The organism is Pectobacterium aroidearum, from assembly GCF_015689195.1.
GTDB classification, from domain to species: domain Bacteria; phylum Pseudomonadota; class Gammaproteobacteria; order Enterobacterales; family Enterobacteriaceae; genus Pectobacterium; species Pectobacterium aroidearum.
In genome coordinates, this window is the sequence record NZ_CP065044.1 from 1,150,979 (window position 1) to 1,208,649 (window position 57,671).

The following is a 57,671-nucleotide window of genomic DNA, read 5'->3' on the forward strand; positions in this document are numbered from 1 at the left end:
ATGGAAACGACGTTCTTCTGGTATGTCTCGGCGATGGGGGCGATTGCGTTTATTGTGTCATTAACGCTGCATCGTAAAGGCCGAGGGATGAAGCTTTAGTGTTCAGATAGTTGCCATAGCGCATAGCCGGTGGTTGCACCGGCTACATCCCAAACGAGATCCTGCCAGCTCCATCCTGTTCCGCCTTCCCGACTGTCATAAAGCTCTTTTGCCATACCGAGGCTAATTGACAACATAATACCGAACCCTCCGCTACGATCTGCGCTCCAGCGCTGATGAGTGCCATATTCATACCCGGCGGCGCTGATGGCGGCTGAGGCGAGAAAATGTTGGGCTTTATCCTGACCTGTCCAGCGATCTTGCGCAATGTGGCTACATCCAGAGCAGCACATTATTGCAGCAACGCACAGTAAGCGCATGGAACCTCTCCCTATAGATAATAAAAAACCCCGGAAGCCGAGGTTTTTCAAAGTATAGCGTGAGTCTTAGAGAATGCGACTGATGAGCCGGTCGATACGAATACGGCGCAGACGTCGTATTAGCTTACGGACTTTCACCGGATATTGCGCGATGCTCTCCAGTTCCATATAGCTTTTTACGATGTGAGTGTGTGTCCTGATTTTATCCAGCTCGTCCAGACGTTGCTGTAATAGAACCTGCTGAGGATCGTGAATCAGAATGGCATTTTCCAGATCCAGACGCCACGCTCGGGGGTTAAGGTTGTTCCCCGTCAGCAGTTGCCATTTGTCATCGATCCACATGCCTTTCAGGTGGAAGCTGTTGTCGCCGTCTTTCCACAGCCTAACAACAAGCTGCTGATTCTCAATGTAGCGCTCCAGACGACTCAGGAAGCGGCGCAGGTTGATCTCATAGAGATACGGTAACGCGCCGATAATTTTAAAAGGTTGATCTTCTGGAATATAGAAATCGTTAGCGGTCTTATCGCCAATAATAATTTCTACTTTCTTGCCGTCCCGCAATAGTCGGATGATATTTCTGACCAGCAGCGCTGGCAGGTTGAAATATGGGGTACAGATGACCAGATGCTCATCAGCGCAATACATCAGATGATGTATGGTCTTATTCAGCGGGCTTTGTTTTCCTAGCCCGACCAGCGGCGTGACGGTTAATTCGTTCGCATCCGCACTGTGTTCCGGAGCTTGATAGCTAGCGGTGCGCAACGTTTGACGGAACTGTTTGATATCATTTTTGATTTCCAGACTCTTCGGGCGATCGGTATGATCTAACCGCTGCACTGCCGGGGCTGACAGCATTGTCTGGATATATTGCACCATCGTATCAGCCAACACCGGATTATGAATCAACTGATAGCGGTCATAGCGGTACTTCTGATGCTGATGCAGATAAACATCATTCAGGCTGGCCCCGCTGTAGATGACCGTGTCATCGACAATAAACCCTTTCAGATGCAGCACACCCAACGCTTCGCGTGTGTTGACAGGAATGCCGTAGATAGGAAAATGCGTGTCTGGATGTTTCTTCGCCATATCGCAATACCAATCGGCATTGGTATTTTCTGCCGCTGCGCCGATCCTGCCACGCTGAGCACGATGCCAGTCTACCAGAACGCGGACATCCAGTTCTGGGCACTGCCGTTTGGCTTCATAAATTGCGGATAGAATCCCCATGCCACCGTCATCGCGTTCAAGATACAACGCCACGATATAGATGCGTTTTTTAGCGCTCAAAATAGCGTTAATCAGCGTCGTGCGGAAAAGCTCAGGCGAATGCAACGTCTGAACATCATCTGCGTTCTGAGGGATTCTGGGCAGTTGTGCAAGGTGCTGTTGGTATTTGTTGCGTTTAAAATTTGACAGCATCACAGTGCGTTTCTTCTCTCATCAGTTTATACCCACCATACTTCGAGCTGCACTAGGGTATATGACCTTCTGGTCATTATCAAAAGTTAAGGAGTAGCCGAATGGGCGATAATACCATTACTTTTCGGCTGTTGTGATCCTGTTTTGCTATAACAATTCCCGTTGCAAGAGCCATGTCACGTCGTGCGATCAGCCTTTCAGCGGCAATTCCAGCGTCACAATCCCCTCTTCTAATTGTACGTCGATGTGAAAACCGAGCTTTTTGGATAGCTGGATCATACCTTGATTATGCGGCATGGTAATGCCGGTCAATCGGAAGAGACCGTGTGCCCGGGCGTAATCAATCAGCTTTTCCAACAGCCGTCTGCCAAGACCCAGCCCTTTTAGATCGGAGCGCACCAGCACGGCAAATTCCGCATCCGTATTATCCGGATCGGAAATCGCGCGCGTCACGCCAATAATCTCTGTCTCTTCACCGACTTGGCGTACGGCCACGAATGCCATCTCACGATCGTAGTCAATTTGCGTCATATTGGCTAAGTCTTCGTGAGTAAATTCATTAATTTCGCTGAAATAACGATAATACAGGTCTTCTTTCGTCACTCTTGCGATGAACGAACTGAGCAGCGGTTCGTCTTCCGGCAAGATCGGTCGGAACAGGCAATGCTCACCATTTTTGAGGATGACGGTTTCTTCTAGCTCATGGGGATAGGGGCGTATTGCCAGCCTTGACTGGGGATCGCCACTAAATGGCGTCAGATGCAGCGTAACATCCAGCAGCGTAAATGCATCCCCAGACGCCAGCAGGGGATGAATGTCTAGTCGGGAAATTTCAGGGCAGTCGAGAATCAGGTTGGAAACCTGAACCAGCAAGCGACTGAGCGCGGGAATATCCAGCGGACGCAGGGCGCTGTATTCGCGAATCTTGCCGCCTTTTACCGCTTGCAATACCAGATAGCGCGCCAGCGTCATATTCAGCGGCGGCAGTGCGACGGCGGCCTGCTTTTCTCGCCACTCAACGCCACCTTCTCCTAGCATAATCAGCGGGCCGAAAACGGGATCCTGCTCGACGGCAATTCTGAGTTCCTGCGCACCGGCGCGATTTGCCATGCTCTGTACCAGCAGGCCGTAAATGCGTGCCTGAGGGTAGGTGCGTTTTACTCGGTCGAGAATAGCGTCTGCCGCTTGCTGGACCTCTCTGGCAGTTCGCAGGTATAGCATGACACCCTGAACTTCCGACTTATGCGGAATATCTGGCGATCTCAGTTTAATCGCTACCGGATAGCCAATCTGCTCGGCGATATGGACGGCTTCTGCACTGTCGCCAGCAATCCAGGTGGGTAAGGTATTCAAACCATAGGCTTGCAGGATGGGCTGAACTTCATGCGTATCGAGCTGAGTGACGCCATCCGACAGCGCCTGATGAATCAGCGCATGCGCCTGACTCGCGTTAATGCCTAAATCCTGCGGCAGCGCTGGGGTTTCCTTTAACTGTTTCTGATTACGCCGATATTCGACGATATGCATAAATGCCGTTACCGCGCCTTCCGGCGTGCGATAGGTCGGAATGCCGGCATCATTAAACAAGCGTCGTGCTTCCTGCGAGGAGAATTCGCCACACCAGTTGGTCAGTAATGTAATTCTTTTCCCACGCGGATGCTGTTGGAAGAGCGTAATCAACTGTGCCGCGCAATCAGTGCTGGGCGCGGCGGCGCTGGGCGCGTGAATGATCAAGAGTGCATCGACGTCGTCACTGTCCAGTAAGACAGAAACCGCGGCCAGATAGCGAGCGGCCGTCGCATCATCCCGCAGATCGAGCGGATTGCCGATAGTGACGGCCTGCGGTAAGGCGTCCTGTAGCGCTTGTCGAGTCGTATCGCTAAGCTGTGCGAGCTTGCCCTGTCGGCTAAGAAGCTGATCCAGCGCCTGTGCGGCTGGCGACGCACCGTTGCTCACCAGCATCAAGCGTTCACCGCGCAGTGGTCGCAGGTGGCTTAAGGTTTCCACCGCGGAAAAAAGCTCATGGGTATCCCGTACCCGCAGCAAACCTGCACGTTGAATGGCCGCGTCATAGGCGGCATCCAGACCGTGGCGCTGGTCGTTGAGCAACTGTTGTGCTTGCTGGCTGCGCCCGCTTTTTATCACCAGTATGGGTTTATTTCGCGAGGCACTACGGGAAGCGGAAAGGAAGCGGCGTGCATCGCTGATGTGTTCCAGATGCAGCAGAATTGCACTGGTTTTGCCATCGCGGGCCAGAAAATCTAACAGGTCATCGACATCAATATCCAGGCTGTCGCCCAAGGCGATAAAATAGGAAAAGCCAATACCGCGCTGTTGCGCCCAGTCCAGTATCGTGTTGGACACGGCGGCTGACTGCGAGATAAACGCCAGTTTGCCTTTCATAATCGGGACCGGGGAGAAACTGGCATTCAGGCCTTGCCAGGGGGCGAGTAGCCCGAGGCTGTTGGGGCCAAGCAGGCGCATGTGATAGCGCACGGCGCAGGCCTTTAATTCGCTGAATTGGGTCGGTGGCGCAGAGAGAATGATGACAGTTTTGCAGCCTTTCTGCCCCAGTTCCTCTAACAACGTCAGATTACGGCTGGCGTTGGTACAAATCACGGCAAGGTCGGGCGTCATCGGCAGGCTGGCGACCGTCGGATAGGCTAGCACGCCGCAAACGGCACGATATTTCGGCGTAACAGGCAGGACTGGACCACTGAAATGGCCGTCCAGCAGATTTTTCATCATCAGGAAACCGGCTCGTCCCGGTTTTTCTGACGCGCCGAGAACGGCGATAGACTTAGGGCGTAACAGTGCTTCCAATCCGCGCTGGCTCATGCGTCACTCCTTACACATCAATCCTCTTTGATACTAAACGCTTTCCACCGGTTGTGCTGTGACGATGGGTAAACTTTCCCGCACGCTGTGGTGTGATTTCCCTGCCAGATAGTGTCGTCGAAAACGGTCGAAGTGCTGTGATAGCGCGTCAGCCGCGACTGTATCGCCTGCCTGAGCGAGTAGGGCAATGGCAATCTCGGCGGTGCAGTGTTGTCCAGCGCTACTGGCTTCACGCAACTGATAGCGAGAAAGAGCCTCTACATTCAGCGACAGGATCGGCAGATTGTCCAGATAGGGGCTTTTGCGGAACATCTTACGTGCTTCCGGCCAGGTGCCATCAAGCAAGACAAACAGGGCGGGCTTTTCCGTTGCGGGGAACTGCTGAAATACCTGACGTCCTTCTTCTGCCGCATCGGCAAGGAAAACCAGATAAGGCTGAACATCAGGATTTTGCAGAGCCGCAAGCAACTGAGGGTCGGGCTCTGTGCGTGACCAAAGAAACGCCTGAGTCTCAGGAAGAATATCGGCAATGAGACGCCCGGTATTGCTCGGCTTTAGCGGTTCGGTATCAAACATCACCAGACAGAAGCGGCTGTGGGATTGCTGCGCCTGAATGGTGTGGCACAGACAGTTGGTCGCGGGCAATAAACACTGCTGGCAGCGTATTACGCGACAGCCACGGGCGCGGAACGGCTTGGTTGACTGTTCAAGGCGCTGTTGACGCAGGCGGAGTACGGCATTGTCCCTGAGGGGACGGTTGACCATTAAAGGATGGTTGATCATGAAATAGGTGACGCCATGAGATTTTGCAACGAACCTGCTTCGTTGTAATGATAGGGAAGCAGGTTCCGAAAGGCGACATTCTAATCGACAGGCGGATTGACCAAAAGGGGAGGAGGCAATAATGCCTCGCGATCTTATCCCAATTCTCTACAGCGATTCGTCCAGCCACTCCTCAAACTGTGCTTTTGGCAACGCGCCATTGAGGATATCGACCATCTGGCCCTGTTTGAAGATCATGAGGGTTGGGATGCTGCGGATGCGGAAACGTGCGCTCAGTGCCGGTTCGGCTTCGGTGTTGACCTTAATAAAGCGGATTTTCCCATTACGCTCCTGCGCGACGTTTTCAAACACGGGGGCGAAGTTGACACAAGGTCCGCACCAGGGCGCCCAGAAATCGACCACGACCGGAAGATCGTCCTGCAACAGTTTATCGAGCGTCGCTTCTGTGGCATTGATGACGTCACCGCTGAATAAGGTTTCTCCGCAGCGACCACATTTTGCATGGTCATCAATACGCGCTTCTGGCAGGCGATTGGTTGTTTGGCAAGATCCACATACCGTATTCATAACAGGGCCTCAGATAAAAGGGCTAAAATAGAGATGTCGCTGATAAAATGCGCGTAACGCGGCATTAGAAAGTCAACGGCATGTTGCTTAAGCGTGAATAAATTATGGTGGGGAGACATTATGGCAACAACGTGGTTTGCCCAATAGCTACAATAGCTTCTGACTGTTAGCGCTCTTTTACCACAAGCGTGTGGCTAAGCGGGTGTACATAAGGTAATCTTCGCGCCCAGCGCGTAGGTGGAGAAAACAATGAGCGATTCATTCAATAGTAAAAGCGGCAAAGTCCGTGTGATGTACGTCCGCAGTGATGATGAGGGCGAGAAAGAGAATAAAAACAAGCGCCCTGCTGACAAAGATCGCCGTGGCGATCGACGTGATGGCGGTGGTTCACGGGATCAGCGTGAAAAGCCGAAGCATCCGCGCGACGTTAACCCGCGTTATGCCCGGGAAAATCCGTCCCGCGACGGCGATAGCAATAAAACGCCGTGGGGCAATAAAGATCGTAACGAACGCAGTGGCGATCGTCCTCGCCGCCCGCGCGGTGAAGAGACGGGCGGTTATGAATCTCCGTGGAAAACCGTGTCTCGTGCGCCGGGCGACAGTGAAACGCCGGATCACGGTGGAATTACAGGCAAAAGCCAGATCGATCCTGAGCAACTGCGCCGCCAGCGTCAGGAAGAAACACGTGTTTACGGCGAAAATGCCTGTCAGGCGCTATTTAAAAATCGCTCTGAGGTGATTGTTCGTGCCTGGTTCCTGCAGGAAGTGACGCCGCGTTTCCGCGATGCACTGCGTTGGATGGCAGCAAACCGCAAGGCTTACCACGTTGTGGAAGAGGAAGAGCTGATCAAGGCTTCCGGTACTGAACACCACGGTGGCGTCTGCTTCCTGATTAAGAAGCGTCAGGGGCTGGATGTGCGTGAGTACCTGAAAACGGCTGACGAGCACGATTGTGTGCTGGCGCTGGAAGATGTGGGTAACCCGCACAACCTCGGCGGCATTATGCGCAGCTGCGCGCATTTCGGCGTGAAAGGTATCCTGGTGCAGGATGCGGCGCTGCTGGAATCCGGCGCGGCCGTGCGTACGGCGGAAGGCGGTGCGGAACACGTTAAAGCGATTAACGCTGACGATTTCCTGTCCGTGCTGGCGGAATTCCGCCGTGCTGGCTACACCATCGTGACCACGTCCAGCCATAAAGGTACTGCCTTATCGCAAGCTACGCTTCCGGCGAAAACCGTGATTGTGTTGGGTCAGGAAGGGGATGGCCTGTCAGATAGCGCCTGGCAACAGGGTGATGTAAAAGTCTCTATCGGCGGTACTGGTAAAGTTGAAAGCCTGAATATTTCGGTCGCAACGGGCATTTTGCTGTCCGAGTGGTGGCGACAGAACCAGGCCTGATAGCGCGCGTCGATTCTCAGGGGGAATGCCCCCTGAGAAAGCATAACCACGGATGAGAGAACGAGTGATGAAGCAGAAAGTTATCGCGGTATCGTTGCTGTTGGGCGCACTACTGGCAAGCGGTTGTAGTTCGCTACCGCGCTCATCCACTGCTGTTGCCGCAGCACCGGCTGCTGAGGCGTGTCAGATTGGCGACAAGCAGGTACAGACCACGCTTTATTTTGGTTTGAATCGTCCTGCTGGCCCGGTGATTTCCGAGGCTGAGTGGAAAGCGTTTCTGGACGGCGAGGTAACGCCACGCTTTAAAGAAGGGCTCACGGTGTTTGATGCCAAAGGACAATGGCTGGGGAACGATGGAGTGGTTGCCCGGGAGAACAGTAAGGCGCTGATGTTGATTCATGGCGCTGATAAAGAGCGCGATATTGAAGCGCTCCGCACCACCTACAAATTACGTTTCGCGCAGGAATCCGTTATGCGGATTGATGCGCCCGTCTGCGTCGCATTCTGATCCTTCATCAGCCCCTTTTCAGGGGCCGATTCAGGTCGCTTGCAAATCTATCTACAGAACAAGAACGGTGATAATGGGATAGAAGAGTAAAGCGTTTGCGCCATGGACAAAAACGTCAGGAACGTTTTTGAACGTCGCTTGCGACGGCCCTAAAAGTGTGAATCTCAGGGATGAGATTCATATCTGCGCAATCCGAGCGTACAGGGATGTATTTACAGCGTCTTTACGATCTACCCATTATCATCGCTCGACTTAATTTGTCATCAGCCTAATGATTTTCATCACACACGTTTACAGCACCAGTCCCGCCACTGCTGCAGACAGCAAACTCACCAGCGTAGAGCCATAAACCAGCTTCAGGCCGAAGCGCGATACCACGTTGCCCTGTGCTTCATTCAGTCCTTTGATGGCGCCCGCGATAATGCCAATTGACGCGAAGTTGGCGAAGGAGATCAGGAACACGGACAAAATGCCCAGCCCGCGTGGTGACATCTCTGCCGCAATCTTCTTCAGTTCAATCATGGCAACGAATTCATTCGCCACCAGCTTGGTAGCCATGATGCTGCCCGCGTTCAGGATATCGGAAGAGGGGATGCCGATCAGCCAGGCCAGCGGTGAAAAGACATAGCCCATGATCGCCTGGAAGCTAACGCCGAAGACGGTGCTGAACAGCGCATTCACGGCGGCAATCAAGGCCACGAAACCGATCAGCATCGCCATAATAATCATCGCCACTTTAAAACCGGCAAGAATGTATTCTCCCAGCATTTCAAAGAAGCTTTGGTCTTCGTGCAGCTTTTCCAGCTTCAGTTCTGGTTCGTCGTCAGGCTGGTAAGGGTTGATGATCGACAGAACGATAAAGGTGCTGAACATATTCAGAATCAGCGCTGCAACGACGTATTTGGCGTCCAGCATGGTCATGTAGGCGCTGATGATCGACATAGAAACGGTCGACATTGCCGTCGCGGCCATCGTGTACATCCGTCGTGGCGACATGTCGGCGATGATGCCTTTATAGACGATAAAATTCTCCGACTGCCCCAGCATCAGCGTACTGACGGCGTTAAACGACTCCAGTTTTCCCATCCCGTTGACCTTGGACAACAACGTACCAATACCTTTGATAATCAAAGGCAAAATTCGCCAGTGCTGCAAAATGCCGATCAGCGCGGAAATAAAGACGATAGGGCAGAGCACATTGAGGAAGATAAAAGAAAGCCCTTGTGCGTTCATGCCGCCAAACACGAAGTCGGTTCCTTGATTGGCGAAAGATAATAGCTTTTCAAACAAGCCGGCAAATGAGCTAATCGCGTTAAGCCCAATGCTGGAATGTAAAAGGAAATAGGCCAGCAAAACCTCAATGACCAGCAACTGAACAATAAAGCGCAGTCGAATACGCTTTCTGTCGTGGCTGACGAGTAACGCCAGCAAAAAAATTGCCGCCGTTGCCAAAATGAAATGTAAAACCTGTGACATAGCAGAACCACCATTCCCCGAATAAAAAGAGGCGCATTGTAATCGGAATGTGAAAATATGTTTATCCCGAATCTGTAAATCGTTATTCGCTACAGCGCTATCAGGAATGGGGGTTTGAGGCGTTTGATTAATCAGGGAAGGGGGGAACTGGAAAAGAAGTTTCCCCTTCCGCCTGCTGCTGGCGGAAGGGGAAAGACAGTTTGCGACGCGCTAGTGCGCGCCACCGCCTCCACCGCCGGTAGTAAAGGGCGGTTTAGCGAACCAGACCAGCACCAGCAGTATCAGAAATACGGCTGCGGCGGCCCAGAAAATCTCGTTGGCGGAGATAATCAGCCCCTGTGCAGTAATCTGTTCTGCGATGTAGGCCGAGGCCTGTGTTTGGTTCATTCCCATCGCCTGAAGTTGTTGGTATGTTTCCTGCGCGATCGGGTTATACGGCGTGATCGATTCCGTTAGGTGTGCATGGTGCAGCGATTCGCGCTGTGTCCAGAGCGTGGTGGTTATCGACGTCCCGATTGATCCCGCCAGCGTTCGGGTAAAGTTCGACAGGCTCGATGCAGCAGCCAACCGTTCCGGCGGAAGCCCGGAGAGCGTGATGGTTGTCAGTGGCATGAAGAAGCAGGCCACGGCAAACCCCTGAACGAACTGCGGCCAGGCCGATGCGCCGAAATCCATGCCCGGCTCGAAAGTGTACGCACGCCAGTAAAAACAGACGGCATACATAATGAAGCTGAACGTCACCAGCTTGCGCATGTCCAGACGCGGCGCGAATCGACCGATAATCGGTGACAGCACGACTGGCATCAGCCCAACGGGGGCGGACGCCAGACCAGCCCAGGTGGCGGTATAGCCATACACCTCCTGCAACAGCTGCGGCAAGAGCACGATCGCCCCGAAGTAGAACATATAGGCGAGGCTGATACACAGGCAGCCAATAGTGAAGTTGCGCGACTTAAACAGCGACAAATCCACCACTGGGTGATCGTCCGTGAGTTCCCAGACAATCAGGAACGTTATCGCGACCACGGCCACCACGGTCAGGGTGATAATTTCCGTCGAGTTAAACCAATCCAGCTCTTTTCCCCGATCGAGCATCATCTGCAGGCTACCGATACCGACGATCAACAGCGCCAGCCCGATAGTATCGATGGGCTTGATCTCGGTTTTGGTTTCTCGCCCACGCAGCGTTTGCATAGCAATAAACACCACGGCGATGCCCAACGGGACGTTGATGAAGAATATCCAGCCCCAGTGATAGTTGTCGCTAATCCAGCCGCCCAGAATCGGGCCACAGATCGGTGCGACGACCACGGTCATTGACCACAGTGCCAGGGCGATGCTGCGCTTCGCGGGAGGATAGTTACTGAGCAACAGACTCTGTGACAGCGGGATCAACGGCCCGGCGACAATCCCCTGCAACACACGGGCGAAAATCAGCATTTCCAGGCTGGTGGACACACCACACAGCCAGGACGTCAGGGCGAAGAGCGCCGTTGACCACAGAAACAGGCGGACTTCACCAAACCGTTTGGCTAGCCAGCCTGTGATAGGGATAGAGATGGCGTTAGCAACCCCAAACGAGGTAATGACCCACGTTCCCTGCGAGTTAGACGCACCCAGATTACCGGCGATGGTCGGAATAGCGACGTTGGCGATGGTGGAATCCAGCACCTGCATAAACGTTGCCAGCGACAGAGCAACGGTCATCCAGGCCAGACTGGCACCTTTAAGCGGTTCTCTCTGCACGTTTCTCTCCTGCCCGATTAACCGGCGTTCGCCTGAATAATGGCGCTGATTTCCTGGTTAACAGGGGTGAGATCCAGCGTCAATGCATCACTTTGGTAGGCTGGCGTGGTGCGTGAGGTTTCTGCTAGCGCACTGCCTTCGGCATTGGCGGTATCGACATTAACCAATGCGGACAGGCCGATACGCAGCGGATGCTCGGCAACCTGCTGTGGATCGAGCTCAATACGGACGGGCAGGCGTTGAACAACCTTAATCCAGTTGCCAGTCGCGTTCTGGGCGGGCAGCAGAGAGAACGCGCTACCGGTTCCCATATCGAGGCCGACCACTTTTCCCTGATACACCACATCATCACCGTAGATATCTGCGACGACGGTAGCCGGTTGGCCGATACGCATATTGGCTAACTGCGTCTCTTTGAAGTTAGCATCGACCCACAGATGATTCGCGGGAACGACGGCCATCAGCGCTGACGTCGAAGAGATACGCGCGCCAATCTGCACGCTGCGGCGTGAGACATAACCGTCGATCGGGCTGACGATTTTGGTACGCTGTAACGCCAGCCAGGCGTCACGCATTTCTACAGAAGCTTGTTGTATGGCTGGCTGTTTCTCAAGCGGGGTATCCAGAATCATCGCCTGATTCGCCTGATATTGTTGTCTGGCGACTTCCAGCGCGGCTTTGGCGGTCGCGACGGCATCGCGAGCATGCTGCACTTCTTCACGCCCGATGGCATTGGCACTGCCCAGCGCTTCCCGGCGGCTCAAGTCGCTTTGCGCCTTGTTCAACTCGGTTTGGCGCAGTTCAATATTGGCTTGATACTGCTTACTGTTAATAATCAGCTGATGCGTTTGGCGTACGCTGTTGGCCAGCCCGGTTTTCGCGCGTTCAAGCGCCTGCTGAGCATCGGTAGGATCCAGTTCTACCAGAACCTGTCCCTGCTTAACAAAATCGGTATTGTCGACGTTAACATGGGTGACGCTACCGCTGACCTGCGCCATGATCTGAATCTGATTACCTGCGACGTAGGCATCGTCAGTGCTTTGGTGGTGTCTGAGTACCAGGAACCAGTAAACCAGCCAGGCACAACCCAGCACGACGAAAATAAACGTCAACAGCGATAACACACGCTTACGCTGCTGTTTCTTGTTTCTTTTGGGCGTCTGCGGCACCTGATTTTCCACACTTTCACTCATGCTGTTCTCTCTCTTTTTATTCTCTTTGTATCGACTATCGCACCAGACTGTGCAGCCTGGCGATAGTCGCAATGAATTCATCTTGCTGTGTCGCTCGGGGAACCTTCAGTGCGCCTAGCCCGTAGCGTGAGATTGTCGTTTTGCTAAGCCGCGCGTTGCGACAGCAGAAAGGTCATGCCTATTTTTCGCAGCAAAACCCACCTGCCCGATACATGTGCATCGGGTCATTCCGGGTGAAAAAGGTGCCGACTATGATTCTTTGTTGTTGTTTTTCTGTTGTTATTGACTATCGACGTTATAGGTTGTCGAAGTTGTCCATCTCATCCAGCCGAACCAGAAGTTTTCTCATCAGGGTTTCGAGCTGCTTTTGCTCGTCGGATTCAAGTGATGAACAAAGCACATGCAGGCTGCTGTGCTGTGGTGGAATCAGTTGACCGAGAAACGCTTTACCTTCTTCCGTTAGGTGCAGGTGCAGGCAGCGTCTATCGCTGTTGCTTTCACGTCGCTCTATCCAGCCTCTTTTCTCCAGATCGTCAGCGATGCGCGTCGCATTCGTACGTGAAGATCCCAGTGCGGCGCTGAGTTCGGAAGGCTGAATACTGTAAGATTCCTGAGATTCTAGTGTCAGCAATGCCATGAAAAGGGTTTCGTTAATCCCCTGGTCTTTCAGCATTCTGTTTCTATTTTCCAAAATCTTGCCCTGAACGTGCATGAATAGACGTAGTAGCAAAACTTCCTGACGTGGAAATCCGGGTTTACGTGAAGCACGTAGATCGAGCATTTGTTCTATAGGAGTGAATGAACTGTCCATTTTTTATATAAACCTCATTAATCACGGTATGCATAGTAACTAATGTTACTAAATGGGTAAACGGCATTCAGGTGGGAAATTGTGCTTATTTCTGTGACAGAAAGTAAGCGGAGAATCACATGATGTGGGAATAATTCGCCGCTTACTTTATTTAAATCAAAATCTTATTTGATAGTCGGGGTGCAGATTCAAAGCAGTTTAAAAGCAATTCCGTAGCACAACGCTCCCAGTAACGTCGACAAGACGATACTGCGGGTTTTGTAAAAACAGGCCGTTAAGGTAATAAAGCCTACCAGTGTGGGCAGCAGTTTTTCGTGATGCGCGAGAATATCCGGTACGCTGGAAACGATTAGCAGCGCACAGATAGAGGCAATGCCGATGCTATCCAACAACAGCGCTTTTTTACCGCGCTGCAGCGAGCCGGAAGCGCGTGAGGCGCTCAGCCGTAGAGGCAGATAGCGGAAGAGATAGTTCACCAGCCCCACAATCAGCCCGATAAGAATAACTTCCGTACTCATGTGTTCACCTGTGGCGTGACGGGGTTAACCAGCGACGCCAGACAGCCGCTGAGAATGCCGAGCAGTATTGCGGCTGGAATGGAGGAAAGCAGCAACCCCAGCAGTGCGCCGCCTAGCGCGCAGGCCACGACCAGACTCTGTTTGCGCTTGAAAGAGGCAAGTAAAAAGCTCAGGAAAAGCGCGGGCAGCATGAAAGACAGCGCGGCTTCGACAGCCGGATAATCATCCAGTGGGCCGTTGCCGAATACGGCACCGATCAGCGTGCCGAGCACCCATGAGAGCCAGGCGAGCAGTGACACGCCCATCATCCAGTTTTCTGACCAGCGTCGGTTATCTTTCGCCAGCCGGGTAGCGGCGGCGGCAAAGACTTCGTCCGTCAGGCCGAATGCCCAGAGCGCGGTTTTCCGGGTCGGCAGCCGTTGTGCAATGCGATGCCGTAACGCGGGTCCATACAGTACATGGCGGACATCCATCGCCATGACGGTCAAGGCCGCCACCCAGATGGACATGCCTGCGCTGAGCAGGGCGGTGATGACGAACTGGCTGGCACCAGCGTAAATGATGCAGGAGAGAAAAATGCCTTCCAGCGGCGTAAATCCTAACTTGACCGCGTTCATGCCAAACGCGAATGCCACGGGCATATAGCCGATAACTATCGGTAGACTGTCAAAGACGCCCTCGCTAAAAGATGCGGATTTTGTCGGTACCGATGATGCAGGTGTGGTTAATGTCTTCACTGGCTTGATATTTTTGTACTTAAAGGAAATTAATCGATAACACTAGCAAAGCGTTACCGGAATTTCACGCTATTGCGAAACGAACGTGATGATTTTTGATGCAATGGTATCGGGCGTAACCTTCCCGGAGGAAACGATCTGGAATGAGAGGGTTTCGACCGGGAGAGTGTCAATGAGAAGGGCTACAGTGCCGCCATGGCTTCCTGCGTCTCATGATGATGGCTGCGCCACCACACCAGCAGGTTCAACAGGCTGATAATGCCGCCTGCGGCACAGACGCCCAGCCAGCCCCATTGCTGGTAAGCCGAGGCAGAGAGAAGTGAGCCCAGCGCGCCGCCGATGAAGTAGCTGGTCATGTAGCCTGCTGTCAGGCGGTTACGTGCTTCGGGCATCATCCGGTAGATTACGCTTTGGTTGGTCACGTGCACGCCCTGAACGGCCAGATCCAGCACGATGATGCCAATGAGCAGCGCCGCCACGGAATGAATACCGAGCGCGATAAAGCCCCACGAGAGCAAAAGCAGGACAATCCCCACGCTGGTGGTCGGCTTGGCTTTACCCTGATCGACCAGACGCCCGGCGCGCGAGGCCGCTAGTGCGCCCGCTGCGCCAACCAGCCCGAACAGGCCGATAACGCCTTCGGAGTAGCCGTAGGGCGGTGAAGCCAGCAGGAATGCCATCGACGTCCACAGAATGCTGAAATTGGCAAAGGACAGACAGCCCAGAATGGCGCGCGTGCGCAGCAGCGGGCTGGCAGAGAACAGACGGAAGATTGAGATCAGCAACTGCGGGTAGTTCAGCGTGTTTTGCTGTGGAATACGCGGCAATGCCCGCCACAGAATCAGCGCCATGATGACCATCAAGGTGCTGGCAACCCAGTACACGGTGCGCCAGTCGCCGAGTGAAGCCAGCGCGCCTGCGACGGTACGCGCCAGCAGAATCCCCAGCAGCAGACCACTCATAATCGTACCGACCACTTTACCGCGCGTTTCCGGCGTCGCCAGCGTCGCGGCAAGAGGCACCAGCAACTGGGCGACGACGGAGAACAGGCCAGTTAACGCCGTGCCGGTAATCATTATCCAAAGTGTGGGCGCAGAAGCGGTGAGCAACATCCCGCCTGCGGCGAGCAACGTCATGCCGACGATCAGCGTTCGGCGTTCAAACATGTCCCCCAGCGGAACCAAAAACAGCAGGCCGACGGCGTAACCCAACTGTGCGGCGGTGACAATGAACCCCGCCTGATTGACGGAAAGCTCAAAGACTCTGGCAATGGTCTCCAGCAGCGGCTGAGCATAATAGTTACTGGCGACGGCGAGGCCGGTCGCGACAGACATAATCAGGGTCAAAGATAGACTGAGCCCCGGTTGCGGCTGGGGTGATACAGCGTGTTGCGGAAGAGACATAGTGTAAACGTTAATATGATGTTAAAAGCAGAGGCTATAGTATCCGGCAGAGCCTAATGAGATACCAGAATATCTTTACGCTTCTTAAGTTTGTTTTGTTTTTAATGAGATTGATTTAGCTTATCGCCAAAGTTATACGACTATCGACAGGGGACAGTATGTTTAAACATTATCAGGTGTTTAAGAAAAAAAGCGTTGCGGTATTAATGGGATGTGCGCTCTTGCCAGCCGCCGCGCTGTGGTCGATGGGGCGCAGGCGGTCACGGCTGTCTATGTCTCTGCTGCCACTGACGGCGCCATCGATGCCTACACACTCAATACACAAAACGGCGAATTGACCGCTATCGGGAAAGTGGCCGCAGGGGCGAAAGTGATGCCGATGGCCGTTAGCCCGGATAAATCCTTCCTTTATGTGGCCACGCGCGGCATTCCTTACTCGGCGGTGAGTTATAAAATCGATCCTAAAAGCGGTGCGCTAAGCCCGTTAGGCAAAGCGGAACTGCCTGACAGCATGGCGTACCTCTCGACGGATTTCACGGGGAAATGGCTGTTCAGCGCTTCGTATGGCGGCAATAAAGTCGCGGTTAATGGCATTGATAAAGACGGCAAGGTGAACGCGAGCGCGGTCACGGTGGTGCCAACGGGGGAAAAGGCACATAGCATTATTGCCGACCACAAAAATAAATTCGTCTTTGCCAGCAATCTGGGCAGCGATCAAATCGTACAGTTCCGGTTTGATGCGAAGACGGGCACGTTGACGCCGAATGAACCGGCGGAAATTAAACTGCCTGAAGGTAACGGGCCGCGCCATCTGGTGTTATCGCCAGATAATAAAACGCTCTATGTGAGTAATGAGTTGTCCGGCAAAGTTGCGCGTCTGGCGCTGGATGAAAATACGGGGCAGCTTACGTTACTGGATTATACCGACACTATTCCGGCCGATGCAGGAATGCGAGCGGGAACGATGACGCCGGATAAAAATAGCACCGACAGTCGGCCGCAGATATGGAGCGCCGATTTACGTCTGACGCCAAATGGAAAATTCCTGTACGTATCGGAACGCACCAAAAGCACGATTACGCTGCTGCGGGTAGAACCGAAAACCGGCCAGCTGAAATACATTACGCGCTACCCGACGGAAACGCAGCCGCGCGGTATGCAGATCGATCCGAGCGGGACATTCCTGATCGTCAGCGGTGAAAAATCGACGTCGCTGTCGGTGTACCGCATCAATCAGGGCAACGGAGATTTAGTGCGAGTCGGGCAATACCCGACTGGAAAAGGCGCTAACTGGGTCGAAATCGTTAACCTGCCGTAATTATCTCCCATCAATGAAAAACGCCCCTTTTCGCGAAAGGGGCGCTCGTCTACCGGTGATTATTTCGCGGCGTCAGCGGCGGTTTTCACCCAGCCGTCAAACAACTGCTGGTGGGCTTTGATCCAGCCATCAACATGACGTTCGATATCTTTCTGTGACCCCTGGCCTTCGTGCATACGCAGGTTCTGCGCATTTACGTCAGCAATCGGCAGCTTCATGATAGCGAACAGTTTCGCCGCAGCCGGGTTTTTCTCGGCCCACGCTTTATTCGCGGCAATCTTCATCGTGTTGACAGGGAAGCCATAGTCAGCGCCGTTAGGCAGTTTGGTGCTGACATCCTTCATTTCTCCCGGTTGAGAAGAGAAAGGCACCTGCAACCAGACTACGTCACGTCCCGGCACCAGCACATCACTGACCCAGTACGGCGTCCAGGTGTAGTACAGAATCGGTTTACCTTCTTTATAACGGGTGATGGTGTCGGCGATCATCGCCGCATAGTTGCCCTGGTTATGCTCGACCGTGTTGGTTAAGCCATAGGCAGGCAGGTGATGATTAATCGCCGCTTCACATCCCCAGCCCGGCGTACAGCCCGTCAGATCGGCTTTGCCGTCGCCGTTGGTATCAAACAGCTTGGCGATTTTCGGATCTTTTAGCTGCGCAATATTGGTAATTTTGTATTTATCAGCCGTTTTCTTATCGATCAAATAACCTTGTGCGGCACCGGAGACATATTCACCCTGACGGTAGAATTTCGCGTCCCCGCCAGCGGCTTTGTACTGATCGGCGTGCAGCGGATCCCAGTTCACGGCGATAAACGTCGCATCGCCGGAGGCAATTGAGGTGTAGGCCACGTTGTAGTCCACTTCACGCGGAGGCTGCACGTCATAGCCCAGCTTTTCCAACGCGCGGCTGACCAGCAGCGTCTGGAACGTTTCTTCGGAGATAGTGCTTTGCACCGGAATAACGGTGATACCTTTACCAGGTTGCGCGGTGTCAGCGGCGTAAACTTGTGTACTCAACAGTGTGGTCGTCAGGGCGGCAGCCCAAAGTGTGGTGTTACGCATCATGATTCCCTCTGTTTTTATACCCGTCATACTTCAAGTTGCATGTGCGTTGGCTACGATACTCGGCACACTGGCGTGTGCCTCGCCCCGCAGGGGCCGCTGCAAGCAGCGTTCAAATCTGCCTTGGGCAGATTTGTCAGTCACCCGAATCACTTACCTATGTAAGCTCATCGGGACTCCTTCCCTTGCCGCCTACCTGAAACTCGAATTATTTAGGGTATATTTTTGCGTTGCTAATAAAATGAATAGTGCTGATAAAACGAATAGTGAATGTCGCCGCTTGTCTGACATCGGCCAGACAAGCGGGACGAGCGTTACTGCTTGATGAAAGGACGGGTCAGCAGGCCAATCGGGCCACTGGCGTACCAGCTCTTGTTGCCTTTGCTGCGGCGATCGCGTCCCAGAGATTGAGTCAGGCGGTCAAGAATAATAGCCAGAATAACAATCCCGACGCCGCCGACGGCAGCCAGACCCATATCCAGACGACCAATACCGCGCAGCACCATCTGACCCAGACCGCCCACGGCGATCATCGAGGCGATAACCACCATCGACAGTGCCAGCATCAGCGTCTGGTTAACACCGGCCATGATGGTCGGCATGGCCAGCGGGAGCTGAACCTTAAACAACATCTGGCGCGGACTGGCGCCGAATGATTCTGCGGCTTCAATCAAATCGGCCGGCACCTGACGAATACCCAGAATCGTTAAGCGAATAATCGGCGGCAGGGCAAAGATGATGGTCACCACGACGCCCGGCACGTTACCGATACCGAACAGCATGACGATAGGCACCAGATAGACAAACGCAGGCGTGGTCTGCATGGCATCCAATAGCGGCCGGATGAACTTCGCCGCTCGTTCGCTACGCGCCAGCCAGATCCCCATGGGAAGCCCGATGAGTATGCAGAAGAACAGCGCCGTCAGAACCAACGCCAGCGTGATCATCGCCTGTGACCAGGCACCAATCGCACCGATGGCGATCAGTGACAGCAGGGTGGCGACACCCATACCGAGGCTGGACATCTGCCAGGCAAGCAGTGAAAACACCAGAATGGCAATTGGCGCCGGCATCCCCAGAAGAAACTGCTGGAAGCCGCTCAGAATAAAATCGACTGGGACACGAACGCCCTGAAAAACCGGTCTGAAGTGCAGCACAACCCAGTCGATACCGTGAGTAACCCAGCTGTCCAGTGGGATCAGCGTGTCTTTAAACGGATCGAGCAAGTTGAAATGTTCAGGTGTCGCGGGAGCCGCACTGTTTAACCAGTCACTGCCGGATTGCGCCGCCTGATGGGCTGTATCGGCGGAACCATCGGGAGCTGGCGCGCTGCTCCAGGCATCACTGCCGTTAGTGGGCGCATCCTGCGCGGGCGCGCCGGTGGACCAGGGATCGCTCTGCGGTGCGCTGTCTGGCGTCGCGCTGTGTTGGGTTGGAGCTGAATCGGCAGGCGCGTTCTGTGTGCTGGTTGCCCACGGATCGTTCTGCTGCGCGCCATTAACCTGTTCAGGCGCTGCGCTCTGGTCAGCCGGGTGAGATTGTGCCGTGGTGTTGTCCCATGGGCTTGATGTTGATTTACTCATTGGTCACTCCTTCCTTATCCAGTGCCTGTAGCAACATCCCTTTGGAAATGATGCCAATGTACTCATGGTTTTCGCCGACGACAGGAACGGCACAGGGAGCCTGTGCGACCTGAGAAATCAGCTCGTTGAGTGACATATCTGCGGGCACGGGAACAGGTTCGGGCAGTAACGCCTGTTCCAGCGGCTGCTGTTCTTTCAGCGCCTGCTTCAGTGAATCAATCGACACGACGCCAATGAAGCGTTTTCCGCCTTCCAGTACGTAGCCGTAATCACGGTCTTCGTCCTGAAGGATTTTCAGCGCGGAGCGCGGGCCTACACCGGGTGTTTTACGGATTAGGGTGACCGGACGACGACGGGCGATATCTTTGGCGCTAAACACGTGGCTGATATCGACACCGCGGAAAAAGGTGCGCACATAGTCATTGGCCGGGTTGTTCAGGATTTCATCGGGCGTACCGACCTGAATCACTTCGCCGCCGTGCATGATGGCAATCCGGTCACCGATGCGCATCGCTTCATCCAGATCGTGCGAGATAAAGACGATAGTGCGTTGATGACGGGACTGGAGTTTGATCAGCTCATCCTGCATTTCAGTACGGATCAGTGGATCGAGTGCGGAGAACGCCTCATCCATCAGCAGGATATCAGGGTCGTTCGCCAGGGCGCGAGCCAGACCGACACGCTGTCGCATCCCGCCGGATAACTCATCCGGATAAGACGCGGCGTAGGCTTCAAGGCCGACCTGCTGCAACGCATCCAGCGCTTTTTGCTCACGTTCCGCTTTCGGCACGCCAGCGAGTTCCATACCAAACGCGGTATTGCTGAGAATGTTCAGGTGTGGCATCAGCGCAAAGGACTGGAACACCATGCTGATCTTTTTGCGGCGCACGTCGCGCAGCGCGGTATCGGATATCTGGGAAATATCCTCACCGTCGATCAGCACCTGACCCCGAGTGGGTTCTATCAGACGATTGAGAAGGCGTACCATGGTGGATTTGCCGGAGCCGGATAATCCCATGATGACAAATATCTCGCCTTCTTCAATGGCCAGACTGGCATCTTTTACCCCAACAGTAAGCCCTGTTTTTTCAAATACCTGATCTTTGCTCAGGCCTTTATCAATCAGTTTAAATGCTCTGTCTGGGTGCTCGCCAAATATCTTATAAAGATTCTTTACTTCAAGTTTAATTGCCATGAAATTATTGTTTTCCTGTGTCGTTTATAATTCTATAACGTAGCCCTGATAATGATTAAACATAATCTACCCTACCATACTCAGATTCTGAGACAACCCTTTATTGCCTCAGTGAGGTGTCTCGTTAGGCCAATATCAGCGATATCGATAACGCTATTATTGCTGTCTTATCTTCATGGTTTATGTGATCTTTGTGATTTTTGGTTTGCAGTGAAATTCTTTTTATAACAGTACGTTACCTGTTGGTTTTTACGTGATGAATTAGCAGGTGATATAACCTTTTCTGATTATGGATAACCCGCGATTTATAGTGAATTCCACTAATCGAATAATATGGTAAATAAATCACGTTTTTGGTCTTATAGACACCAAAATAGGCCGACGTAGGTACATTTTTTTCTTATGCTATCTGTCGGTATTTTATACAGTATAGCAAAGATATAATGGGTGAAATGAGAGTGTTAATTCTCGCCAATAAATGAGAGGGTTCTGAGTAATATATTTGTCATATTCAAGGGAAATACAGAGGAAATAAAAGTGAGCAGCAATGCGGATTCGATAAGCTGTTTTGCCAACTATCGCTCCTTTCTGTTTTGCCGATCGCGATCATATTATCCATGTGAAAATTATGGTTATAGTGACACCTCTTATCTATCACGACTTCATCCATCACGACTATCGAAAGGGGCCATTGTGTTAGATCACCTGAGCATCCCGGTGAGGGATATTGCCCGTAGCCGACACTTTTATGAAGCTGCACTCAAGCCGTTGGGATATTGCCTGATTAAGGACATGTCATTCGCTGTCAGTTTTGCGGTAACGGAAGGATATGGCGAGTCGAGCGATCCCGGCGGTGAGTTCTGGATTTATCAGTCAAAGGGCGACCCCTGTCCGGCAGTGCATTTTGCGTTCAGCGCCGCCTCGCGAGAGCATGTAGATGCTTTTTTTGCTGCCGCGATAGCGGCGGGAGGTCACGATAATGGGCCGCCGGGGCTGCGCCCGAATTATCATCAGGATTATTACGCCGCATTTGTGCACGATCCCGATGGATACAATATTGAAGCGGTCTATCACCGCAAGCCTTGACACGCCAGGGCGGTAGTTGGAGGGGAAATCTCCCCTCCGTCATTCACTCATCAGGCTGACGTGGGCGGCGACAATACGCCAGCCTTCAGGCATTTTTACCCAGGTTTGCATTTGGCGGCCGATCTTCGTACTGCCTGCGCGGGTGAACTCCGTACTGGCGACGGCCATATCATGGCCGTAAGTCGTGATGACCGTATTACGTAGCGTCCTGTCCAGACCGGCTGAAGGGCGAGCGAGGCGAAAAGCACGGATTTCCTCGATCCCGTACAGGTTTTCTCCCGCGCCGTAGCGCACCGTTTTTTCATCGTGCCAGAACAGCTCATCCAGCACCGCAATGTCATTTCCCGTTAGGGCTTTCTCGTAGCGATAGAACGCGTCGGTCACGTCGGCCAGCACATCCGGCTGGTTAATATCGTCAGGCAACATATTTTCTTTCCTCATGAAGTATGACGGGTATAAGTTATGCCCTGCTGCTCAAGCGCCCATGCCGTCCGCAAACACAGGTCCTCGCGCCACGGTGCGGCAATAATCTGCACGCCTATCGGTAAGCCGTTGGCGGTCGCCACCGGCACCGTTACGACTGGCAGCCCGACGAAAGAGATCGGCTGTGTCAGCATGCCCATACTGGCGCGCACGGGCAGGTCGGTATCATTAATACGCATGGTTTCCTGCCCAATGAGCGTGGCGGAGCAGGGGGTTGCAGGGGCGATCAGCAGGTCGGTATGTTCAAACAACGCCAGCGTCTGTTGGCGGAAATAGTTACGGAAGCGCTGTGCCTGCACATACCAGGCGGCGGGGATCATCGCGCCAGCCAGCAGCCTCTCGCGTGACAGCGCTTCGAAACGCTCAGACTGAGTACGTAAGTCAGGCAGATACTGGTTCCCGCCTTCGCTGGCTGACAGAATAAAGGCGGCGCTGCGTGCCAGTGCGGCATCGGTTAGCGTCAGGCTCTCCTGTGCGCCCAGCGCCTGTGCGATCTGGCGCACGGTGACGTTGGCTTCCTCGCTGGCCCAGGTAGAGAAATAGCCATCCAGCACCGCGTAGCGCAATCCCTCGCTGCCGATTTCCAACTGCTCTGAGGTATGCCGCGCTTCCTGATTAGCCTGAAAACGATCGTGCTTATCGCGACCTTGTAAGGTGTCGAACACTAATGCCAGATCGTCCGCACGCCGCGCCAGTGGGCCGATGTGGTCGAGGCTGGCGACAAACGGGTGGCTACCGTGGCGTGATAAGCGACCAAATGTCGGCTTCAGTCCGAAAATGCCGCACAGCGACGACGGCACGCGGATCGAACCATTGGTGTCGCTGCCGAGTGTGAAGTTAACCAGCCCGGCCGCGACGGCCGCTGCCGACCCGCCAGACGATCCGCCGGCGATGCGCAGTGTGTCGAGTGGGTTACGCGTGGGGCCGTAATGGCTGTTTTCGGTGGTAAAGCCATAGGCATAGGCGTCCATATTTAACATGCCGGACAGCAGCGCCCCCTGGTTGGCAAGCTGGCGGATGGCAAAGGCATCCTGCGTAGCGGGTGGGCGCTGGCTGAAAAGCTCGGCACCTGCCAGCGTGGTTTCACCGCTGACATCAAACAGGTTCTTGACGGCGTAAGGCACACCGGCCAGCGGCGGTAACGTTTCTCCACGCTGGCGGCGCGTGTCGATACATTCAGCCTCTGCCAGCATACGTTCGTCGGTGACATGGGTGTAGGCATTGATGGTGGGATTGGCTTGCTCAATCGCGTCCAGCGTCTGCTGTGCCAGCTCTCTCGCGGAGAACGTGCCAGCCTGCAAACCTTGCTGTATTTGCCGGATCGAGAGCGATGAGGACGCGTTTCGGGTGTATAAACTCATAACGTATACACCCCGGCAATCTCCTGATGCTCATCAAGAGGAAAAGCCATTAGCGGCTGCGCCATGGCATGAATGCGGCTGAACTGCACAAGCAACTCCTGACGCCGCTCCTGATTAAGTTGCAGCGCCAGTAGCGTTTCCATCTGTTGCAGATAGGCTGCCAGCGCATCGTGTTCGATCATCGTCATTCTGTTTTCTCCCGGTTAAATAAAGACTAGAAACCTGCCGCGCTGCCGTTGCTGCGTGGATCGAACGCCCCTTCCAGCATGCCGTTGGTGTGTCGCACAATGGCACCGGCGTGGCCGACCGTTTCACTAAAGCTGCCCAGCAGCTCGACGTCGTGACCTAACTGGCGCAGGGCATCCACCGTGGCAGGCTTAAAGCGATCTTCGATCTTTAGCGTGTCGGAGGCCTGTCCCCAGGTTCTGCCCAGCAGCCAGCGCGGAGCAGTAATCGCCTGTTGCAGCGGCATGCCTTGCTGGACGTGGCGGATGAAGAGCGCCGCCTGCGTCTGCGGTTGCCCATCTCCGCCCATCGACCCGTAGACCATCGTCCGTCCGTCGGACAAGCGTGCGGCGGCGGGGTTTAATGTATGAAAAGGCTGCTTACCCGGTTCTAACGCCAGCAGGTGCGCGGGATCGAGGCTGAACGAGGCGCCGCGGTTCTGCCAGAGCACGCCGGTTCCCGGCAGCACGACGCCGCTACCGAACTCATGGTAGATACTTTGAATGAAAGAAACGCATAGGCCACTGCTGTCGCAAACGCCCATCCAGACGGTGTCGCCGGGGCCTTTTCCTTCTCCCCACGGTAAGGCTTTGCGGGTATCGACCTGACGCGCCAGCGCGCCGAGCGCATCGCTTTCCAGCAGCGCCTGTACATCCTGCGTCATCAGACGAGGGTCGGTAATAAAGCGGTCGCGCAGGCCAAACGCCAGCTTGGTTGACTCGACAATGCGGTGAATTGTCTGGCTATCGTTCAGATCTTCCATTTCCAGACGATCGGTCAGGCCGAGAATGGCGAGCGACACCAGACCTTGCGTCGGCGGCGCGAGGTTATAGATGTCGCCCTTGCTGTGCTTGAGCACCAGCGGTGCTGTTCGTTTGGCGTGATAATTCGCCAGATCGTCAGCGGTCAACGGCATACCGATCAGCGCCATCTGTGCCGCCAGTCGGGCAGCGACGGAGCCGCGATAAAAACTGTCTAGTCCTTCAATACTGAGTGTCGTCAGGGTATCGGCTAAATCCGGCTGCGTGAAACGGCTACCCGCGCGCGGGACATTTCCTTGCGGCATAAAAAGCTGGCTAAAGGCAGGGAAATCGATCAATTCGTGATAGCGCTGGGTGAGCGCATCTTCCTGCGATTGCGTGACGGGAATACCGTCGGCCGCATAGCGAATCGCGTCAGATAACAGGCGAGACAGCGGCATTGGGGGGCTGTGTGAATAGGCCAACTCTTGTGAGTACGCCAGCGCTTCCTGCCAGCCGCTAACGGTGCCCGCGACGGTCAGCGCCGCTTTAGGGCCGCGATGCGGAATACGCTTTTCGCCCTGATAATATGCCCGGCAGGCCAGCGACCCTGCTGCACCGCTGGCATCAATGGCGACCGGTTCGCCGTGTGGTGGAACAATCAGCCAGAAACCGTCGCCGCCAATTCCATTCATATGCGGATACACCACGGCAATGGTTGCTGCCGCTGCGACCATGGCTTCAATGGCGTTCCCGCCTTCACGCAGAACGGCTAATGCGCTGGCACTGGCTAAATGATGAGGGGCCACCGCCATGCCCAACGGGGCGGTATTGCTTTGCATCATGCCGGAATTCCTTTTTTAAATGTTATGTAGGGTGAGTGTTATTAACCTTAGCTTTAAGCAAACGGCGTTCCAGTTTTTTACTGCTGTGGAAAGTCCGTATGCAGGACCGGAAGGGGTATCTGTATCATCCCGACAATCCTGTGCTATGTTCTGCGACATGAAACAAACGTTACAGCAAGCGCAATGGGTGAGAGACGATGATGCAAATAGATGAACGATTACGGGATCGCTACGGCGAACTTTCCCCGCAGGAACAGCGCGTCGCGGATTTCATCTTTGATCACTTTGACGATCTGATTAGCTACAACAGCGCCGAGCTGGCGCGGTTGAGCGGTGTTTCCAAAGCGACCGTCAGCCGGTTGTTCAAACGATTGGGTTACCCCAGCTACCGCGATATGCGCGATGAGCTCAGAACGCTGCGCCAGAGTGGGATGCCGCTGGCAGATAACCGCGATGCCGTGCAGGGCAATACGCTGCTGGCGCGGCACTACAAACAGGAAATGGCGAACCTGACACAGTGGATCAATCAGATTGATCCCGTGCAGTTTGGTGCGGTGATTCAGGCGTTGATGCAGGCGCAACGCCTGTGTCTGATTGGGCTGCGCAATAGCTATCCGGTGGCGCTACACCTGCGCCAACAACTGCTCCAGATTCGCCAACAGGTCACGCTGCTAGCGCAGCCGGGGCAGACGCTCTCCGAAGAACTGGTTGATCTCACGGCGCAGGATGTCGTGATTGTGGTAGCCTTTCGCCGTCGTCCGCGCCTGATTCAGCCACTGCTGGTACAACTGCAAAAACGTGGCGTGCCCGTGCTGCTGCTGTGTGAACCGCAGGCCAGTGCGCTGATATCACTGGCAACCTGGTCGTTGTGCGTCCCGCTGGACAGCGTCTCGGCGTTTGATAGCTATTCATCCGCCATGAGTCTGGTGAACGTCATTAGTAACGCGCTACTGCACGAAATGCTGCGTGACGGACGCCAGCGCATCCATCAGATCGCGGATCTTTATAGTGAACTGGATGAGCTTGAGCAACGCTAATGGTGCGTTGGGATGGTGCTTTTGCACTAAAATGGTGCTAGTTAATTGGTGTTCTTATCTGTCATGTGGCTTGTTTCGGGCGTGATAAAACCCGATTATTTTTGTGACGCAGGCTGTGGGTTGTTTCTCGTTGTTATCTGTTCATAGGCGTAAAAAATTATGATGAGAAACGTGGGGCATCCCGAATGAGCAGCATGGACGCTGCGAAAGCCTGTGCAGCGTCAGGAGCGCGTCACAGGCGGTTCGACAGGATGACACGCGTTTCGAATGTACCGCGTAGCGGCATAATTCACGCCGAAAGCCAGGGGTCGTAGGGCGGCGGCGACTGAGCAGCCCTACGTCGGGCGTGGTGCATGAGTTGCATAAATTATCTTTCTATAATCACGCCCGAAACTGTTCACCAGTATTCCATATCCACAGCTATGCCATATTTCAGCACGATTCTCTGACCTTCTACGCTGTTCCTCATCGCCAAGCGTACGAATGTAATTTGGCATGCTCCTTGCTTAGTATTTGTAACGATAGTTTCAATATTTGTTTTTAAAGAATCTTTCGTTTCAATTACACTAACCGGGGGCAGAGACGATGTTGATCAATAAACTGGGCATCAAAAAAGGGTTACTGGCGGTGATGGGCGCGGCAATGTTACTGGTTCAGGCCGGTAGCGCGATGGCCGATCAGTTGCAGGACATTGAGAAGCGCGGAGTGCTGCGTGTCGCCGTGCCGCAGGATTTCCCACCGTTTGGATCGGTTGGGACGGATCTGCAACCGCAGGGGTATGACATCGATATCGCCCGCTATCTGGCAAAAGAGATGAAACTAAAGTTGCAGCTGGTTCCGGTAACCAGCGCCAACCGCGTGCCGTATCTGCAAACCAACAAAGTTGACCTGGTGATCTCCAGCCTGGGCAAAAACGCCGAGCGTGAAAAAGTGATCGATTTCAGCCGCGCTTATGCGCCGTTTTTCCTCGGCGTATTTGGGCCGAAAGACAGCACGCTGACATCGTCAGACGCGCTGGAAGGCAAGAGCATCGGCGTTACGCGCGGTGCGGTAGAAGACATGGTGCTGACGGATATCGCGCCGAAGGCCGCACAGATTAAGCGCTACGAAGACAATAACACCACGCTGTCGGCGTATCTGTCCGGGCAGGTGGAATATGTTGCCACCGGTAACCTGGTTGTGGCGGCTATCGCCGAGCAGAACCCGACGAAAGCACCGGTGGCGAAATTTATGCTGAAAGATTCGCCGTGCTACATCGGCCTGAAAAAGGATGAACCCGCGCTGAAAGCGAAAGTCGATGCCTTGATTGAGCAGGCGCTGAAAGATGACACGCTTAATAGCCTGTCGGAAAAATGGCTGAAAGCGCCGTTACCGGCCAGCATCAAGGCTTAACGGGAGCACGCCATGACCTATCAGCTTAATTTTTCCGCGCTGTTGCCGTTCTGGCCTGAGCTGCTGGCGGGGTTGTGGGTCACCATTGAGCTGACGGTAATGGCCACTCTCGGCGGTATTGCCATCGGTATCTGTGGGGCGGCCTTGCGCAGCGGCAAGCCCACTCTGCTGAGTCGGCTGTGGGGAATCTACGTCGAGCTGATCCGCAATACGCCGTTTGTGGTTCAGCTGTTCTTCATCGTTTTCGGTTTGCCGAGTCTGGGCTGGAAACTCACCGCTGGGCAGGCCGCGCTGTTGGCGATGCTGATTAATCTGGGAGCGTACAGCACCGAGATCATCCGCGCGGGGATTCAGGTGACGCCGAAAGGCCAGTGGGAAGCCGCCCGCGTGCTGGGGCTGACGCGTGTGCAGACCTTTTTGCGTGTGATTCTGCCGCCCGCACTCCAGCGGATTTATCCGGCGCTGGTTAGCCAGTGCATCATCGTCATGCTGGGGTCGTCGGTGGTGTCGCAGGTGTCTTATGAAGAACTGACCTTTGCCGCCAACCTGATTCAGTCCCGTACGTTTCTGAGTTTTGAGGTGTATCTGGCGACCACGCTGTGTTATCTGGCGCTGTCTGTCCTGATGCGGCAACTCTTACTGTTGGCAGGGCGGCGTTTTTTTAGGAGTCAGCCATGATGGCATTTACCGACTGGGATATTGTGCGCAACCTGCTGCTGGCGGCACGCTGGACGCTGCTGTTGTCGCTGACGGCCTTCATTGGCGGCGCGCTGGTGACGTTTCCACTGATGCTGCTGCGGTTGACCAAACGCAAATGGCCGACACGCTTTGTCCATCTGTATTCCGAGCTGTTTCAGGGGACGCCGCTGCTGATGCAGCTGTTTCTCGCGTTTTTCGGGCTGGCGCTGTTCGGCATCGATGTGAGCCCGTGGACGGCGGCGGCACTGGCGCTGACGCTGTTTACCAGCGCTTTTCTGGTGGATATCTGGTGTGGCAGCGTGGAAGCCTTGCCGAAAGGGCAGTGGGAAGCCTCACGCTGTCTCGGTCTGGATTTCGGCCAGACGCTCTATCGGGTCATTGCGCCACAGGCGATGCGTATCGCCATCGCGCCCACGGTGGGGTTTTCCGTCCAGGTCATTAAAGGCACCGCGCTGGCGTCAATCATCGGATTTGTCGAGCTGACCAAAGCGGGAACCATGTTGAATAACGTGACCTATCAGCCGTTTAAAGTGTTCGGATTGGTGGCGCTGGGCTACTTCCTGATGTGCTATCCGCTCTCTTACTACAGCCGCTATCTGGAGAAGAAATTCAATGCCGCTCATCACCATTAATCAGGTTCAAAAATATTACGGCCAGAACCATGTCCTGAAAGGGGTGGATCTGGATATTGAAATGGGCGAAGTCATTTCGATCATCGGGCGCAGCGGCTCCGGTAAGAGCACGCTCCTGCGCTGCATGAACGGTCTGGAAGGCTATCAGGACGGCAGCATCAAGCTGGGCGGAATGACGGTCACCGACCGGGATTCGCAGGCGCGGGAAATCAGCCGCTCGGTCGGAATGGTGTTCCAGAATTTCAATCTGTTCCCGCATATGACTGCGCTGGAAAACGTGATGCTGGCACCGCGCCGCGTATTGGGTAAAAGCGCGGCGGAATGCCGTGAACTGGGCGAGCAGATGCTTAACAAGGTCGGACTGGGTGAACGCCTTCACTACTATCCTGCCAACCTGTCGGGCGGTCAGCAGCAGCGCGTCGCGATTGCCCGCGCGCTGGCGATGAACCCGAAAGTCCTGCTGTGCGATGAAATTACCTCGGCGCTCGATCCTGAATTGGTCGGCGAAGTGCTGAAAGTGCTGGAGCAGCTTGCCGCAGAAGGGATGACGCTGATTCTGGTGACGCATGAAATGAATTTTGCCCGTGAAGTGGGCGACCGCGTGGTGTTTATGCATCAGGGCACCGTCTGGGAGCAGGGCGACAGCAAAACGCTGTTCGCTAACCCGCAGACCCGTGAATTAAAACAGTTTATTGCCTCGGTTCGGGGACTATCGGAAGCGTAATGACGCTTGCCGAATGTGTAAGTCGAAACAAAAGTTTGGAGCATATAACCATGAGCAGCGAACTGTACGCGCAAATTAATCCACCTCATCGCTTACTGATGGGGCCGGGGCCGATCAACGCCGATCCGCGCGTATTACGGGCGATGGCCAGCCAATTGGTTGGACAGTATGACCCTGCGATGACGAACTACATGAATCAGGTCATGGCGCTCTATCGTCAGCTTTTCCGTACGGAAAACCGCTGGACGATGCTGGTGGATGGCACCTCGCGCGCGGGGATCGAAGCGATTCTGCTGTCATCAATCCGGCCTGGCGATAAGGTGCTGGTGCCGGTATTTGGTCGTTTTGGTCATCTGCTCTGTGAGATTGCCCGTCGCTGCCGCGCTGAGGTTCATACCATCGATGTGCCGTGGGGCGAGGTGTTCTCGCCTGACCAAATCGAAGACGCGATCAAGGCGGTACGCCCGCGCCTGCTGCTGACAGTGCAGGGCGACACCTCGACCACCATGCTGCAACCGCTGGAAGAACTAGGCGAGATTTGCCGCCGTCATGGCGTACTGTTTTATACCGATGCGACGGCGTCTTTTGGCGGTAACCCACTGGAAACGGATAAATGGGGACTGGATGCCGTCTCGGCTGGATTACAGAAGTGTCTCGGCGGGCCGTCTGGTAGCTCACCGATCACGCTCAGCCCGCAGATGGAAGCGGTGATCCGCCGTCGTAAATGCGTAGAACAGGGGATCCGAACGGACGCGCATCAGGATGGCGATGACGAGATGATCTATTCCAACTATTTCGATCTGGGCATGGTGATGGATTACTGGGGGCCGGAGCGTCTGAACCACCATACGGAGGCGACGAGCATGCTATTTGCCGCCCGTGAATGCGCGCGGACGATCCTCGAAGAGGGGCTGGATCGCAGTATTGCCCGCCATGCGCTGCATGGTAATGCGCTGGTGGCGGGGATTCAGGGAATGGGACTGGAAACTTTTGGTTCGTTGCCCCACAAAATGAATAACGTACTGGGCGTGGTGATTCCTGACGGTGTGCACGGTGAACAGGTGCGTAAGCTATTGCTGGAAGATTTTGCCATTGAGATCGGCACCTCGTTTGGCCCACTTCAGGGCAAGATCTGGCGTATCGGCACGATGGGCTACAACGCGCGTAAAGACTGTGTGATGCAAACGCTGACGGCGCTGGAGGCCGTATTAAATCGGCTGGGTTTCCGCACTGTGCAGGGTGAAGCGTTGCAGGCTGCCTGGAATTGTTACGCGACGGACGAGGGACGTGCATGAGTGAAATGTTGATGTCGCCCGCTGCGGCACAAGTTGCCGCTGAGCAGATTATGTCGCGTTGCGATGCGCTGGCAGAAATCAGCGAAACGCCCGGCCAGTTGACCCGCGTTTATCTGTCGCTGGAGCACCTGCGCGCCAACGCGCGGGTGGGAGAATGGATGCGCGAAGCGGGGATGAGTGTCTGGCAAGATAGCGTTGGCAACATTTGCGGTCGCTACGAAGGATTAACGCCGGATGCACCAGCGCTGCTGCTCGGTTCGCATCTGGATACGGTACGCAATGCCGGACGCTATGACGGGATGCTAGGCGTCTTGACGGCAATTGAAGTGGTGCGCGCATTTCATCAACAGGGGACTCGTCTGCCCGTGGCGCTGGAAATTATCGGCTTCGGCGATGAGGAGGGGACCCGCTTTGGCATCACTCTGCTCGGTAGTCGAGGGCTAACAGGTACCTGGCCGGAGAACTGGCTGGAGTGTCAGGATGCCGAAGGCACCAGTGTGGCGCAGGCGTTGACCATTGCGGGGCTGGATCCACTTGAGGTGGCGCTGGCCGCGCGTCCGGTCAGCGACATCGCCGCCTATCTGGAATTGCACATCGAGCAGGGACCGTGTCTGGAACAGCAGGATCTGGCGCTGGGCGTGGTCACGGCGATCAACGGTGCGCGGCGGCTCAACTGCACGTTCCTTGGGTTGGCGGGACATGCGGGCACCGTACCGATGACGCAACGGCAGGATGCGCTGGCGGCGGCGGCGGACTGGATGGCGCAGGCTGAGCGGGCTACGCGTGAAAGCGATCCCCATCTGGTCGCCACGTTTGGTACGTTGCAGTGTTTGCCGGGCGCGGCGAACGTCATTCCCGGTGAAGTGAAGATGACGCTGGATATTCGCGGGCCGGAGGATGCACCGCTGGATGCTCTGTTAGAGAAACTCCTGACGCTAGGGCAGGACATCGCGCACCAGCGCGGTTGCCAGTTTAGTGCCGAGGAGTATTACCGCATTGCGGCAACCCGCTGCGATCCCGCCTTGCAGTCGATATTAAACGAGGCGGTGGTGCAGGTGCAGGGTAAAACGCTGCTGTTGCCGAGCGGCGCAGGGCATGATGCCATCGCTATCGCTGAACGCTGGCCAGTGGCGATGCTGTTTGTTCGCTGTCGTGGCGGTATCAGTCATCACCCTGACGAATCCGTGACCACCGCGGATGTGGCGCTGGCGCTACAGGCTTTTTATCAGGCGGTGCGTCATATTGGGAATAAAGATCATTTTTCTTATGACGACGTTTAACCGGGTGCCACTTGTTTAGTCTATCCATGCCTGTTTTTTAGTTTTACTACGTTGTGCATTCACTAGTCTTGAGTTTGATGCCGTTGTGGCGGGACTTTGAAGCAAATAATCGTATGCAATACTAGTGAGTAATCATCAGTATAGTAAAAGCAATAAGCTAAAGAAGTGTCTGGTCAGTTTGGAATGATGAAATCATCGTTCCCTGACCACTATCAGCGGGGTAAAGTAAGATGCCGCATGGCCATAGCAGGCGCTCTACATGGATATTCAGAGCATATAGGTCTTCGCGCGTCCACGATTCTTTCTTCCAGAATTGCTGTAAATCATACGCAAATGCATTGATCCACCCTGTAAGTTGTCGCGATATTATCGCATTACCAGCAGATGATTCTGGAGTTGGCAAGGGGGGCTTTCCCATTCCATCTAGGTGTCCGAGTAGCCGGGCCGAGGTCGTCAGAATATAGGCTACAGCACCAAGGACAGCATTAAATAGCTTGGGGTGATCATTGTCTACAGCATGTTCCTCTTTTGCTTTGGCTATATCTGCATAAGCCAAGTCGAAGGATTGAGTGAGATAATTTGAGAATTCTTGCTCAAACAAATCTTCTGCTCCAAATTTAGCGCTGATATTAGCATATCGATAAGCGCGCAATGCCTTACGCATGGCGCAATGTAATACTGCGTCATGGTTGTCTATTATTACTGGTTCCATCAGAAAATTGGGTAGAGTGTTTTCAAATTGCTCTACCATATGCACGATAGACAACCCCGCCACAATCAGGTGCAACGCAATTCTTGTATTTTGTATGTCCTCCCCAATCAAAGACAAGGCATATTCTTTGTTGAACACGACACGTACCTTGAGCTTTCCATTTCTTATAACTAAGAGAGCTGAAACTCCCTGTGCAATATGGTCAGGAAGACTTTCTGGCGTTGTATTTACGTCAAAACCACGTTCTGTTTCTGTAAGCGCTTTTTCAAAATCTGATGTAAATGTAATGCCGTCTAGCCGTGTTAGGTTTAGCCATTGGCATAATTCTTTTATAAGAAATTGAATGGTTTCAGTGATGTGGGAAATGTCTTCCTCTGTAGACCAACCAATGAAAGTGAGCTGATAACTAGAACGTGTTGCCGGAAGTGATGGGGCGGCAGTTTTGTTTTCTGGGGGATTGTATGTCTTGCTGATACTACTTAAAGCATCTTGGACAGCTGAGTCCATCTTGCCTTTCCAACGTTTACCAATGTTATTGCTCAAAGCCGTATGAGTCGATGCTGACGCGATAAAAAGCTCATCGCTACACTCCGACGCTTCATGATTAAAATTAGATAGGTCAGATAAAGTACTTCCTGAGCGTATCCCTACAAGCAATTTTTGTGATGTCAGGGGTATAATGACCGTAGATGCTTTCGAGGTCATTATGTAGGGGAGAAATATGCCTTCTTCTTCATCGAATCCAAGCGCAATACAGTCAGGCATGATTGCGCCATCTGCTGGTGCAGGAAGGATGCTCCATGTAAATTCTTCTAAGTCCTGTTTACGTGGTTCCGCAATCAATCCATTACTCAACATCTGTTTATGCCCACTACTTACAATATCGTCAATTCGAGAAAATAGGCTAGAAAAAACCAATTGAAATTGGTCGAATATAGGGTTTTTATCCCCTAGCATGTATTCCTTTGCAAACATAAATAATACCCGATCAAATGATGATTTCGGAATTTTTGTTTTCTCAATAATCAGTTCAATAAATTGAGTTAACCTTTCATCTTCACTAAGGTTTGATGCAATATGCTTATTCCAAGTTTGGTTCGGCACAGGTTCTTCCAAACCAAGTAGTGAGGCAATCGCTTCTTTGTCAGAGAAAATATCGGATATGCCCATCATGAGTTTCGTTGTACCACTGTCGAACATGCGACGTATACTATTTCCTCGGGGAGTTAAGTGCGCAATAACTTCCGCGGCTATGCTAGCGTCTACCGCTCCGCCCAATTCGATACCGCGTAGTATTATTAACAACTCACCTAGTCTGTTTTCATAATCAGTGATTATGTCGTCAAGAGTTTTTTTTCCATCATTCGATGGTTCAGAGTAAAAGTCACGTTGTGCAGCCACATTGTCGATATTAGATGGATAATTTCTATTAGAGTGGTAGACATGCGTCTGGTTAGATTTCTTGTATACAAGAAATCCACGTTGGAATGATCGTGGAATATAATGCTGTTTTCTACCGGACACAATATTTCCTTCTACGTTATTCCACATAAGGAACTACAGTATTTATAGTCATATGGAATGATATTCAGTAAAGGTTATTTCCTTGATGCTAAATGTTATTTAGGCAGATGTATGCTTGGATATGTTTACCTAAAAACACTTCCTTATGCCTAGTTTATCGTAATTACTTGAAATGATGCGCACCAATACTGAATAACGTAACATGCGCCACAGTATATACATTGCTGGGCGCATAATTCTCTGCTTTACAGCGTAAAGCGATCGGCATCGCGCCAGGCGGGGAAGGATTCCCGATAGCTTTGCAGCGCTTCCAGCGACAGTTCTGCGTCCAGACGGGCAGGCTGGTTGGGGGCGGCAGAAGCCAGGATTTCCCCCTGTGCATTAATAATCAGGCTGTCGCCACGGTAGCTGTGACCGCTGCCGTCAGTGCCGACGCGGTTACAGCCTGCAACGTAGGCCTGATTCTCAATGGCGCGCGCTGCTAACAGCGTCTGCCAGTGTGCTGCACGAGGCGCTGGCCAGTTGGCGACATACAGCGCCAGATCGTAGTCCTGCCGATTGCGCGACCAGACCGGGAAACGCAGGTCGTAACAGATCATCGGACAGATGCGCCAGCCGCGCCACTCAAGAGTGACCCGTTCTGTGCCTGCCTGATAATGGTGGTGTTCGTCCGCCATGCGAAACAGGTGGCGTTTGTCGTAGTGATACACCTCACCGTGCGGATCGACCAGCAGGAAACGGTTCACTGCGCCTTTTGGTGTGTTCACCGCGACGCTACCGCCGATCAGGGCATTCGTTTTCTGCGCCCACTGGTGCAGCCACGCTTCTACAACCGACTGCTCCAGACTGCCTTTAGCGGCTTCCATTGCAAAGCCGGTGGTGAACATCTCCGGCAGCACAATCAGATCGCGTCCGCTCATCTCTGCCAATAAGGTATCGAAATGGCGCAGATTGGCTTCCCCATCGCGCCAGACCAGCGGCTGTTGCAGTAGTGAAATCTTTAAAGTCGACATAAACGCTCCGCAGCGGCATCCAACGTTGCTTCCTGTTTAGCAAAGCATAGTCGAATCAACGTATGTGGGAACGGGTCGGCGCAAAAGACGGACATCGGAATGGCCGCAACGCCAACGTGTTCGGTCAGCCAGCGGCAGAAACTGACATCGTCCAGATCGGAAATCGCCCGATAGTCCGCCAGCAGGAAGTAGGTGCCTTCGCAAGGAAGAATCTCGAAACGGCTGCTCGCCAGCGCGTTGATGAAGCGATCGCGTCTGGCACGGTAAAAATCGGGCAGTTCACGCCAGTGTTGCGGCTGTTCACGCAGCATATCGGCAATAGCAAACTGGGCAGGCGTGTTCACGGAGAACGTCAGATACTGGTGAACTTTACGCACTTCCGCACTCAATACCGCGGGGGCGACACAGTAGCCGACTTTCCAGCCAGTCATGTGGAACGTTTTACCAAACGATGAGACGGCGATGGCGCGTTGGCGCAGCGACGGGTGTGCCAGCACGCTAGCGTGCCCTTCACTGTCGAAACAGATGTGCTCGTAGACCTCATCGCTCAGTACAAAGATGTTACGTGCGGCAATCGCCTGCCACAGTTGTTCAAAATCGGCCTTCTGCCAGACGGTGGCGGACGGGTTGTGTGGGGTATTCAGAATGACCAAACGAGTCCGATCGCTCAGTAGGTCAGCAAAATGCGACCAGTCCACGCGAAACGCAGGCGGCTGCAAGGCGATGCGTTTGAGTACGCCGCCAGCCAACGTAACGGCAGGCGCATAGCTGTCATAGCTGGGATCGACACAAATCACTTCGTCGCCGGGGCGCACCAGCGCCGCAATGGCGGCAAACAACGCTTCAGTGGCACCCGCCGTGACGGTGACTTCACTATCGGCATCTGGTCGCCAGCCGTACAGTGCTTCTGTTTTTTCAGCAATTGCCTGACGCAACGGCGCGACGCCGGTCATCGGCGCATATTGGTTCGCGCCCTGACTGACATGATACGCCAGCCGCTGTTGTAAATAGTCCGGGCCGTCAAAATCAGGGAAACCTTGTGATAGATTGATGGCCTGATGCTGTTGGGCCAGTGCACTCATCTGAGTAAAAATGGTGGTGCCCAGCGAAGGCAGTTTACTGTCGGGGATTAGCGCGGCGCTCATAGCGGGTAGGACTCCTGCAAGCCTGTATTGCCTCGTAATATAACATGCTGTTAGTATTTGGCAATCAAGACGCTTGGACGTTTAAACGGCTAAATGCCTTTGCGTGCTAAGACATAATGAAAAGATCTAAACCTGCAACTGCATGCTTTGAAAAAGAAAGACCAAAAACGGGAAGCCTCATGACTGAAAATCAACAATTGACGGCGCTGCTTGCGGCCTGTCACTGGATCGGCGAGAAGGGCTGGTGTCCGGCGACGGGCGGCAATATGTCCGTACGCCTTGATGACGCACAGTGCCTGATTACCGAATCGGGTAAAGACAAAGGCAGCCTTCAGGCAGAGGATTTCCTGCTGGTGGAGATTGCCACGAACCATGTTCCGAGCGGCCGTACGCCATCGGCGGAAACGGGGCTGCATACGTTGCTGTATCGCCGAGAACCGACTATTGGTGCGGTGCTGCACACGCACTCGGTGAATGCCACGGTGCTGTCTCGGGTAGAAAAGGGCGCTGAACTGGTGCTGCACGGCTATGAAATGCAAAAGTCGTTGGCGGGGCAGACGACCCATTTGGATCGCGTGGCGATCCCGATTTTCGATAACGATCAGGATATTCCTGCGCTGGCACAGCGGGTAACCGAGTACGCTAGCCACACGCCGTTGCGCTACGGTTTTCTGGTGCGCGGCCACGGCCTTTACTGCTGGGGCGCGACGGTGAAAGAAGCACGTCGCCATCTGGAAGGGCTGGAGTTCCTGTTCCAATGTGAATTGCAACGGCGACTGCTGGAGGCGAAAGCATGATTAAGGCCATTGTGACGGATATTGAAGGCACCACCAGCGACATTCGTTTTGTCCACAGTGTGTTGTTTCCCTATGCCCGGGAACGTTTGGCCGACACGGTGCGGCAGCACGGTAGCGATCCTGAGATCGCGCAGGCGCTGGACGCGCTGCGTCAGGAACTGAGCCAGCCGGATGCGGATAGTGAGACGCTGATTGCCGCGCTGAACCAGTTTATGGATGAGGACCGTAAATCTACCGCGCTGAAGCTGTTGCAAGGCATTATCTGGCGTGCGGGTTATCGTAATGGTGATTTTCAGGGGCACTTGTACCCTGAAGTGGCGGCGCAGCTCGCCGCATGGCAGCAGCAAGGCCTGCGCCTCTATGTTTACTCATCAGGCTCGGTAGAAGCGCAGCAACTGCTGTTCGGTTACAGCAATGCGGGTGACCTGCGTCCGCTGTTCCGCGACTATTTTGATACCCGCGTCGGCGCGAAGCGCGAGACCGATTCTTATCGCACGATTGCGCAAGCCATCGGGCTACCTGCCGAACAGCTTCTGTTCCTGTCGGACATCCGTCAGGAGCTGGATGCCGCGCAGGAAGCCGGCTGGCATACCTGCCAGCTTATTCGTGATGATGCGGATAGCGTAAGCCGTCACCGTCAGGTGGCACGTTTTGACCAGATCGACTTACCGGAGTACGCCCAATGAGTGGATTAACCATTTTTAGCGACAGCGATGCAAGCCAGCCGATTTGGCAAAGTCAGGATGCCGACGCGATTCAGAAACAACTGAACGAAATCGGTGTACGTTTTGAACGCTGGGAAGCCAGCCAGAAGCTGAGCGATGCGCCGTCGTCGGAGGAAGTGCTGGCGGCCTATCAGCATGAGATTGATAAGCTGGTGGCAGAAAAAGGCTATCAGAGCTGGGACGTCATCAGCATGCGTTCTGATAACCCGCAGCGTGCGGAGTTGCGCACCAAGTTTTTATCCGAGCATGTTCACCACGAAGACGAAGTGCGCTTTTTCGTCGAAGGCGCGGGGCTGTTCTGCTTGCACCTGAACGGCAAGATTTACCAGATCCTGTGCGAGAAGAACGATCTGCTGTCCGTACCGGCAGGCACCGCGCACTGGTTTGATATGGGGCCGGAACCGCACTTCACCGCCATCCGCCTGTTCGATAACCCAGAAGGTTGGATCGCGCATTTTACTGGCGATAAGATCGCGGATGCGTATCCGAAATTGGAACGCTAGCGCGTAGGGGGCTATGCCCTTATTCCATGAATAAAAATGGTTTATACCCTAAATAATTCGAGTTGCAGGAAGGCGGCAAGAGAGAGAATCCCGATGAGCTTACTCAGGTAAGTGATTCGGGTGACAAATCTGCCGGGAGCAGATTTGAACGCTGCTTGCAGCGGCCCTTTAGGGCGAGGCCCACGATGGGCCGAGTATTTGAACGTAGCCAACGCACATGCGGCTTGAAGTATGACGGGTTTATCAATAGGTTGAGAACAGGGGGAATGCCCTGTTCTCAGATGATGATTGAGTCTTTTTTGATTCGCTATCTAATTTATTAAAAATGATATTATTTTAATATTAATCAATGTGCTTGCTTGGTTTTAGGCCTTTTTTTGCGCTATTAGCACTATGAACATCTTGTTATCCTTTACGCGTATTTTCTTAAAAGGAATAGCGTCAAGGATGCCACACGGAACGTTTTCATCACTCTTCATACCGTTTCAACCTCGCGACCTTCTTGTTTCCCACGACGTGAACATACCGCATCGCTGCTCAATTTAAATGCTCTGCGCTTTTCACCTGCATGACGTTTTTGCTCATGTGGCGTTTAGCCATGATGGCGCATGCGGTCACCGTGGCAGCAGTACAAACATAAAAATAAGGAGAAAGCCTATGGCAAACAGTACAGGATTACAGTTCACCGTTAAGGTCGGTGCCCTGGCGGCAGGCACTTTTGCAGTGGTGGGTTTCAGGCTGGATGAAGGGTTGAACCGGCCTTTCAGCCTGTCGCTGAGTCTGGCGAGTGCACAGCCGGATGTCGATTTCGGCGCGGTGCTGGACCAGCCGTGCGAGCTGATGGTGTGGTATGAAGGCGAACTGAAACGCCGGGTCAGCGGGATTGTCAGTGGTTTCACGCAGGGCGATACCGGATTCCGGCGCACGCGCTATCAGATAGAAGTCCGTCCGGCGCTGTGGCGACTGGGGTTACGCACCAACGCCCGCATTTTTCAGGCACAAAAGCCGGAAGCCATTATCAGCATGCTGCTGGAAGAGGCGGGCATCACCGACTACGCCTTTGCGCTGCGCAACGAGCACGCGGTGCGGGAATATTGCGTGCAGTACCGGGAAAGTGATTTGGCGTTTATCACCCGTCTGGCTGCGGAGGAAGGCATGTACTTCTTCCACGAATACGAAGAGGGTAAACACCGTGTGGTGTTTGCCGATGATGCGGGCGCACTGACCAAAGGCCCCGAGCTGTTCTTCAATCTGGCGACGCAGGGACTGAGCGAGGGTGAATATGTCCGGCGCTTCCACTACGCAGAGCGGGTGAGCACGGCCGAAGTCGAGCTGAAAGACTATAGCTTCAAGACGCCGGCTTACGGGCTGTCGCACAAGAAGATGAGCGGTGAGCTGGAACATCAGCGCGAAAGCTACCAGCATTACGATTATCCGGGGCGCTATAAGCAAGACCCGAGCGGCAAGGCGTTCAGCGGCTACCGGCTGGATGCGTTGCGGTCTGGAGCCGTGACGAGCGAAGGGGAATCCAACTGCGCGGGGCTGATGCCGGGCAGTACGTTTACCCTGACGGAGCACCCGAATACGACGCTGAATGCGGTGTGGCAGACGGTGAGCGTGACGCACGTCGGGCAGCAACCGCAGGCGCTGGAAGAGGAAAGCGGTGGTGAACCGACCACGATGAGTAACAGTTTTGCGGTGGTGAAAGGGACAACAACGTGGCGCGCCGCGATGCCGTATAAACCGATGGTGGACGGCCCGCAAATCGCCACGGTTGTCGGTCCGACCGGGGAAGAAATCTACTGTGACCCGTATGGTCGGGTGAAACTGCAATTCCCGTGGGACAGATACGGCGCGAGCAATGACCAGAGCTCCTGCTGGGTACGCGTCAGCCAGGGCTGGGCGGGCGGTCAGTACGGCATGATTGCTATCCCCCGTATCGGCCATGAAGTGATCGTCAGTTTCCTTGAAGGTGACCCGGATCAGCCGATTGTCACCGGGCGTACCTTCCACGCGACCAATCCGACGCCGTATCCGCTGCCTGCCAATAAGACACGAACCGTACTGCGCACGAAGACGCATCAGGGAGAAGGATTTAATGAATTGCGCTTCGAGGATCAGGCCGGTCAGGAGGAGATTTATCTTCACGGGCAGAAAGATCTCAAGGCGCTCGTTGAGAACGATGTGGTCTGGCACATCAAACATGATGCCCACACGGAGATTGATAATGAGCGAGTCACCCGCGTTAAAGCCAACGATCACCTGACGGTTGAGAATGAGAAACGTGACCACGTGAAAGGAGACCTCTCGCTGACCGTTGATGCGTCGATGCATCAGAAACTGGGGCAAGCGTTACTGGTTGAGGCTGGTGAGGAAGTGCATGTAAAAGCGGGGGCTAAGGTGGTTCTTGAAGCGGGCGCAGAGCTGACGCTGAAAGTCGGGGGAAGCTTCGTGAAGATTGACCCCAGTGGCGTGACGCTGGTCGGCCCTGGCATCAAGATGAATTCAGGCGGCAGCCCGGGTTGTGGCTCTGGTTGGGCAGGCCAACTGCCCTCATTACCGGGAACGGTTGAGGTGATTGCGCCGTCCCCATTGCCCAAAATACCGCCTCTTGAAAAACCGGTCTGTATTCCCTGTCTGCTGCGTGCCATGGCGCAGGGCGATGCGTTGATACAGGGAGAATAAGATGCTACCTGAAACTATCTGGCACCGGGGTGCCTGTCTCGCCTTGCTGGAAGGGGCGAACCTCACCGCTGAACAGCGCGAACGGTTGAGCAAAAATCCGTTTTTACCGCTCTATTTTCATGATGACTTGTTTGAACTGATCAATCTGGGTCCCTGGCTTTGGCATTGTTTACCAGAGGACGAAAGATTACTGGCGACGCTTGTTCAGCAGAGGCACGTGGTTGGCCTGTTGGAGAGCGACCAATCCCTTAGCGCTTTGCAAAGGCAACTGGCTTTGGGTGTGAGGGTGATTGAACCTGCAGGGCAATTTAGCCAATTGCTGCGGTTCTATACGCCACACGCGCTGCCTCTGCTTGTTGAACAACACGACGCCCCGTGGCTCGGTGGGCTGTTTGGCGGGATCGACCGCTGGTGGTTACGAGAATGCGACGGCAGTTGGCACGAACTGAGTCTATCGATCCCTCCCACTGAACCTGTTCTGGTGAAATTGACGCCTGAGTTATATCAAGCGTTGCAAGGTTCGCCTGACGAGCATCGCCTGCTCGCTCTGTGGCAAGAGGGGGATAGCATCAGACATTTCCCACCCTGTGAAAGGATGAACATGGTCCGCAAGGCATTGGCGAAAGCCGAGCAGGCTGGTGCGACAGAGTCTCAAAGACGGTTGTGGGCATTAGCCTATCTGGAAGGTGGTCAGCAGGCGTTGGAAGAACAAAAGGGACTAACATGAGCGTGGCAAGCGGTTTAACAAGAGTGATCTCGGGGCTGATCACGGCGATATGGCAGATCTTGCCGCGCTGGGGGCGGTGGACGGCAAGCATCCTGCTGGTGCTCTGGCTGGGCTGGACATTCCTGATTCAGGAACGGCATGGCGGAGCATCATTAGTGGTTATGTCAGTAATGGATAGACCGATTAGTTATGCCTATGTCAACGGCAATATGGGGGGAAATACCGATGCATTTGACGGGCGGAATGCGGGGGGGAAAACCGCAGGTCCCTATAGGATAGAGGGAGATATTGTCAAAATAGATTGGGAATTAGATATGACTGAGGAACAGGAAAAATCAGGATTCCAATTTGAAAAACATACGATCACTCTGCCGATGCCGAAACGTGAAAAAGGGCAAAATGATTTCTGTGTCCTATTTTTGCCCGATAACAAGCCCATGATACGTTGGACCTATCGTTGTCACCAAGATATGCAGGGTGTAATAAATACTTATCGGACGAGGAAGTTGTAATGGTGGATTGGGATGATCTTGAATGTCGCGTTGCGCGTGAAGAGAGCCGTCATCAGGTGGGCGAGATAGCGACCCAACATGTGGCAAAGGAATTGAATCAGCAAGAACAAAAGGGACGAACATGAGCGTGGCAAGCGGTTTGACAAGAGTGATCTCGGGGCTGATAACGGCGATATGGCAGATCTTGCCGCGCTGGGGGCGGTGGACGGCAAGCATTCTGCTGGTGCTTTGGCTGGGCTGGACATTCCTGATTCAGGAACGGCATGGCGGAGCGTCAATCGTTGTCCATTCGGTGATCGACCGCCCCATTAGCTATGTGTATGTCAATGGCAATATGGGAGGGAATACCGACGCATTTGATGGACTTAATACGGGAGGCAGTTCTGCGGGACCTTATCGGATAGAGGGAGATACAGTTAAGATAAAATGGGAACTGGCGATGACCCGCCGACAATATGACGAATTGGGCTATCGCCCTGAGATTCATACAGTTATTTTACCAATGCCTAAGAGGGAAAAAGGACAAGATAATTTCTATGTGCTGTTTCTGCCGGATAACCAAGTGATGGTGCGCTGGGTTGGGTGGGGTATTCCTGGTATGAAAGATGTGATTGATACTTATCGGACAAGGAAGTAGCAATGGTGGATTGGGATGATCTGGAATGTCGCGTTGCGCGTGAAGAGAGCCGTTATCAGGCAGGTATAGGTACTTGCTCACTGGTGTTACAGATAGGTTTCTTCTTTGATGGTCTGAAACGCAATATCAATGTGGATGAAGAGAGCCAGCGGCTGACTAACGTAGGACGTTTGTTTCGTGCCCACTCTCTAAAAATAAAAGCAGACCTTACTTCTTCATACACGTATGCCAAAGTTTATATTCCTGGTTTAGCTACCCCCCTTGACGATACGCCATCCGAGAGACTGGACAGCATTCTGGACGCCAGACAGAAAGCTCTGCCTGAGGACTATGCCGATGCACTGGTTGAACAGGGGAAAGAAACGGCGGTCGATACTGTCAAGGGTGTTTTCAAGGGGGACTGGAGTCAGGTGCTCTCCAATAAGCTAGATGACCTGCGGACCATGAAGAGCGGCCTCGATGCCGTAGCGTCGACTGCCAAAAAGGCGGTGACCCGCGCGTTGCTCGAAGCCGCCGAGCCAATTCGGGATAACCCGATCGTGGCCGAGTTGATGATGACTGGGGTCGATGCTCGGGTAGATTTGGCTAAAAACAAGTTCAAAGAAAGCATTGCACTGAGTAAAAAGGAGAACCAACTGCCCATCAAACTGATCCAGATTTCGGTGTTCGGTGCCGATCTGGGGGCGGCGTTAGCCCGACGCTTTATCGACGAGTTACTGGTGTCGGTCTGTACCAAAGTAGGGAGCGAGTATCGCTACGAAGACAGCAAGGTTGAGGTGATCTTTGCTGGCCTGTTCGACTGCACGCGCCGCAGCTCGCTGGACATGGGGGATACCGTGGCAACCGTCTCTGACGGGGCGGGTCTCGTTGCCCGGCACCCTGTTGTTGGTATGATCACTACGGCTTTTGGCGCGAAAGTGATTGAGTTCGACAAGCCCCTCCACCCCGCAGTAAAAAGCGCTTTGCACCTGATTGCGGCCCATGAACGACGAGAATACCGTCCTTTGCTGCCCCTGGGGCCGCTCCGGTCCGGCTGGCGTGAGGTGCTCTGTCCCGGCATCAGTGAAGACGTGACGGGAGGACTGTTACCCAACGAACAGCGCCCCAGTGCCGAGCTGTGCCGGGTGCCGTTGCGACAAATGTTTGAAACCGCGCGTAGGGCGCAGGTGCCTTTTCCCAATTTTCGCACTCTTGATGCTAAAAACCCACGAGTAGCCCAGTATTTCGTCATGCAGGATAGCCGGCAGGGCTACTCCGCGAAGGCATACAGTGAGTTCTACAGCAAATGGGTAGGGAAAACGGCCCCGACCCCAGAGGTGTTCGAACTGCATATGATCCACTACTGCGTCTGGCTGGGGGAAAAATTGCATGACTACAAGATACTCCTCCGAAACGTGAGTGGAAGTGAACGGGATAAACTCAACGCGCAGTGGGGCTGGCTGAAGCAGGTTGAGTATGATGCGGATAATGTGCGGAGAAGCAGGGGGCTGCGTCGGCAGATGTATCACGGCGCCGATTTGGTGAAGTTCTTTGATAGCCGGAAGCGGGTGCCTCGTGAGGCGGATATCTTCTTCAATTATTTTATGCACGACTTTGCATCAGAGGAACTCCGGTTCGCTACGCTGGACGATCAGGCGAATACGATGTTGAGGAACAATAATTTCTTCGTCCCACGTGGAATAGAGGTATTGGCTGCCGATGACGAGGCCGCAGCATGATGGTCGCAGCAAGTCTGACTATTCAGTTAAAAGAACTAATCAACTAAAAGGACTAAAAAATGGGTAACGCCGTTAAGGTAGGCGATAGCGACACGGGGCACGGTAGCCATCCGTCTACGCCTGTCGCTTCAGGCTCATCAACGGTTAAGGTTGACGGCCTCCCGTTGGCTCGACAAGGCGATCCGCTGGCTCCTCACGGCCATGATCGGCGCATTAGCAGCGGTTCATCCAGCGTACTCGTTGAGGGTAAACCTGCGGCGCGCACGGGTGATGCAGTGAGCTGTGGTGGCGTGGTGATGGGCGGGGGAACGGTCACTATTGGGTGATGGCTTCGCCGCGCCCGTGCGGCGTATCCTGAATTTTCTGGAAATATTTGTTTATCGTCACTTTAACGCCGTCTGGAATATCCCTTCTTTCACATCCTGTGGCGTGACCACGCCAGTATCGAGTATCCAGCCGCTGATCAATGCGGCGGGGGTGACGTCAAACGCTGGGTTGTAGACTGCCGCGTTTTGCGGTGCCCACTGGCAGTGGCCGAAGCTGCCGGAGACGCCGGTGACTTCGGCGGCGGCGCGCTGTTCGATAGGTATGGCTCGGCCGTCCGGGCACGCGGGATCGTGCGTGGTGTGCGGTGCCGCGACGTAAAACGGAATCTGATGATAGTGCGCCAGCACCGCGAGGCTGTAAGTGCCGATCTTATTGGCGACGTCGCCGTTGGCGGCAATGCGGTCAGCGCCGACCCAAATCGCATCGACCTGGCCCTGTGCCATCAGGCTGGCGGCCATCGAATCACAGATCAACTGATAAGGAATACCCAGCTCGCCGAGTTCCCAGGCCGTGAGGCGTCCGCCCTGCAAGAGTGGTCGGGTTTCATCAACCCACACCTGAGTGACCTTTCCCTGTTGGTGCGCACGCAGCAACACGCCGATGGCGGTGCCGATGCCGGCTGTTGCCAGCCCGCCCGTGTTGCAATGGGTCAGCAGACGGCTGTTTGGTTTCACCAGCGCTGCGCCATGGTCGGCAATGCGTTCACACAGCGCGCGATCTTCTTCTACCAGCCGTAGGGCTTCCTGCACCAGCGCAGCGACAAACTGCGGCTGTGCCAACGCTAGCTTCATGCGATCCAGATTGTTCATCAGGTTCACGGCGGTAGGGCGCGATGCCCGCAGCGTGTCCAGCGCCTGTGCCAGTTCGGCCTGCGATAACCCTTTCTCTGCCAGTAGGGCGAGCAGCAGGCTGGCGGACAGGCCAATCAGCGGGGCACCGCGTACGCGTAGCGTTTGGATATGCTCAACCAGTGAGGCGACATCCGGGCAAGGGCGCCAGCATTTTTCTTGCGGTAGCGCCTGCTGGTCGAGGATCCACAGTTGGTTATCAACGATTTTCAGGCTGGTGGTGTTAAGTGTCTGCATCGGTCGTTAAATCCATGTTGCATCGATATTCTTATTCTGCCAAGATGCCTAATAGATGTATAGACGTCCGAACGTTTTTATGTCCATATATTTAGTTCAAGGATAGTTTTAATTTTAGAACCGTTTTGATTTCAGAATAGCGAGGAGTTGGAATGTCACTTTACCGCACTTTTACGGCGAATGACGCTGTTGAATATGCCCGCCAGTTCGGCGGTGTCAGTCAGCCGCAAACGCTGGTAGCCGCAGAAGAAATCGGCGATGGCAATCTGAATCTGGTGTTTAAAATTAAAGATGAAACGGGCGTCAGCCGGGTGATTGTCAAACAGGCGCTGCCTTATGTGCGGTGCGTGGGAGAATCCTGGCCCCTGACCCTCGATCGCGCCCGCATTGAGGCCGAAACGTTGCTGACACACGCGCGCTTTTGTCCGCAGCACACCGTGACCGTGCTTTATCACGATCCCAAACTGGCAGTAATGGTGCAGGAAGATCTTTCCGATCATCGTATCTGGCGTAGCGAGCTGGTTAAAGGGGCGGATTATCCTCAGGCGGCAGCACAGTTGGGAGAATATCTGGCACAGACGTTATTCCACACTTCTGATTTTCATCAGCACCCGCATGAGAAGAAAGCGGCGGTGAGCCAGTTCACCAACCCTGAACTGTGTCAGATTACCGAAGACCTTTTCTTTACCGATCCTTATATCGATCATGAAAGAAACCAGTTTGACGCGGCGCTGACGCCGGATGTACAGGCGCTACGTGACGATAAAGCGTTGAAGCTGGCGGTTGCCGGGCTGAAGCATGGCTTTCTGAGCAAAGCCGAGGCGTTACTGCACGGTGATATCCATAGCGGTTCGATTTTTGTCGCAGAAGGGCGTTTAAAGGCGATTGATGCTGAATTTGGTTTCTACGGGCCGATTGGTTTTGATGTCGGTACGGCAATCGGCAACCTGCTGCTGAATTATTGCGGCCTGCCGGGGCTGCTGGCACCGCGTGAGGCGGCGGCAGGGCGTGAACGGCGTCTGGAAGATATTCGTACGCTGTGGCAGACCTTTTCCGCTCGTTTTCTGGCGTTGAGCGACAATGAAAGCCGCGATCCGGCACTGGCGGAATCGGGCTATGCCGCGCTGTTTTTACAGCAGGTATGGCGGGATGCCGTTGGGTACTGTGGAACCGAATTGATTCGCCGCACGATTGGGCTGGCGCACGTCGCCGATCTGGACAGTATTCAGGAGACGGAAGCGCGTTTAGCGTGCCAGCGTCATGCTATTTCCCTGGGCAGAACCTTAGTGCTGGCGGCTCCGCATATTGCTGATGTGGATGCGTTGCTGGCGCGTGTACGGCAGAGCGGTGCCTGATTCGTGTAACGGCGTTATGTAAGTTCTCGCTCCCATCGCGAATCGGATGGGAGCGGTAAACAGACCTATTTCTTCCCTTTATTCATCATCGCCTGCAAATTCGCGAAAGGGTTATGCGTGGCAACGCCAACATCCTTCTGCGCATCCTCACCCGCGACGACCGTCGATCCATACATATCCGCATCGGTATATTTTGAATGCTCATGGTCGTGACAGTAGAGGCACAGCATTTCCCAGTTACTGCCGTCTTCCGGGTTATTGCTGTGATCGTGATCGATGTGGTGAACGGTTAATTCACGCAGGTTGGAATAGACGAATTCGCGTGAACAGCGACCACATACCCACGGGAAAAGTTTGAGCGCTTTTTCGCGGTAGCCGCTTTCAAGTCTGGCGTAGTTCTTGGGGATGTAAGCCATGTGTCGGGTTTCATTCAGAAGGAAAGAGGATGTGGATTTTACAACTGATGCGTGTGTAAATGAAAGAACAGGCCGCCATATTGGCGGCCTGTTGCTGTTTATGCTGCTTCGGTTTTTCTTTCTGACTGCGAGACCGGTTTAGGTTTGTTGGCGGCCAGTGCGTCGAACGCAAAGTCATCCACGTTGATTGAACGTAAGCGGCTGGCTTCGGCTTTGGTCAGAATAGCCGCTTCTTCTGCGGTAATCTGACCTTCCACCAGCGCTTGTTCTGCCAATTGATCCAGTCGCATGAACGGTAGCGGCTTGTTGCTGGCTTTCGCCAGACGTTGGTAAATCGGCTCGGCGGCGATGATATCCAGTAAAGCCTCTTCCAGCAGCCCGACCGGGTTGTGTTCGCTGGCAACCAGATATTGACCGCGTCCCAGACGATTACGCGTCTCCGACGGCGTTTGCAGAATCTTCGCGACCTCATGATCGAGGCGGTCAGACGGTGCCGGGCAGCGCAGACCCAGTGGGAAGATGATGAAAGTCAGCAGTCCTGCCACGACACGATTCGGGAAGTTGCGCAGCAGCTCGTCCAGCGCCTGCTCGGCCTGATGCAGGCTGTCCTGCACGCCCCAGTGCACCAGCGGTAAATCCGCTTTCTGACGCCCTTCGTCTTCATAGCGTTTCAGTGTGGCTGACGCCAGATAAAGCTGGCTGAGAATATCTCCGAGGCGCGCCGAGATACGTTCGCGACGCTTCAGGCTGCCGCCCAGTACCGCCATCGATACATCTGCCAGCAGTGCCAGATTCGCACTGAGCCGGTTGAGCTGCTGATAGTAATGACGCGTTTTGTCGTTCACTGGCGCACGGCTCAGACGGCCGTTGGTCAATCCAAGCCAGAAGCTGCGCACTTTGTTGCTGCCGACGTGTCCAATATGACCAACCAGCGCACGGTCAAAGCGTGATACATCGTTCTCCTGCGCTGCGGCCATCTCTTCCAGCACATAAGGGTGACAGCGGATGGCGCCTTGCCCGAAGATGATCATACTGCGCGTCAGGATATTTGCTCCTTCCACGGTGATCGCAATCGGTGCGCCCTGATAGCTGCGTGCCAAAAAGTTGGTCGGGCCGAGACAGATACCTTTACCACCGGCGATATCCATCGCATCCATCACGCTGCGCTGACCGCGGTGGGTACAGTGATATTTGACGATAGCGGAGAGCACCGCGGGTTTTTCACCCTGCATGATACCGCTGGTAATCAGTGTTGCGGCGGCGTCCATCACATAAGCGTTACCCGCAATGCGTGCCAGCGGCTCTTCGATACCTTCCATCTTACCGATGGAGATCTTGAACTGGCGGCGAATGTGCGCGTAAGCACCAATGCCGAGAGCAATCGATTTCAGCCCACCGGTGGAGTTGGACGGCAGCGTAATGCCGCGCCCGACCGACAGACATTCCATCAGCATACGCCAACCCTGGCCTGCCATCTTCGCTCCGCCGATGATGTAGTCCAGCGGGACAAAAATGTTTTCACCCTGTGTCGGCCCGTTCTGGAACGGAACGTTCAGCGGGAAATGACGACGGCCGATTTTAACGCCGTCGGTATCCGTCGGAATCAACGCACAGGTAATGCCGACGTCGTCTTCATCGCCTAACAGATGGTCGGGATCGTACAGTTTAAAGGCCAGCCCCAGCACGGTGGCGACTGGCGCGAGTGTGATATAGCGTTTATTCCAGGTCAGGCGCATACCCAAAACCTGTTCGCCGTGCCAGTTGCCGTAGCAGACAATCCCGGTATCGGGAATCGAACCTGCATCCGAGCCCGCTTCCGGGCTGGTCAGCGCAAAGCAGGGGACTTCCTGACCGCGTGCCAGACGGGGCAGGTAGTGATCTTTTTGCGCTTCCGTGCCGTAGTGTTGCAGCAGTTCGCCGGGGCCGAGTGAGTTAGGCACGCCGACGGTGATCGCCACAATACTGGAGACGCCAGCCAGTTTTTGCAGTACCTGTGCCTGTGCATAGGCAGAGAATTCCAGCCCGCCGTATTGCTTCTTGATGATCATGGCGAAGAAACGGTGCTCTTTTAAAAATTCCCACAGTTCTGGTGGAATATCGGCGCGTTCGTGGGTGATTTCAAAGTCGTTTGCCATCCGGCAGGCTTCAGCAACTGGCCCGTCGATAAACGCCTGCTCTTCGGCGGTCAATTGCGGACGCGGATAGTTATGCAGCTTTTTCCAGTCCGGCGCGCCGCGAAACAGATCGCCTTCCCACCAGGTTGTCCCGGCATCGATCGCCTCTTTTTCCGTGTTCGACATCGGCGGCATGACTTTCTGGAACATGCGCAGCGCAGAAGCGGAAACCAATTTTTGACGCAGGGAAGGAACCGTAATCGGAATCAGCAGGATCACGAGCGGAATCATCAGCCAGACTGGCCACAGTAACATCGCGGACATGGCTGCGAAGTAGGCCAGCAGAATGGCGCTGCCGAGCAGCAGACTGAGCCGATGATAAAACATCGCTCCGATGATAATCAGTAGGAGGAGGATACTGACAGCAACCATAACGTGTCTCCAGCATTGTGATCGAATGGAGGGTTTTCACTTTTCTCCAGGCTTAGTGTGCCAGTGGAAAGCGAGAACCGTTTTCATCAGTGAAATAAGGCGTAATAGGTCAATGTCGTAAGAGGTCTGACCTGTTGCTTATATTCGTTGTAGTTTATCTGATTATTTTTATCAATTCGTTTACATCATAATTACAACTCACTTCACAAACCGAACGGCAGCCGTGTGTTTTCTGACGAGCATCAGCGATCCTCTCGATCCCGTGATTACGCGCTTCTCGCTGTTAGTACGATCCGCTACACTGCATGGCAGAAGATGATACTGTCACCAGACAAAATGAGAGGATTCCATGTATCAGGATTTAATCCGTAGTGAACTGAAAGAAGCAGCGGAAACACTGAATAATTTCTTGAGTGATGATGCGAACATTCAGTCGATTCAAAACGCTGCGTTGCTGTTGGCTAACGCTTTTAAAGCGGGTGGTAAAGTGATCTCCTGTGGTAACGGTGGTTCACACTGTGACGCTATGCACTTTGCTGAAGAGCTGACGGGGCGTTATCGCGAGAACCGTCCTGGCTATCCGGCCATTGCGATTTCCGATCCGAGCCACCTGTCCTGCGTCAGCAATGACTTTGGCTATGACTTTGTTTTCTCACGCTATGTCGAATCACTGGGGCGTGAAGGCGATGTGCTGCTGGGTATTTCCACGTCTGGTAACTCCGGCAACATTATTAAAGCGATTGCCGCAGCAAAAGCGAAAGGCATGAAGGTCATTACGCTGACCGGGAAAGACGGCGGCAAAATGGCGGGTTCAGCCGATGTGGAAATTCGTGTTCCGCACTTCGGTTATGCCGACCGCATTCAGGAAATCCATATCAAAGCGATCCACATCCTGATTCAACTGATTGAAAAAGAGATGGCGGATCAGTAAGCCGCATTAATACGCTCTAAAAGGGCAAGAAGGGAAGGGTAGGAAGTCAGATGTGTGAACTGCTGGGGATGAGCGCGAATGTACCGACGGATATCTGCTTTAGCTTTACCGGGCTGATACAACGCGGTGGAAACACCGGTCCGCACCGGGATGGCTGGGGAATCACCTTCTATGAAGGGAACGGCTGTCGTACGTTCAAAGATCCGCTGCCAAGCTATAACTCGCCGATTGCCCGACTGGTGCAGGATTATCCGATCAAATCGTGTGCGGTAGTTTCACATATCCGCCAGGCGAATCGCGGCGCGGTGTCGCTGGAAAATACCCATCCCTTTACCCGCGAACTGTGGGGGCGAAACTGGACGTATGCCCACAACGGGCAACTGAAAGGCTATAGCACCCTGAAAACGGGGATGTTTCGCCCTGTCGGCCAGACGGACAGCGAATTTGCTTTCTGCTGGCTGCTGTCCCAACTGTCTGAGCGTTACCCGCGTACGCCGGGTAACTGGCCTGCGGTATTCCGCTATATCGCCAAACAGGCGGATGTCCTGCGGGAGAAAGGTGTGTTTAACATGCTGCTGTCGGACGGGCGCTTTGTGATGGGGTACTGCTCAACCAAACTCTACTGGATCACCCGCCGTGCGCCGTTTGGTAAAGCGACGTTGTTAGATCAGGATGTGGAGATTGATTTTCAGCAGCAGACGACACCCAATGATGTCGTCACGGTATTAGCGACGCAGCCGCTGACGGGCAACGAAACCTGGCATCAGATCATGCCAGGTGAATTCGTTCTATTTTGTTTCGGCGAGCGCATACTTTAAGGTCGGCTGGCTGGTCATCAACGGTGGGTTAACGACGTATTGCCCGTTAAATACCGTGATGGCCGGTGGCTGATTGTGCTGATTAAAATAGGCGTACCCCGGCTGAAGCTGTTTCCAGAAGCTGGCGTAGGTGGAATTACGGTGGCGCTGCATGTTCTGTTCCGTCATGCGGAACGGGTAGATAGCGATATCAATCTTCGGCTGACCGTTGCGTAGCGCCGCTTCAGCGTAGCGATAAATCTCATCCATGTAGGTGTTGGTCATGGCATAGCAGCCAACCGACACACATTCGCCGTGAATCATCAAATAGCGGCCGGAATATCCCTGTGATTTATCATAGTCGTTGGGGAAACCGATATTGATTGCGCGGTAATATTGGCTGTCTGGTTTTAACTGACGCAGATCGACCTGATAGAAACCTTCCGGGCTTTTTAAATCGCCTTCAACGCGTTTTGGCCCTAACCCGCCCGAATATTTACAGATTGGGTATTGATCCAATAAACGGTATTCGTTACCGACTTTCGCATACAGTTCGAATATTCGCTCTTCTTTAAAGATCTGAATATAGATCGGAGAGCCTAATAATTGCTGTTTTAATTCTTTTGCTATCGGCGCTAGCGGCGGTGCGGTCTCGCTGGCTGCGCTGGTAACAACAAGAGAAGGCAAAAAAAACAACATCGCAAACGACAGCGCGATTTTTTGCATTATGATTCCTGATAATAAAATTGCCTGCTACACGCGGCATCCGCGTCGCGCTACTGGTGTCTTAGCGAAAGCGTGGGGACAGCCGTTATCGGTATATATTTCGTCGGCGAATAGATAACGACGAAAACGAAATCACATTATCATTGGTTTCATATTAATCAAGCGTTGAAAAGCGCTAAAAAATAACATTTACAAAAAACAGCCCGAAAGGGTACGGGCTGCTCAATGTGAGGTTGTTAATAGTAGGAGAACGCGGGTCAGGCGCGGGTGGCTTCTATCATCATAATGTCGGTGACAAAGGAACCGTCTGCCTGTACGTCAAAATGTTGCACCACCTCGTCCGGCAGCGTTTTTTGCAGTTCACGAATCGCGATAGCAAAATGTTCTGGCGTGCGCATACGGGCGATCCAACTGCTGAACTCCAGCATCAGTCTGTCGCTGGTGACGTTACGCACGATAAACCCTGCTTCCGTAAACAGACTCAGCCATTCGCCCGGCGCGTAATTACGCACGTGCGAGGTATCCCGCAGTTTCTCTACCGTCTGCAAATAGCTGTCCAGCAGCGGATGACCGGGAGACACGACATCCATCATGATAACGCGTCCACCCGGTTTCAGGACGCGACGCATTTCCCGCAGCGCCTGTCCGACATCATGCCAGTGATGCGCAGAGTAACGGCTGATGATGATGTCTGCGCTGCTATCTTTGAACGGTAAAGACTCGGCTACGCCTTGCTGAACGCGGATATTATTCAGCCCTTTCTGCATCGCAGCCTGACTGACTACCTCCAGCATTTGAGAAGACAGGTCGTAGGCGATAACCTCCGCGACGGCCTGTGCGGCAACGAAGCTGGCGTGTCCGGCACCGCAGCCGACGTCGATCACCTGTGCCTGCGGAAAAGGCGCTAATAAGGCAGCCAGCCGGGTCAAATCTTTGCCCTGCGCATGCACCGCACTGGTCAGGTAGCTCTGCGCCTGTGATCCGAACTGGTGTTCAACACGACGATTATGATCCTGTTTTTCTTCCATCATTGCTCTCGCTCTATCTGAATTGATCTTGTTTTATCTGGGTAAACGGCGGCGCGCCAGCCACTAAAGAAGACGTCGGTCTGAGAACACTATAGTGAGGGAAAAATACGGGTACAATATGAGCATTTATACGGGTATAAAATACTCCCTGTTTAATTAACACTTCTTTCACTCATGCTGTTGTCATCGCGTGCCGTTTGGACAAGCGGGATGAAAAGGACACCTGATTATGTCTGCAAATTCGTTTATGTCTGCCAATTCTCTGAGCGGCCCAAAGGCGCTGGGGGCTTTCTTACGGGCACTGCGTGAGCGGACCTCGCCGGAAAGGGTCGGCTTGCCCGCGTCCGGTCGGCGGCGCACCAGTGGATTACGCCGCGAAGAGTTGGCGCAAATCGCCCGAATCAGCACCACCTGGTATACCTGGCTTGAGCAGGGGCGTGATGTGTCCGCTTCCGCCTCGGCGCTGACTCGCTTGTCGCAGGCGTTAAAGCTGGAACCCGCAGAGCATGATTATCTTTTTAGTCTGGCTGGCGTACAGGATCCTCAGAAGCAGGGTAGGGCAATGTCGCTCGATGCGCGGGTTGCCGCCAGTCTGCACCATATTACCTGTCCTGCGTATCTTCTGGATGGCAACTGGAACATGCTGGCGTGGAATGCGCCGTCGGAACAGCTGTTCGCCGGATGGCTGGGAAACGATCCTGAACCGAATCTGCTGCGCTTTATGTTTCTTAACCCGCTGGCACGATCGCTGGTCGCTGATTGGCCGGAACGTGCCAGACGGGTGGTGGCGGAGTTTCGGGCGGAGTCCAGCCATTATGCGTCTGTCGAGTCCGTTCGGCACGTGGTGATGGCGCTGTGTGAAGAAAGCCGCGAGTTCAATCTCTGGTGGTCTCAGCAGGCGGTAACCGCCCGTGAAGGCGGCGAGCGACGTTTCCACCACCCTCTGCTGGGAGAGATCGCCTATCATCAACAGACTTTCCATCCTGCCGGACAGGGGGAATTTAAGTTGGTGATGCTGATCGCGCAGTAAACGCGGGCATTATTGCGCTGCTTGTCTATACTGACTTTGATCTGTATATTTATACAGTATCTTCAGAGGGCCAGTATGCGCAAAATCATTCATGTTGATATGGACTGCTTCTACGCAGCAATTGAGATGCGTGATAACCCGCGCCTGCGCGATATTCCTCTGGCGATTGGTGGAAGCGCCGATCGCCGTGGCGTCATCAGTACCGCTAACTATCCTGCCCGGCGCTACGGCGTCCGCAGTGCGATGGCGACGGCAACCGCTTTGCGCCTGTGTCCACACCTCACCTTGTTGCCCGGCCGCATGGATGTGTATAAGTCCACCTCGCGCCAAATCCGCGATATCTTCGCCCGCTACACCTCGCTGATCGAACCGCTTTCTCTGGATGAGGCTTATCTGGATGTCACCGACAGTCCGCATTGCAACGGTTCGGCGACACGTATTGCCGAAGAAATTCGTCGAACTATTGCGGATGAGCTGAATCTGACGGCATCGGCGGGGATTGCGCCGATCAAATTTCTGGCAAAGATCGCGTCTGAGTTAAATAAGCCGAATGGACAATATGTCATTACGCCGGAGCAGGTGGATGATTTCCTGCTGTCGCTGCCGTTGGAGAAGATCCCCGGCGTCGGCAAGGTGACGGCGAAACGGTTGGAAGAACGCGGCCTGCATACCTGTGCGGATGTGCGAGTGTACGCGTTGGCGGATCTGCTTAAAGAATTCGGCAAGTTTGGCCGCGTACTGTGGGAGCGATGTCAGGGAATCGATGAGCGACGGATTTCGCCGGATAGGCTGAGGAAGTCGGTCGGTGTGGAGAAGACGCTGGCGCAGGATATCCACGACTGGGGACAGTGTGAAAATCTGATTGAACAGCTTTATCAAGAGCTGGAAGTTCGCCTGAAACGGGTAAAACCCGATCTGCATATTGCGCGTCAGGGCGTCAAACTCAAGTTTGATGATTTTCAGCAAACCACGCAGGAACATGTGTGGCCGATGTTGAATAAACAGGATCTGTTAAAGCTGGCACAGCAAACCTGGCAGGAGCGGCGTAAATCCAGAGGCGTCCGGCTGGTTGGGCTACATGTGACGCTGCTCGATCCGCAAATTGAGCGGCAGCTGGTGTTTGATTGGGGATAAGGCTGTTTAGTTGAGGATAAAAAAGGGGCGACGTCTATGCGCCGCCCTGATTTTTATGACTACGTGATTAAGCGCGTGGCGGAATCGCTTTCAGCAGTTCTGTCAGCAATTTCCAGTACAGATCGACGCTGCCGATATGCACTTGTTCATCCGGCGAATGCGGCCCGGTGATGGTTGGCCCGATGGAAACCATGTCCATGTCTGGGTACGGTTTCTTGAACAGACCACATTCCAGACCAGCGTGAATCACCATGATGTTCGGCGTCTTGTTGAACAGCTTCTGATAGGTTTCTCGAACCAGCGCCATGACCGGTGAGTGCGCATCCGGCTGCCAGCCCGGGTAGCCGCCTTTCGGTGACGTTTTCGCGCCAGCCAACTGACCCAGCGCCGTCAGCGTACCGACGACGGCATCTTTACCGCTGTCGATCAGCGAACGAATCAGGCAGATGATTTCCGCGTGGTCGTCTTCCATTGTCACAACGCCCAGGTTCAGTGACGTTTCCACCACACCTTTGACTTCGTCGCTCATGCGGATCACGCCGTTTGGTGTGGCATTGAGCAGCGCCAGCAGACGATCGCGGCTGTCCTGCGTCAGCGGGTGCTCATTGCTGTCGCTGGCTTCCACCAGTACGGTCAGGTTTTTCTCAACGGCGGACAGTTCATTTTTCAGCACCGCCAGATAGTCCTGGCTCAGCGTCTTCAACTGCTCGACGTTTGCAGCTGGCAGTGACAGCGTGGCGAAGGCTTCACGTGGAATGGCGTTACGCAGCGTCCCGCCATTCAGATCGAGAATGCGGATATCCAGCGCTTTCGCCTGTTC

The 57,671-nt window shown here is 54.0% G+C and carries 53 protein-coding genes and 1 pseudogene (2 of these 54 running past the window's edge); 26 read left to right on the forward strand and 28 right to left on the reverse strand.

The features are described 5' to 3' along the window. Positions 1-99: the 3' end of an MFS transporter gene (locus I2D83_RS05145; RefSeq protein ID WP_181830348.1), read on the forward strand. It extends 1,182 nt beyond the left edge of the window; 99 of the gene's 1,281 nt are visible here — the last part of the coding sequence; its start codon lies beyond the left edge, outside the window; it ends in the stop codon at positions 97-99. Here the strand turns inward: I2D83_RS05145 and I2D83_RS05150 are convergent. The 5 genes from I2D83_RS05150 to trxC form a co-directional block, all read right to left on the reverse strand. Next, positions 96-419 carry a YfiM family lipoprotein gene (locus I2D83_RS05150; protein WP_181830349.1) on the reverse strand — a complete coding sequence of 108 codons (324 nt, stop codon included), beginning with the start codon at positions 417-419 and terminating at the stop codon, positions 96-98. The two genes, I2D83_RS05145 and I2D83_RS05150, sit on opposite strands and share 4 nt — an antisense overlap. A 66-nt stretch (positions 420-485) precedes the next feature. Further along, entirely contained in the window at positions 486-1,841 is a 1,356-nt protein-coding gene (gene pssA / locus I2D83_RS05155) for a CDP-diacylglycerol--serine O-phosphatidyltransferase (RefSeq protein ID WP_180779561.1), read from the reverse strand. Between the two features lie 189 nt (positions 1,842-2,030). Then, positions 2,031-4,679, reverse strand: coding sequence for a bifunctional acetate--CoA ligase family protein/GNAT family N-acetyltransferase (locus I2D83_RS05160; protein WP_205947662.1), 2,649 nt, complete (start codon positions 4,677-4,679; stop codon positions 2,031-2,033). A gap of 33 nt (positions 4,680-4,712) precedes the next feature. Then, positions 4,713-5,462, reverse strand: a complete 750-nt coding sequence (locus I2D83_RS05165; protein ID WP_277395610.1) for a tRNA-uridine aminocarboxypropyltransferase — start codon at positions 5,460-5,462, stop codon at positions 4,713-4,715. Between the two features lie 147 nt (positions 5,463-5,609). Next, on the reverse strand, positions 5,610-6,029 hold the full coding sequence (gene trxC / locus I2D83_RS05170) for a thioredoxin TrxC (RefSeq protein WP_180779559.1): 420 nt from the start codon (positions 6,027-6,029) through the stop codon (positions 5,610-5,612). Positions 6,030-6,278: 249 nt separating this feature from the next. On the opposite strand from trxC, the gene I2D83_RS05175 reads away from it, so the two are divergent. Continuing rightward, positions 6,279-7,427: a tRNA/rRNA methyltransferase gene (locus I2D83_RS05175; RefSeq protein ID WP_015841481.1), complete on the forward strand. Its 1,149-nt coding sequence runs from the start codon at positions 6,279-6,281 to the stop codon at positions 7,425-7,427. 67 nt (positions 7,428-7,494) lie between these two features. Then, on the forward strand, positions 7,495-7,935 hold the full coding sequence (locus tag I2D83_RS05180) for a DUF3574 domain-containing protein (RefSeq protein WP_205947663.1): 441 nt from the start codon (positions 7,495-7,497) through the stop codon (positions 7,933-7,935). Positions 7,936-8,226: 291 nt separating this feature from the next. On the opposite strand, the gene I2D83_RS05185 is transcribed toward I2D83_RS05180, so the two are convergent. The 7 genes from I2D83_RS05185 to I2D83_RS05215 form a co-directional block, all read right to left on the reverse strand. Then, a complete protein-coding gene (locus tag I2D83_RS05185) occupies positions 8,227-9,411 on the reverse strand; it encodes a NupC/NupG family nucleoside CNT transporter (protein WP_015841479.1) in 1,185 nt (394 codons plus the stop codon). 210 nt (positions 9,412-9,621) lie between these two features. Next, complete coding sequence (gene emrB / locus I2D83_RS05190; protein WP_219607262.1) at positions 9,622-11,118, reverse strand: multidrug efflux MFS transporter permease subunit EmrB; 1,497 nt, start codon at positions 11,116-11,118, stop codon at positions 9,622-9,624. Between the two features lie 56 nt (positions 11,119-11,174). Next, a complete protein-coding gene (gene emrA, locus I2D83_RS05195) occupies positions 11,175-12,350 on the reverse strand; it encodes a multidrug efflux MFS transporter periplasmic adaptor subunit EmrA (RefSeq protein ID WP_181846078.1) in 1,176 nt (391 codons plus the stop codon). Between the two features lie 295 nt (positions 12,351-12,645). Then, positions 12,646-13,161: a transcriptional repressor MprA gene (gene mprA, locus I2D83_RS05200; RefSeq protein ID WP_015841476.1), complete on the reverse strand. Its 516-nt coding sequence runs from the start codon at positions 13,159-13,161 to the stop codon at positions 12,646-12,648. A 188-nt stretch (positions 13,162-13,349) separates the two neighbouring features. After that, positions 13,350-13,679, reverse strand: coding sequence for an L-valine transporter subunit YgaH (ygaH, locus tag I2D83_RS05205; RefSeq protein WP_010305358.1), 330 nt, complete (start codon positions 13,677-13,679; stop codon positions 13,350-13,352). Continuing rightward, positions 13,676-14,416 carry an AzlC family ABC transporter permease gene (locus I2D83_RS05210; protein WP_205947664.1) on the reverse strand — a complete coding sequence of 247 codons (741 nt, stop codon included), beginning with the start codon at positions 14,414-14,416 and terminating at the stop codon, positions 13,676-13,678. Before I2D83_RS05210 ends, ygaH begins: the two co-directional genes overlap by 4 nt. A 182-nt stretch (positions 14,417-14,598) precedes the next feature. After that, complete coding sequence (locus tag I2D83_RS05215; RefSeq protein ID WP_015841473.1) at positions 14,599-15,819, reverse strand: MFS transporter; 1,221 nt, start codon at positions 15,817-15,819, stop codon at positions 14,599-14,601. Positions 15,820-15,977: 158 nt separating this feature from the next. Between I2D83_RS05215 and I2D83_RS05220 the strand changes: the two are divergent. Further along, positions 15,978-17,137: pseudogene (locus I2D83_RS05220) on the forward strand (lactonase family protein). A gap of 59 nt (positions 17,138-17,196) precedes the next feature. On the opposite strand, the gene proX reads toward I2D83_RS05220, so the two are convergent. The 3 genes from proX to proV form a co-directional block, all read right to left on the reverse strand. After that, on the reverse strand, positions 17,197-18,201 hold the full coding sequence (gene proX / locus I2D83_RS05225; protein WP_205948143.1) for a glycine betaine/L-proline ABC transporter substrate-binding protein ProX: 1,005 nt from the start codon (positions 18,199-18,201) through the stop codon (positions 17,197-17,199). Between the two features lie 314 nt (positions 18,202-18,515). After that, positions 18,516-19,784, reverse strand: a complete 1,269-nt coding sequence (proW, locus tag I2D83_RS05230; RefSeq protein ID WP_205947665.1) for a glycine betaine/L-proline ABC transporter permease ProW — start codon at positions 19,782-19,784, stop codon at positions 18,516-18,518. Continuing rightward, positions 19,777-20,979, reverse strand: coding sequence for a glycine betaine/L-proline ABC transporter ATP-binding protein ProV (gene proV, locus I2D83_RS05235; protein WP_015841467.1), 1,203 nt, complete (start codon positions 20,977-20,979; stop codon positions 19,777-19,779). Before proV ends, proW begins: the two co-directional genes overlap by 8 nt. 693 nt (positions 20,980-21,672) lie before the next feature. Between proV and I2D83_RS05240 the strand changes: the two genes are divergently transcribed. Beyond that, the gene (locus tag I2D83_RS05240) at positions 21,673-22,065 is read left to right on the forward strand and encodes a VOC family protein (protein ID WP_205947666.1); all 393 of its coding nucleotides are present in this window, start codon (positions 21,673-21,675) and stop codon (positions 22,063-22,065) included. A 39-nt stretch (positions 22,066-22,104) separates the two neighbouring features. Here I2D83_RS05240 and hpxZ read toward each other — a convergent pair whose 3' ends face one another. The 4 genes from hpxZ to I2D83_RS05260 are packed head-to-tail and all read right to left on the reverse strand — an operon-like array spanning position 22,105 to position 25,719. Further along, positions 22,105-22,491 carry an oxalurate catabolism protein HpxZ gene (hpxZ, locus tag I2D83_RS05245; RefSeq protein WP_015841465.1) on the reverse strand — a complete coding sequence of 129 codons (387 nt, stop codon included), beginning with the start codon at positions 22,489-22,491 and terminating at the stop codon, positions 22,105-22,107. Between the two features lie 11 nt (positions 22,492-22,502). After that, positions 22,503-23,909: an AtzE family amidohydrolase gene (locus I2D83_RS05250; protein ID WP_205947667.1), complete on the reverse strand. Its 1,407-nt coding sequence runs from the start codon at positions 23,907-23,909 to the stop codon at positions 22,503-22,505. Beyond that, complete coding sequence (gene hpxX, locus I2D83_RS05255; protein WP_180779549.1) at positions 23,906-24,097, reverse strand: oxalurate catabolism protein HpxX; 192 nt, start codon at positions 24,095-24,097, stop codon at positions 23,906-23,908. Before hpxX ends, I2D83_RS05250 begins: the two co-directional genes overlap by 4 nt. A gap of 26 nt (positions 24,098-24,123) precedes the next feature. Next, complete coding sequence (locus I2D83_RS05260; protein WP_205947668.1) at positions 24,124-25,719, reverse strand: gamma-glutamyltransferase family protein; 1,596 nt, start codon at positions 25,717-25,719, stop codon at positions 24,124-24,126. Between the two features lie 197 nt (positions 25,720-25,916). On the opposite strand from I2D83_RS05260, the gene I2D83_RS05265 reads away from it, so the two are divergent. The 7 genes from I2D83_RS05265 to hpxK all read left to right on the forward strand — a co-directional run bounded on the left by I2D83_RS05265 (position 25,917) and on the right by hpxK (position 32,778). Then, positions 25,917-26,756: a MurR/RpiR family transcriptional regulator gene (locus I2D83_RS05265; RefSeq protein WP_180779547.1), complete on the forward strand. Its 840-nt coding sequence runs from the start codon at positions 25,917-25,919 to the stop codon at positions 26,754-26,756. A 606-nt stretch (positions 26,757-27,362) separates the two neighbouring features. Further along, complete coding sequence (locus tag I2D83_RS05270; protein ID WP_043881978.1) at positions 27,363-28,148, forward strand: transporter substrate-binding domain-containing protein; 786 nt, start codon at positions 27,363-27,365, stop codon at positions 28,146-28,148. 12 nt (positions 28,149-28,160) lie between these two features. After that, positions 28,161-28,826, forward strand: a complete 666-nt coding sequence (locus tag I2D83_RS05275; RefSeq protein ID WP_015841459.1) for an amino acid ABC transporter permease — start codon at positions 28,161-28,163, stop codon at positions 28,824-28,826. Further along, positions 28,826-29,479: an amino acid ABC transporter permease gene (locus I2D83_RS05280; RefSeq protein ID WP_155116522.1), complete on the forward strand. Its 654-nt coding sequence runs from the start codon at positions 28,826-28,828 to the stop codon at positions 29,477-29,479. The genes I2D83_RS05275 and I2D83_RS05280 overlap by 1 nt, the downstream gene beginning before the upstream one ends. Further along, on the forward strand, positions 29,460-30,203 hold the full coding sequence (locus tag I2D83_RS05285) for an amino acid ABC transporter ATP-binding protein (protein WP_015841457.1): 744 nt from the start codon (positions 29,460-29,462) through the stop codon (positions 30,201-30,203). Before I2D83_RS05280 ends, I2D83_RS05285 begins: the two co-directional genes overlap by 20 nt. A 50-nt stretch (positions 30,204-30,253) precedes the next feature. After that, complete coding sequence (locus tag I2D83_RS05290) at positions 30,254-31,498, forward strand: pyridoxal-phosphate-dependent aminotransferase family protein (protein ID WP_015841456.1); 1,245 nt, start codon at positions 30,254-30,256, stop codon at positions 31,496-31,498. Then, positions 31,495-32,778 (forward strand): allantoate amidohydrolase, encoded by a 1,284-nt coding sequence (hpxK, locus tag I2D83_RS05295; RefSeq protein ID WP_205947669.1) that lies wholly within the window; start codon positions 31,495-31,497, stop codon positions 32,776-32,778. Before I2D83_RS05290 ends, hpxK begins: the two co-directional genes overlap by 4 nt. Before the next feature lie 157 nt (positions 32,779-32,935). Here the strand turns inward: hpxK and I2D83_RS05300 are convergent, their stop codons facing one another. From I2D83_RS05300 to I2D83_RS05310, 3 genes are all read right to left on the reverse strand, one after another. After that, on the reverse strand, positions 32,936-35,014 hold the full coding sequence (locus tag I2D83_RS05300) for a hypothetical protein (RefSeq protein WP_205947670.1): 2,079 nt from the start codon (positions 35,012-35,014) through the stop codon (positions 32,936-32,938). 245 nt (positions 35,015-35,259) lie between these two features. After that, a complete protein-coding gene (locus I2D83_RS05305; RefSeq protein WP_205947671.1) occupies positions 35,260-36,027 on the reverse strand; it encodes an amidohydrolase in 768 nt (255 codons plus the stop codon). Further along, the gene (locus I2D83_RS05310) at positions 36,015-37,172 is read right to left on the reverse strand and encodes a pyridoxal phosphate-dependent aminotransferase (protein ID WP_205947672.1); all 1,158 of its coding nucleotides are present in this window, start codon (positions 37,170-37,172) and stop codon (positions 36,015-36,017) included. The genes I2D83_RS05305 and I2D83_RS05310 overlap by 13 nt, the downstream gene beginning before the upstream one ends. 179 nt (positions 37,173-37,351) lie before the next feature. Between I2D83_RS05310 and I2D83_RS05315 the strand changes: the two genes are divergently transcribed. The 9 genes from I2D83_RS05315 (at position 37,352) to I2D83_RS05355 (ending at position 45,802) form a co-directional block, all read left to right on the forward strand. After that, positions 37,352-37,969: a methylthioribulose 1-phosphate dehydratase gene (locus I2D83_RS05315; RefSeq protein ID WP_014916420.1), complete on the forward strand. Its 618-nt coding sequence runs from the start codon at positions 37,352-37,354 to the stop codon at positions 37,967-37,969. Next, positions 37,966-38,655: an acireductone synthase gene (mtnC, locus tag I2D83_RS05320; protein ID WP_181846065.1), complete on the forward strand. Its 690-nt coding sequence runs from the start codon at positions 37,966-37,968 to the stop codon at positions 38,653-38,655. Before I2D83_RS05315 ends, mtnC begins: the two co-directional genes overlap by 4 nt. Continuing rightward, entirely contained in the window at positions 38,652-39,197 is a 546-nt protein-coding gene (locus I2D83_RS05325; RefSeq protein WP_039475458.1) for a 1,2-dihydroxy-3-keto-5-methylthiopentene dioxygenase, read from the forward strand. Before mtnC ends, I2D83_RS05325 begins: the two co-directional genes overlap by 4 nt. Positions 39,198-39,854: 657 nt before the next feature. Further along, positions 39,855-41,882, forward strand: coding sequence for a type VI secretion system Vgr family protein (locus I2D83_RS05330; RefSeq protein WP_205947673.1), 2,028 nt, complete (start codon positions 39,855-39,857; stop codon positions 41,880-41,882). A 1-nt stretch (position 41,883) separates the two neighbouring features. Further along, a complete protein-coding gene (locus I2D83_RS05335; RefSeq protein WP_205947674.1) occupies positions 41,884-42,609 on the forward strand; it encodes a DUF4123 domain-containing protein in 726 nt (241 codons plus the stop codon). Beyond that, positions 42,606-43,121 carry a hypothetical protein gene (locus I2D83_RS05340; RefSeq protein ID WP_181846061.1) on the forward strand — a complete coding sequence of 172 codons (516 nt, stop codon included), beginning with the start codon at positions 42,606-42,608 and terminating at the stop codon, positions 43,119-43,121. The genes I2D83_RS05335 and I2D83_RS05340 overlap by 4 nt, the downstream gene beginning before the upstream one ends. Before the next feature lie 121 nt (positions 43,122-43,242). After that, complete coding sequence (locus tag I2D83_RS05345; RefSeq protein WP_119871846.1) at positions 43,243-43,758, forward strand: DUF3304 domain-containing protein; 516 nt, start codon at positions 43,243-43,245, stop codon at positions 43,756-43,758. A gap of 2 nt (positions 43,759-43,760) precedes the next feature. Then, positions 43,761-45,476, forward strand: a complete 1,716-nt coding sequence (locus tag I2D83_RS05350) for a DUF2235 domain-containing protein (RefSeq protein WP_205947675.1) — start codon at positions 43,761-43,763, stop codon at positions 45,474-45,476. A gap of 59 nt (positions 45,477-45,535) precedes the next feature. Continuing rightward, positions 45,536-45,802, forward strand: a complete 267-nt coding sequence (locus I2D83_RS05355; protein ID WP_181846059.1) for a type VI secretion system PAAR protein — start codon at positions 45,536-45,538, stop codon at positions 45,800-45,802. A gap of 57 nt (positions 45,803-45,859) precedes the next feature. On the opposite strand, the gene mtnA is transcribed toward I2D83_RS05355, so the two are convergent. Then, positions 45,860-46,888, reverse strand: a complete 1,029-nt coding sequence (gene mtnA, locus I2D83_RS05360) for an S-methyl-5-thioribose-1-phosphate isomerase (protein WP_205947676.1) — start codon at positions 46,886-46,888, stop codon at positions 45,860-45,862. Positions 46,889-47,040: 152 nt separating this feature from the next. On the opposite strand from mtnA, the gene mtnK reads away from it, so the two are divergent. Continuing rightward, complete coding sequence (mtnK, locus tag I2D83_RS05365) at positions 47,041-48,243, forward strand: S-methyl-5-thioribose kinase (RefSeq protein WP_205947677.1); 1,203 nt, start codon at positions 47,041-47,043, stop codon at positions 48,241-48,243. Positions 48,244-48,308: 65 nt separating this feature from the next. Here mtnK and yajD read toward each other — a convergent pair whose 3' ends face one another. Both yajD and fadE read right to left on the reverse strand, forming a co-directional pair. Then, complete coding sequence (gene yajD / locus I2D83_RS05370; protein ID WP_010282592.1) at positions 48,309-48,659, reverse strand: HNH nuclease YajD; 351 nt, start codon at positions 48,657-48,659, stop codon at positions 48,309-48,311. Between the two features lie 98 nt (positions 48,660-48,757). Next, a complete protein-coding gene (gene fadE / locus I2D83_RS05375) occupies positions 48,758-51,205 on the reverse strand; it encodes an acyl-CoA dehydrogenase FadE (RefSeq protein ID WP_205947678.1) in 2,448 nt (815 codons plus the stop codon). A 349-nt stretch (positions 51,206-51,554) separates the two neighbouring features. Here fadE and lpcA point away from each other — a divergent pair, with 349 nt between their 5' ends. Next, positions 51,555-52,136, forward strand: a complete 582-nt coding sequence (gene lpcA / locus I2D83_RS05380; RefSeq protein WP_205947679.1) for a D-sedoheptulose 7-phosphate isomerase — start codon at positions 51,555-51,557, stop codon at positions 52,134-52,136. A 50-nt stretch (positions 52,137-52,186) separates the two neighbouring features. Next, positions 52,187-52,954, forward strand: coding sequence for a class II glutamine amidotransferase (locus I2D83_RS05385; protein ID WP_015841445.1), 768 nt, complete (start codon positions 52,187-52,189; stop codon positions 52,952-52,954). Here I2D83_RS05385 and dpaA read toward each other — a convergent pair. Continuing rightward, entirely contained in the window at positions 52,925-53,659 is a 735-nt protein-coding gene (dpaA, locus tag I2D83_RS05390; protein ID WP_015841444.1) for a peptidoglycan meso-diaminopimelic acid protein amidase, read from the reverse strand. The two genes, I2D83_RS05385 and dpaA, sit on opposite strands and share 30 nt — an antisense overlap. 257 nt (positions 53,660-53,916) lie before the next feature. Then, positions 53,917-54,687, reverse strand: coding sequence for a class I SAM-dependent methyltransferase (locus tag I2D83_RS05395; RefSeq protein ID WP_043881977.1), 771 nt, complete (start codon positions 54,685-54,687; stop codon positions 53,917-53,919). A gap of 229 nt (positions 54,688-54,916) precedes the next feature. On the opposite strand from I2D83_RS05395, the gene I2D83_RS05400 reads away from it, so the two are divergent. Both I2D83_RS05400 and dinB read left to right on the forward strand, forming a co-directional pair. Then, positions 54,917-55,717, forward strand: coding sequence for a helix-turn-helix transcriptional regulator (locus tag I2D83_RS05400; protein WP_205947680.1), 801 nt, complete (start codon positions 54,917-54,919; stop codon positions 55,715-55,717). Between the two features lie 75 nt (positions 55,718-55,792). Continuing rightward, the gene (gene dinB / locus I2D83_RS05405; RefSeq protein WP_205947681.1) at positions 55,793-56,851 is read left to right on the forward strand and encodes a DNA polymerase IV; all 1,059 of its coding nucleotides are present in this window, start codon (positions 55,793-55,795) and stop codon (positions 56,849-56,851) included. A 67-nt stretch (positions 56,852-56,918) separates the two neighbouring features. Here the strand turns inward: dinB and pepD are convergent, their stop codons facing one another. Beyond that, positions 56,919-57,671 carry the 3' portion of a beta-Ala-His dipeptidase gene (pepD, locus tag I2D83_RS05410; RefSeq protein WP_205947682.1) on the reverse strand. It continues 708 nt past the right edge of the window, so only the last 753 of its 1,461 coding nucleotides appear in the window; the start codon falls outside the window, past its right edge; it ends in the stop codon at positions 56,919-56,921.

Coding starts and splice junctions, on each gene's coding strand:
- I2D83_RS05150 (WP_181830349.1), bottom strand. CDS start 419: ATGCGCTTACTGTGCGTTGCTGCAATAATGTGCTGCTCTGGATGTAGC.
- pssA (WP_180779561.1), bottom strand. CDS start 1,841: ATGCTGTCAAATTTTAAACGCAACAAATACCAACAGCACCTTGCACAA.
- I2D83_RS05160 (WP_205947662.1), bottom strand. CDS start 4,679: ATGAGCCAGCGCGGATTGGAAGCACTGTTACGCCCTAAGTCTATCGCC.
- I2D83_RS05165 (WP_277395610.1), bottom strand. CDS start 5,462: ATGATCAACCATCCTTTAATGGTCAACCGTCCCCTCAGGGACAATGCC.
- trxC (WP_180779559.1), bottom strand. CDS start 6,029: ATGAATACGGTATGTGGATCTTGCCAAACAACCAATCGCCTGCCAGAA.
- I2D83_RS05175 (WP_015841481.1), top strand. CDS start 6,279: ATGAGCGATTCATTCAATAGTAAAAGCGGCAAAGTCCGTGTGATGTAC.
- I2D83_RS05180 (WP_205947663.1), top strand. CDS start 7,495: ATGAAGCAGAAAGTTATCGCGGTATCGTTGCTGTTGGGCGCACTACTG.
- I2D83_RS05185 (WP_015841479.1), bottom strand. CDS start 9,411: ATGTCACAGGTTTTACATTTCATTTTGGCAACGGCGGCAATTTTTTTG.
- emrB (WP_219607262.1), bottom strand. CDS start 11,118: ATGACCGTTGCTCTGTCGCTGGCAACGTTTATGCAGGTGCTGGATTCC.
- emrA (WP_181846078.1), bottom strand. CDS start 12,350: ATGAGTGAAAGTGTGGAAAATCAGGTGCCGCAGACGCCCAAAAGAAAC.
- mprA (WP_015841476.1), bottom strand. CDS start 13,161: ATGGACAGTTCATTCACTCCTATAGAACAAATGCTCGATCTACGTGCT.
- ygaH (WP_010305358.1), bottom strand. CDS start 13,679: ATGAGTACGGAAGTTATTCTTATCGGGCTGATTGTGGGGCTGGTGAAC.
- I2D83_RS05215 (WP_015841473.1), bottom strand. CDS start 15,819: ATGTCTCTTCCGCAACACGCTGTATCACCCCAGCCGCAACCGGGGCTC.
- proX (WP_205948143.1), bottom strand. CDS start 18,201: ATGCGTAACACCACACTTTGGGCTGCCGCCCTGACGACCACACTGTTG.
- proW (WP_205947665.1), bottom strand. CDS start 19,784: ATGAGTAAATCAACATCAAGCCCATGGGACAACACCACGGCACAATCT.
- proV (WP_015841467.1), bottom strand. CDS start 20,979: ATGGCAATTAAACTTGAAGTAAAGAATCTTTATAAGATATTTGGCGAG.
- hpxZ (WP_015841465.1), bottom strand. CDS start 22,491: ATGTTGCCTGACGATATTAACCAGCCGGATGTGCTGGCCGACGTGACC.
- I2D83_RS05250 (WP_205947667.1), bottom strand. CDS start 23,909: ATGAGTTTATACACCCGAAACGCGTCCTCATCGCTCTCGATCCGGCAA.
- hpxX (WP_180779549.1), bottom strand. CDS start 24,097: ATGACGATGATCGAACACGATGCGCTGGCAGCCTATCTGCAACAGATG.
- I2D83_RS05260 (WP_205947668.1), bottom strand. CDS start 25,719: ATGATGCAAAGCAATACCGCCCCGTTGGGCATGGCGGTGGCCCCTCAT.
- I2D83_RS05265 (WP_180779547.1), top strand. CDS start 25,917: ATGATGCAAATAGATGAACGATTACGGGATCGCTACGGCGAACTTTCC.
- I2D83_RS05275 (WP_015841459.1), top strand. CDS start 28,161: ATGACCTATCAGCTTAATTTTTCCGCGCTGTTGCCGTTCTGGCCTGAG.
- I2D83_RS05280 (WP_155116522.1), top strand. CDS start 28,826: ATGGCATTTACCGACTGGGATATTGTGCGCAACCTGCTGCTGGCGGCA.
- I2D83_RS05285 (WP_015841457.1), top strand. CDS start 29,460: ATGCCGCTCATCACCATTAATCAGGTTCAAAAATATTACGGCCAGAAC.
- I2D83_RS05290 (WP_015841456.1), top strand. CDS start 30,254: ATGAGCAGCGAACTGTACGCGCAAATTAATCCACCTCATCGCTTACTG.
- hpxK (WP_205947669.1), top strand. CDS start 31,495: ATGAGTGAAATGTTGATGTCGCCCGCTGCGGCACAAGTTGCCGCTGAG.
- I2D83_RS05305 (WP_205947671.1), bottom strand. CDS start 36,027: ATGTCGACTTTAAAGATTTCACTACTGCAACAGCCGCTGGTCTGGCGC.
- I2D83_RS05310 (WP_205947672.1), bottom strand. CDS start 37,172: ATGAGCGCCGCGCTAATCCCCGACAGTAAACTGCCTTCGCTGGGCACC.
- I2D83_RS05315 (WP_014916420.1), top strand. CDS start 37,352: ATGACTGAAAATCAACAATTGACGGCGCTGCTTGCGGCCTGTCACTGG.
- mtnC (WP_181846065.1), top strand. CDS start 37,966: ATGATTAAGGCCATTGTGACGGATATTGAAGGCACCACCAGCGACATT.
- I2D83_RS05325 (WP_039475458.1), top strand. CDS start 38,652: ATGAGTGGATTAACCATTTTTAGCGACAGCGATGCAAGCCAGCCGATT.
- I2D83_RS05330 (WP_205947673.1), top strand. CDS start 39,855: ATGGCAAACAGTACAGGATTACAGTTCACCGTTAAGGTCGGTGCCCTG.
- I2D83_RS05335 (WP_205947674.1), top strand. CDS start 41,884: ATGCTACCTGAAACTATCTGGCACCGGGGTGCCTGTCTCGCCTTGCTG.
- I2D83_RS05340 (WP_181846061.1), top strand. CDS start 42,606: ATGAGCGTGGCAAGCGGTTTAACAAGAGTGATCTCGGGGCTGATCACG.
- I2D83_RS05345 (WP_119871846.1), top strand. CDS start 43,243: ATGAGCGTGGCAAGCGGTTTGACAAGAGTGATCTCGGGGCTGATAACG.
- I2D83_RS05350 (WP_205947675.1), top strand. CDS start 43,761: ATGGTGGATTGGGATGATCTGGAATGTCGCGTTGCGCGTGAAGAGAGC.
- I2D83_RS05355 (WP_181846059.1), top strand. CDS start 45,536: ATGGGTAACGCCGTTAAGGTAGGCGATAGCGACACGGGGCACGGTAGC.
- mtnA (WP_205947676.1), bottom strand. CDS start 46,888: ATGCAGACACTTAACACCACCAGCCTGAAAATCGTTGATAACCAACTG.
- mtnK (WP_205947677.1), top strand. CDS start 47,041: ATGTCACTTTACCGCACTTTTACGGCGAATGACGCTGTTGAATATGCC.
- yajD (WP_010282592.1), bottom strand. CDS start 48,659: ATGGCTTACATCCCCAAGAACTACGCCAGACTTGAAAGCGGCTACCGC.
- fadE (WP_205947678.1), bottom strand. CDS start 51,205: ATGGTTGCTGTCAGTATCCTCCTCCTACTGATTATCATCGGAGCGATG.
- lpcA (WP_205947679.1), top strand. CDS start 51,555: ATGTATCAGGATTTAATCCGTAGTGAACTGAAAGAAGCAGCGGAAACA.
- I2D83_RS05385 (WP_015841445.1), top strand. CDS start 52,187: ATGTGTGAACTGCTGGGGATGAGCGCGAATGTACCGACGGATATCTGC.
- dpaA (WP_015841444.1), bottom strand. CDS start 53,659: ATGCAAAAAATCGCGCTGTCGTTTGCGATGTTGTTTTTTTTGCCTTCT.
- I2D83_RS05395 (WP_043881977.1), bottom strand. CDS start 54,687: ATGGAAGAAAAACAGGATCATAATCGTCGTGTTGAACACCAGTTCGGA.
- I2D83_RS05400 (WP_205947680.1), top strand. CDS start 54,917: ATGTCTGCAAATTCGTTTATGTCTGCCAATTCTCTGAGCGGCCCAAAG.
- dinB (WP_205947681.1), top strand. CDS start 55,793: ATGCGCAAAATCATTCATGTTGATATGGACTGCTTCTACGCAGCAATT.